The sequence below is a fragment of the Klebsiella sp. HMSC09D12 genome (assembly GCF_001808475.1).
In the GTDB taxonomy this organism is placed as follows: domain Bacteria; phylum Pseudomonadota; class Gammaproteobacteria; order Enterobacterales; family Enterobacteriaceae; genus Klebsiella; species Klebsiella oxytoca.
The window spans coordinates 126,441-183,113 of sequence record NZ_KV793429.1 but is presented as its reverse complement, the minus strand read 5'-3'; the positions used below and the strand labels follow the sequence as shown (position 1 = coordinate 183,113).

52 protein-coding genes and 1 tRNA gene are annotated in these 56,673 nt (G+C 57.0%); 27 read left to right on the top strand and 26 right to left on the bottom strand.

From position 1 onward, the window contains the following. Positions 1–95: 95 nt before the first annotated feature. The gene (locus HMPREF3178_RS07015) at positions 96–959 is read left to right on the top strand and encodes a YicC/YloC family endoribonuclease (RefSeq protein ID WP_004106922.1); all 864 of its coding nucleotides are present in this window, start codon (positions 96–98) and stop codon (positions 957–959) included. 73 nt (positions 960–1,032) lie between these two features. Here HMPREF3178_RS07015 and HMPREF3178_RS07010 read toward each other — a convergent pair whose 3' ends face one another. Continuing rightward, complete coding sequence (locus HMPREF3178_RS07010) at positions 1,033–2,292, bottom strand: chloride channel protein (RefSeq protein ID WP_017145236.1); 1,260 nt, start codon at positions 2,290–2,292, stop codon at positions 1,033–1,035. Between the two features lie 275 nt (positions 2,293–2,567). Here HMPREF3178_RS07010 and HMPREF3178_RS07005 point away from each other — a divergent pair, with 275 nt between their 5' ends. Continuing rightward, positions 2,568–3,185, top strand: a complete 618-nt coding sequence (locus tag HMPREF3178_RS07005) for a trimeric intracellular cation channel family protein (protein WP_004106924.1) — start codon at positions 2,568–2,570, stop codon at positions 3,183–3,185. Between the two features lie 5 nt (positions 3,186–3,190). Here HMPREF3178_RS07005 and ligB read toward each other — a convergent pair whose 3' ends face one another. Continuing rightward, on the bottom strand, positions 3,191–4,867 hold the full coding sequence (ligB, locus tag HMPREF3178_RS07000) for an NAD-dependent DNA ligase LigB (RefSeq protein ID WP_017145235.1): 1,677 nt from the start codon (positions 4,865–4,867) through the stop codon (positions 3,191–3,193). Between the two features lie 257 nt (positions 4,868–5,124). Between ligB and gmk the strand changes: the two genes are divergently transcribed. From gmk to fpr, 7 genes are all read left to right on the top strand, one after another. Then, the gene (gene gmk, locus HMPREF3178_RS06990; RefSeq protein ID WP_004106926.1) at positions 5,125–5,748 is read left to right on the top strand and encodes a guanylate kinase; all 624 of its coding nucleotides are present in this window, start codon (positions 5,125–5,127) and stop codon (positions 5,746–5,748) included. Positions 5,749–5,802: 54 nt separating this feature from the next. Beyond that, positions 5,803–6,078, top strand: a complete 276-nt coding sequence (rpoZ, locus tag HMPREF3178_RS06985) for a DNA-directed RNA polymerase subunit omega (RefSeq protein WP_004106927.1) — start codon at positions 5,803–5,805, stop codon at positions 6,076–6,078. An 18-nt stretch (positions 6,079–6,096) separates the two neighbouring features. Continuing rightward, a complete protein-coding gene (spoT, locus tag HMPREF3178_RS06980) occupies positions 6,097–8,217 on the top strand; it encodes a bifunctional GTP diphosphokinase/guanosine-3',5'-bis pyrophosphate 3'-pyrophosphohydrolase (protein WP_004106928.1) in 2,121 nt (706 codons plus the stop codon). 163 nt (positions 8,218–8,380) lie between these two features. Continuing rightward, positions 8,381–9,070, top strand: coding sequence for a tRNA (guanosine(18)-2'-O)-methyltransferase TrmH (trmH, locus tag HMPREF3178_RS06975; protein ID WP_004106929.1), 690 nt, complete (start codon positions 8,381–8,383; stop codon positions 9,068–9,070). A 5-nt stretch (positions 9,071–9,075) separates the two neighbouring features. Beyond that, on the top strand, positions 9,076–11,157 hold the full coding sequence (gene recG / locus HMPREF3178_RS06970; protein WP_004106930.1) for an ATP-dependent DNA helicase RecG: 2,082 nt from the start codon (positions 9,076–9,078) through the stop codon (positions 11,155–11,157). A 54-nt stretch (positions 11,158–11,211) separates the two neighbouring features. Beyond that, positions 11,212–12,222: a class II fructose-bisphosphatase gene (gene glpX / locus HMPREF3178_RS06965; protein ID WP_017145233.1), complete on the top strand. Its 1,011-nt coding sequence runs from the start codon at positions 11,212–11,214 to the stop codon at positions 12,220–12,222. 95 nt (positions 12,223–12,317) lie between these two features. Further along, a complete protein-coding gene (gene fpr / locus HMPREF3178_RS06960) occupies positions 12,318–13,064 on the top strand; it encodes a ferredoxin--NADP(+) reductase (protein WP_004106932.1) in 747 nt (248 codons plus the stop codon). Here the strand turns inward: fpr and HMPREF3178_RS06955 are convergent, their stop codons facing one another. Next, a complete protein-coding gene (locus HMPREF3178_RS06955) occupies positions 13,065–13,493 on the bottom strand; it encodes a DUF805 domain-containing protein (protein WP_017145232.1) in 429 nt (142 codons plus the stop codon). A 112-nt stretch (positions 13,494–13,605) separates the two neighbouring features. On the opposite strand from HMPREF3178_RS06955, the gene HMPREF3178_RS06950 reads away from it, so the two are divergent. Both HMPREF3178_RS06950 and tpiA read left to right on the top strand, forming a co-directional pair. Then, the gene (locus HMPREF3178_RS06950) at positions 13,606–14,205 is read left to right on the top strand and encodes a DUF1454 family protein (protein WP_017145231.1); all 600 of its coding nucleotides are present in this window, start codon (positions 13,606–13,608) and stop codon (positions 14,203–14,205) included. 108 nt (positions 14,206–14,313) lie between these two features. Then, a complete protein-coding gene (gene tpiA / locus HMPREF3178_RS06945) occupies positions 14,314–15,081 on the top strand; it encodes a triose-phosphate isomerase (protein ID WP_004106939.1) in 768 nt (255 codons plus the stop codon). Positions 15,082–15,186: 105 nt separating this feature from the next. Here the strand turns inward: tpiA and HMPREF3178_RS06940 are convergent, their stop codons facing one another. The 8 genes from HMPREF3178_RS06940 to zapB all read right to left on the bottom strand — a co-directional run bounded on the left by HMPREF3178_RS06940 (position 15,187) and on the right by zapB (position 23,361). Continuing rightward, a complete protein-coding gene (locus tag HMPREF3178_RS06940) occupies positions 15,187–16,491 on the bottom strand; it encodes an SLC13 family permease (RefSeq protein WP_004116479.1) in 1,305 nt (434 codons plus the stop codon). A 99-nt stretch (positions 16,492–16,590) separates the two neighbouring features. Then, entirely contained in the window at positions 16,591–17,313 is a 723-nt protein-coding gene (locus HMPREF3178_RS06935) for a GntR family transcriptional regulator (RefSeq protein ID WP_004106944.1), read from the bottom strand. A gap of 62 nt (positions 17,314–17,375) precedes the next feature. Further along, complete coding sequence (locus tag HMPREF3178_RS06930) at positions 17,376–18,416, bottom strand: ADP-ribosylglycohydrolase family protein (protein WP_004106952.1); 1,041 nt, start codon at positions 18,414–18,416, stop codon at positions 17,376–17,378. A 9-nt stretch (positions 18,417–18,425) separates the two neighbouring features. Continuing rightward, positions 18,426–19,385 (bottom strand): aminoimidazole riboside kinase, encoded by a 960-nt coding sequence (locus HMPREF3178_RS06925; RefSeq protein ID WP_017145230.1) that lies wholly within the window; start codon positions 19,383–19,385, stop codon positions 18,426–18,428. A gap of 10 nt (positions 19,386–19,395) precedes the next feature. Then, complete coding sequence (locus HMPREF3178_RS06920) at positions 19,396–20,730, bottom strand: MFS transporter (protein ID WP_017145229.1); 1,335 nt, start codon at positions 20,728–20,730, stop codon at positions 19,396–19,398. 266 nt (positions 20,731–20,996) lie between these two features. Further along, on the bottom strand, positions 20,997–21,758 hold the full coding sequence (locus HMPREF3178_RS06915) for a CDP-diacylglycerol diphosphatase (RefSeq protein ID WP_017145228.1): 762 nt from the start codon (positions 21,756–21,758) through the stop codon (positions 20,997–20,999). A 217-nt stretch (positions 21,759–21,975) separates the two neighbouring features. Next, the gene (locus tag HMPREF3178_RS06910) at positions 21,976–22,965 is read right to left on the bottom strand and encodes a sulfate ABC transporter substrate-binding protein (RefSeq protein WP_004106966.1); all 990 of its coding nucleotides are present in this window, start codon (positions 22,963–22,965) and stop codon (positions 21,976–21,978) included. A 150-nt stretch (positions 22,966–23,115) separates the two neighbouring features. Continuing rightward, a complete protein-coding gene (gene zapB / locus HMPREF3178_RS06905) occupies positions 23,116–23,361 on the bottom strand; it encodes a septal ring assembly protein ZapB (protein WP_009652751.1) in 246 nt (81 codons plus the stop codon). A gap of 443 nt (positions 23,362–23,804) precedes the next feature. On the opposite strand from zapB, the gene HMPREF3178_RS06900 reads away from it, so the two are divergent. Both HMPREF3178_RS06900 and glpK read left to right on the top strand, forming a co-directional pair. After that, positions 23,805–24,656 (top strand): MIP/aquaporin family protein, encoded by an 852-nt coding sequence (locus HMPREF3178_RS06900; protein ID WP_004106970.1) that lies wholly within the window; start codon positions 23,805–23,807, stop codon positions 24,654–24,656. Positions 24,657–24,677: 21 nt separating this feature from the next. Beyond that, a complete protein-coding gene (gene glpK / locus HMPREF3178_RS06895) occupies positions 24,678–26,189 on the top strand; it encodes a glycerol kinase GlpK (RefSeq protein ID WP_004106971.1) in 1,512 nt (503 codons plus the stop codon). 218 nt (positions 26,190–26,407) lie between these two features. On the opposite strand, the gene gltS is transcribed toward glpK, so the two are convergent. Further along, a complete protein-coding gene (gltS, locus tag HMPREF3178_RS06890) occupies positions 26,408–27,610 on the bottom strand; it encodes a sodium/glutamate symporter (protein ID WP_004116504.1) in 1,203 nt (400 codons plus the stop codon). A 286-nt stretch (positions 27,611–27,896) separates the two neighbouring features. Between gltS and HMPREF3178_RS06885 the strand changes: the two genes are divergently transcribed. The 4 genes from HMPREF3178_RS06885 (at position 27,897) to HMPREF3178_RS06870 (ending at position 34,509) form a co-directional block, all read left to right on the top strand. Beyond that, on the top strand, positions 27,897–29,288 hold the full coding sequence (locus HMPREF3178_RS06885; RefSeq protein ID WP_004106976.1) for a nucleobase:cation symporter-2 family protein: 1,392 nt from the start codon (positions 27,897–27,899) through the stop codon (positions 29,286–29,288). Between the two features lie 145 nt (positions 29,289–29,433). Further along, positions 29,434–31,149: an AsmA family protein gene (locus HMPREF3178_RS06880; protein WP_017145226.1), complete on the top strand. Its 1,716-nt coding sequence runs from the start codon at positions 29,434–29,436 to the stop codon at positions 31,147–31,149. 407 nt (positions 31,150–31,556) lie between these two features. After that, positions 31,557–33,116, top strand: a complete 1,560-nt coding sequence (locus HMPREF3178_RS06875; RefSeq protein ID WP_004106980.1) for a PTS transporter subunit EIIC — start codon at positions 31,557–31,559, stop codon at positions 33,114–33,116. 13 nt (positions 33,117–33,129) lie between these two features. After that, positions 33,130–34,509 carry a family 4 glycosyl hydrolase gene (locus HMPREF3178_RS06870; protein ID WP_017145225.1) on the top strand — a complete coding sequence of 460 codons (1,380 nt, stop codon included), beginning with the start codon at positions 33,130–33,132 and terminating at the stop codon, positions 34,507–34,509. A 96-nt stretch (positions 34,510–34,605) separates the two neighbouring features. Here the strand turns inward: HMPREF3178_RS06870 and HMPREF3178_RS06865 are convergent, their stop codons facing one another. The 3 genes from HMPREF3178_RS06865 to HMPREF3178_RS06855 all read right to left on the bottom strand — a co-directional run bounded on the left by HMPREF3178_RS06865 (position 34,606) and on the right by HMPREF3178_RS06855 (position 39,350). Beyond that, the gene (locus HMPREF3178_RS06865) at positions 34,606–35,337 is read right to left on the bottom strand and encodes a MurR/RpiR family transcriptional regulator (protein WP_017145224.1); all 732 of its coding nucleotides are present in this window, start codon (positions 35,335–35,337) and stop codon (positions 34,606–34,608) included. 286 nt (positions 35,338–35,623) lie between these two features. Beyond that, complete coding sequence (yicI, locus tag HMPREF3178_RS06860) at positions 35,624–37,942, bottom strand: alpha-xylosidase (protein ID WP_017145223.1); 2,319 nt, start codon at positions 37,940–37,942, stop codon at positions 35,624–35,626. 13 nt (positions 37,943–37,955) lie between these two features. Next, positions 37,956–39,350, bottom strand: coding sequence for a glycoside-pentoside-hexuronide family transporter (locus HMPREF3178_RS06855; RefSeq protein ID WP_004106990.1), 1,395 nt, complete (start codon positions 39,348–39,350; stop codon positions 37,956–37,958). A 290-nt stretch (positions 39,351–39,640) separates the two neighbouring features. Here HMPREF3178_RS06855 and HMPREF3178_RS06850 point away from each other — a divergent pair. Then, positions 39,641–39,735: transfer RNA gene (locus HMPREF3178_RS06850), tRNA-Sec, on the top strand. A gap of 38 nt (positions 39,736–39,773) precedes the next feature. Here HMPREF3178_RS06850 and HMPREF3178_RS32015 read toward each other — a convergent pair. From HMPREF3178_RS32015 to HMPREF3178_RS06840, 3 genes are all read right to left on the bottom strand, one after another. Then, positions 39,774–39,896: a hypothetical protein gene (locus HMPREF3178_RS32015; protein ID WP_017145222.1), complete on the bottom strand. Its 123-nt coding sequence runs from the start codon at positions 39,894–39,896 to the stop codon at positions 39,774–39,776. Between the two features lie 278 nt (positions 39,897–40,174). Further along, positions 40,175–40,750, bottom strand: coding sequence for a PIN domain-containing protein (locus HMPREF3178_RS06845; protein WP_017145221.1), 576 nt, complete (start codon positions 40,748–40,750; stop codon positions 40,175–40,177). Then, the gene (locus HMPREF3178_RS06840) at positions 40,750–41,205 is read right to left on the bottom strand and encodes a helix-turn-helix domain-containing protein (RefSeq protein WP_004106993.1); all 456 of its coding nucleotides are present in this window, start codon (positions 41,203–41,205) and stop codon (positions 40,750–40,752) included. Before HMPREF3178_RS06840 ends, HMPREF3178_RS06845 begins: the two co-directional genes overlap by 1 nt. A gap of 200 nt (positions 41,206–41,405) precedes the next feature. Between HMPREF3178_RS06840 and HMPREF3178_RS06835 the strand changes: the two genes are divergently transcribed. The 4 genes from HMPREF3178_RS06835 to HMPREF3178_RS06820 all read left to right on the top strand — a co-directional run bounded on the left by HMPREF3178_RS06835 (position 41,406) and on the right by HMPREF3178_RS06820 (position 44,506). Then, the gene (locus HMPREF3178_RS06835) at positions 41,406–41,873 is read left to right on the top strand and encodes a DUF3237 domain-containing protein (protein ID WP_017145219.1); all 468 of its coding nucleotides are present in this window, start codon (positions 41,406–41,408) and stop codon (positions 41,871–41,873) included. A 112-nt stretch (positions 41,874–41,985) separates the two neighbouring features. Next, entirely contained in the window at positions 41,986–42,993 is a 1,008-nt protein-coding gene (locus HMPREF3178_RS06830; protein ID WP_017145218.1) for a zinc-binding alcohol dehydrogenase family protein, read from the top strand. 1 nt (position 42,994) lies between these two features. Further along, positions 42,995–43,297 (top strand): putative quinol monooxygenase, encoded by a 303-nt coding sequence (locus HMPREF3178_RS06825; RefSeq protein ID WP_017145217.1) that lies wholly within the window; start codon positions 42,995–42,997, stop codon positions 43,295–43,297. 159 nt (positions 43,298–43,456) lie between these two features. Next, positions 43,457–44,506 carry an NAD(P)-dependent alcohol dehydrogenase gene (locus HMPREF3178_RS06820; protein WP_004107002.1) on the top strand — a complete coding sequence of 350 codons (1,050 nt, stop codon included), beginning with the start codon at positions 43,457–43,459 and terminating at the stop codon, positions 44,504–44,506. Here HMPREF3178_RS06820 and HMPREF3178_RS06815 read toward each other — a convergent pair. Together HMPREF3178_RS06815 and HMPREF3178_RS06810 are read right to left on the bottom strand one after the other, a co-directional pair. Then, complete coding sequence (locus HMPREF3178_RS06815) at positions 44,503–45,456, bottom strand: GlxA family transcriptional regulator (RefSeq protein ID WP_017145216.1); 954 nt, start codon at positions 45,454–45,456, stop codon at positions 44,503–44,505. The two genes, HMPREF3178_RS06820 and HMPREF3178_RS06815, sit on opposite strands and share 4 nt — an antisense overlap. A 14-nt stretch (positions 45,457–45,470) precedes the next feature. Further along, positions 45,471–46,250 carry an MBL fold metallo-hydrolase gene (locus HMPREF3178_RS06810; RefSeq protein WP_017145215.1) on the bottom strand — a complete coding sequence of 260 codons (780 nt, stop codon included), beginning with the start codon at positions 46,248–46,250 and terminating at the stop codon, positions 45,471–45,473. Positions 46,251–46,419: 169 nt separating this feature from the next. On the opposite strand from HMPREF3178_RS06810, the gene HMPREF3178_RS06805 reads away from it, so the two are divergent. After that, on the top strand, positions 46,420–46,974 hold the full coding sequence (locus tag HMPREF3178_RS06805) for an NUDIX hydrolase (protein ID WP_004116525.1): 555 nt from the start codon (positions 46,420–46,422) through the stop codon (positions 46,972–46,974). On the opposite strand, the gene HMPREF3178_RS06800 is transcribed toward HMPREF3178_RS06805, so the two are convergent. The 4 genes from HMPREF3178_RS06800 to HMPREF3178_RS06785 all read right to left on the bottom strand — a co-directional run bounded on the left by HMPREF3178_RS06800 (position 46,966) and on the right by HMPREF3178_RS06785 (position 50,011). Further along, positions 46,966–47,826: a DMT family transporter gene (locus HMPREF3178_RS06800; RefSeq protein WP_004116528.1), complete on the bottom strand. Its 861-nt coding sequence runs from the start codon at positions 47,824–47,826 to the stop codon at positions 46,966–46,968. The genes HMPREF3178_RS06805 and HMPREF3178_RS06800 overlap by 9 nt on opposite strands. 24 nt (positions 47,827–47,850) lie before the next feature. Next, positions 47,851–48,660, bottom strand: coding sequence for a lipoprotein NlpA (gene nlpA / locus HMPREF3178_RS06795; RefSeq protein ID WP_017145214.1), 810 nt, complete (start codon positions 48,658–48,660; stop codon positions 47,851–47,853). A 254-nt stretch (positions 48,661–48,914) separates the two neighbouring features. Beyond that, positions 48,915–49,385 (bottom strand): nuclear transport factor 2 family protein, encoded by a 471-nt coding sequence (locus tag HMPREF3178_RS06790; RefSeq protein WP_004107014.1) that lies wholly within the window; start codon positions 49,383–49,385, stop codon positions 48,915–48,917. Next, positions 49,385–50,011 (bottom strand): pyridoxamine 5'-phosphate oxidase family protein, encoded by a 627-nt coding sequence (locus tag HMPREF3178_RS06785; RefSeq protein ID WP_017145213.1) that lies wholly within the window; start codon positions 50,009–50,011, stop codon positions 49,385–49,387. The genes HMPREF3178_RS06790 and HMPREF3178_RS06785 overlap by 1 nt, the downstream gene beginning before the upstream one ends. 102 nt (positions 50,012–50,113) lie before the next feature. On the opposite strand from HMPREF3178_RS06785, the gene HMPREF3178_RS06780 reads away from it, so the two are divergent. Further along, positions 50,114–51,028 (top strand): LysR family transcriptional regulator, encoded by a 915-nt coding sequence (locus tag HMPREF3178_RS06780; RefSeq protein WP_017145212.1) that lies wholly within the window; start codon positions 50,114–50,116, stop codon positions 51,026–51,028. Here the strand turns inward: HMPREF3178_RS06780 and HMPREF3178_RS06775 are convergent. Continuing rightward, positions 51,025–52,521: an MDR family MFS transporter gene (locus HMPREF3178_RS06775; RefSeq protein WP_004107020.1), complete on the bottom strand. Its 1,497-nt coding sequence runs from the start codon at positions 52,519–52,521 to the stop codon at positions 51,025–51,027. The genes HMPREF3178_RS06780 and HMPREF3178_RS06775 overlap by 4 nt on opposite strands. A gap of 80 nt (positions 52,522–52,601) precedes the next feature. Here HMPREF3178_RS06775 and HMPREF3178_RS06770 point away from each other — a divergent pair, with 80 nt between their 5' ends. After that, positions 52,602–53,249, top strand: a complete 648-nt coding sequence (locus HMPREF3178_RS06770) for a TetR/AcrR family transcriptional regulator (RefSeq protein WP_004116543.1) — start codon at positions 52,602–52,604, stop codon at positions 53,247–53,249. A gap of 179 nt (positions 53,250–53,428) precedes the next feature. Here the strand turns inward: HMPREF3178_RS06770 and HMPREF3178_RS06765 are convergent, their stop codons facing one another. Beyond that, positions 53,429–53,845, bottom strand: a complete 417-nt coding sequence (locus tag HMPREF3178_RS06765; RefSeq protein WP_004116547.1) for a GNAT family N-acetyltransferase — start codon at positions 53,843–53,845, stop codon at positions 53,429–53,431. Between the two features lie 452 nt (positions 53,846–54,297). On the opposite strand from HMPREF3178_RS06765, the gene HMPREF3178_RS06760 reads away from it, so the two are divergent. Together HMPREF3178_RS06760 and HMPREF3178_RS31605 are read left to right on the top strand one after the other, a co-directional pair. Beyond that, complete coding sequence (locus tag HMPREF3178_RS06760; protein ID WP_004107028.1) at positions 54,298–55,422, top strand: efflux RND transporter periplasmic adaptor subunit; 1,125 nt, start codon at positions 54,298–54,300, stop codon at positions 55,420–55,422. Next, a partial coding sequence (locus HMPREF3178_RS31605; protein WP_049128752.1) for an efflux RND transporter permease subunit occupies positions 55,422–56,673 on the top strand: 1,252 nt, incomplete at its 3' end. The genes HMPREF3178_RS06760 and HMPREF3178_RS31605, both read left to right, overlap by 1 nt.

Sequence of the window (56,673 nt, the reverse complement as noted above, 5' to 3'; positions counted from 1 at the left end):
CTGCGCATTATACGGATAATGCGCGCTTATTCCTATCCTGATAAGGTCGCGAAAGCTATAATCCACCCCACTCTCCTTTAAAAACAGGAACGTCTATGATCCGCAGTATGACCGCCTACGCCCGGCGTGAAATCAAGGGTGAATGGGGTAGCGCCGCGTGGGAACTGCGCTCGGTAAACCAACGATATCTGGAAACTTACTTCCGCCTGCCGGAGCAGTTCCGTAGCCTGGAGCCCGTGGTGCGTGAACGTATTCGCTCCCGTCTGACCCGCGGTAAAGTCGAATGCACCCTGCGTTTTGAGCAGGACCCGAGCGCACAGGGCGAGCTGATTCTCAACGAAAAGCTGGCAAAGCAGCTGGTTAATGCCGCCAACTGGGTAAAAATGCAGAGCGACGAGGGCGAAATTAATCCGGTGGATATTCTGCGCTGGCCCGGCGTAATGTCGGCTCATGAGCAGGATCTGGACGCCATTGCCGCCGAAATCCTGGGCGCGTTGAACGGCGCGCTGGACGACTTTATCGTCGCCCGTGAAACCGAAGGCCAGGCGTTGAAAGCGCTTATTGAGCAGCGCCTGGACGGGGTCACCGCCGAAGTGGCTAAAGTACGCGCCCATATGCCGGAAATTTTACAGTGGCAGCGCGAGCGTCTGGTTTCCAAACTGGAAGACGCCGAAGTGCAGCTGGAAAATAACCGCCTTGAGCAGGAGCTGGTGCTGATGGCGCAGCGTATTGACGTTGCCGAGGAGCTGGATCGCCTGGAAGCGCATGTGAAAGAGACGTGGAATATCCTGAAGAAGAAAGAAGCGGTCGGTCGCCGCCTCGACTTTATGATGCAGGAGTTCAACCGCGAGTCGAACACGCTGGCGTCTAAATCGATTAATGCCGAAGTGACGAACTCCGCCATTGAACTGAAAGTGCTAATCGAACAAATGCGCGAGCAGATCCAAAACATCGAGTAACGATGACTCGCCCCGCAAATCGTTTTTGAACAAAAGGTCATGGTAAATCATGGCCTTTTATTTTCGCTGCGTTTCAGAAGGAATCGTTCTTATCCAATATCCGGCAGGTTAAAAATGCCCCTGCCGCGCACAGCAGCGTGGGGGCCAGATAGCTGTGATCCATATGGGTGAATTCCATCACCAGCGCCACCGCCGTTATCGGCATCTGCATGGATGCGGCAAGAAACGCCGCCGCGCCAACCAGCGCAAAACTGCCGTAATCTCCGCCGGGAAGCAGCTGTTGCCAGAGCATACACAGCAGCAGGCTGGCCAAGCCGCCTACCGCCAGCCCCGGCGTCAGCAGGCCGCCTTCCGCACCGCCGCGCAGCACCGCCAGAATCACCACCATCTTCAGCACCAGCAGCATCGCCGCCCCGGGGAAACCCAGTTCATCGCTGAGAGCCAGCTGCATAGGTCCTTTACCGTTTCCCGGAAGCTGGGGGAAATAGAGGCTGAGGGCGGCAAGCAGAGAAAACGCCAGCAGACAGAAAACCGGCATCTGCCAGTTGCTTTGGACGTGCGAACGAGCGGTACTGGTCGCTTTGCGAAAGAGCCAGGCCCCGGCGCCGAGAATGGGGCCAGAGATAATCGCCCACCAGAGAAATGAATGCGGCAGGATGTCGGAAGTAAAATGGTATTGCGACTCATCGCCTAAGCCGAGGGTAGCCGTCCACGCGGCAATCGCCGATGTGATGATAGCCGCCAGCGTTTTTTCCCAGCTAAACGACAGCAGCATCACCTCAAGGCTGAATAACGCGCCGGCCAGCGGGACGTTATACACCGCCGCCAGACCCGCACCTGCGCCGCAGGCAATCAGCGTTCGGCTTTCATCTTCCGGCAGACCCAGCTTACGCGCCACCATCCCTGCCCCCAGCGCGCCCATTTCCCGCGGCGCGACTTCGCGACCAAGAGGTGAGCCCAGCGCCACGGTGACGATCTGCAACAGGGCATGAATCGTGGTGGTACCCGCAGGCATTGGCACGGAAGGATTGGCCACCGCTGACGCAATTGAAACCCGCTTCTGCCCATATCGCCCAAGCAGCCACCAGCCGAACCCGGCGACTGCACCGCCAGCGACGATTGCCATGATCCGACGCGGCCAGGAGGAATCCGTGACGCCCTGTAAAAATGACTCTGAGCCAACGAGCTGGCCGTGGCTGTAGCCAAACGCCAGGTGCTGAATCGCGTGTAAAATCAGCGCCAGAACCATGCCTGACAGGCCAGCCAGTATCCCCGTCAGCACAACGGCAAGCAGGCGGATGAGATAGTTTTTATTGTCAGCGGCGGCAGTCATTTTCTCAGACCTTGAAGGGGGAAACTAAAAGGATAAAAGCCCAGAGTTAAACATTAAGTATTCATACCGCTTTCAATATCGATGCGCATAGAGGGCTTAGCCATTATTTTTTCTAATCAATGGATGAAGAAACAGCAATTAAATAACCATTAAATAAAGCCAATATAAGCACATCTCGCATTAGTTTAATCTGGTTAAATGCGAATGCTTTAGAAAATCTCAGTCGTGATACTGAGCACAAATCGTTAACCTTCCGCCATCATCGTGGGGGATTTATGCTGCTTCATATTCTTTATCTGATTGGGATCACGGCGGAAGCCATGACCGGCGCGCTGGCTGCCGGGCGCCGCCGTATGGATACGTTTGGCGTGATTATCATTGCGACAGCGACCGCCCTCGGAGGCGGTTCGGTGCGCGATATTCTGCTTGGTCACTATCCGCTTGGCTGGGTACAACACCCCGAGTACGTCATTATTGTTGCCGTTGCTGCGGTCCTCACCACGATTGCCGCGCCGGTCATGCCGCACCTGCGCCGTCTGTTTCTGGTACTTGATGCGCTCGGCCTGGTGGTGTTCTCAATTATTGGCGCCCAGATCGCGCTGGATATGGGCCAAGGCCCGGTAATCGCCTCCATTGCCGCGGTCATCACCGGCGTTTTTGGCGGCGTGCTGCGTGATATGTTCTGCAAGCGTATCCCGCTGGTGTTCCAGAAAGAGCTGTACGCCGGAGTATCGTTCGCCGCCGCGATTTTATATATCGCGCTTCAGCATTACGTCAGCAGTCACGATGTAGTCGTCATTTCCACCCTGCTGTTCGGCTTTACTGCTCGTATGCTGGCGCTGCGCTGGAAGCTGGGCCTGCCGGTATTTAACTACAACCACAGCGCGCATTAATACTTTCAGAACCCCGGAATGCGTTGCCCGCTCAGCCACTTCGCCAGCGCGGCAACATCCGGGTGATGTAAGAACGTCACCAACTGCCGCGCCCTTTCAGCCCCGACGCCCGGCAGCCGTTGCCACTGCTCTTCGTTTCGATCCTGCATCTGCCGCCAGCTGTCCTCCTCCAGTCTGACAAAAGCCGTCTTCGGTATGGGCACTCCCATCGCCTGGATCCAGCGTAGAAAAGGCCGTTCGCGCGCAAGATTGAACTGATGCCACAGCCGCTGCCCGCGCTGCGCGGAGATACCTGGTATGGCTTGCAGCTGTTCCGGCGTAAAAGCCAGCCATGAAAAGAGATGCTCCATGCCGCGGGCATCGTGCAGTGTCCGCCACAGCGTCTCTCCCGCGCCGTCAATGTTGAGAATCGAGCGGGATGAGAGCCAGACCAGCCGCGAGAGAAACTGCTCCGCGCACTCTGGCGTGGCGAAATAGCAGGTTAAGGCATTGTACCGTGCTGCCGGCGGCTGGGGTTTATTACGCTGCGCCGTGCGCCAGACGACCGAATCGATGCGCGGAATTCCCTGCCCGGCAAGGCTGATTTGCAGCTGATCGCCAATACCGATATCCAGAGTGGACCAGCGGGATACCGAGCCGACGTTCACCCGCTGCACGCGCTTATCGTCCAGCAGCTGCGGCTCCAGATGCGCCACCACCGCTATTTTACCGCTACGCCCGATGCTGAAGCTGATACCGCGAACCTCCATAACCCGTGAGGCAGGAGGATATTTCCAGGCGATAACCCAATCACCCTGTCCCGGTACCCAGAAGCGCCCGGCTGACTCTTTTCCCCGCCGCACCACTACGCCATCGCTGGCAAAAGGCAGTGGCGAAGTAAACCAACGCTGGCGCCACTGTTCCACCTGCTGCGCATTCGCGACAGGATGCGAAAAGCGCGCGCTGTAAACAAAGCCGCCCTGCCGCAGCAGCGTCAGCCGCTGTTGCATATCCTGCGGACCATCGGGCCATGCCCAGATAAAGATGCCCAGTTGATTAAGTTCCGCCGCAGCCTGCTGGCGCATCATCATGCCGGCCACCTTTGCGCGCGCGTTCATGCCCCCCATCTGCTTTTGCACATGCCCCGCGCGAAGCAGGAACAGTTCTCCCTGCAGAACGCTATTGGCCAGTGCACCGTCAGAGACTTTAGGCACGGAGGGGATCTGTAAAACCCTGGCCGTCCAGTCTTCTCCGGCCAGACCATTCCCCCGGCTTATTGCCTGCACCAGGCGCCCCTGTCGATAGACCAGAGTCACTGCGACGCCATCGACTTTAGGCTGTACCCACAAGCCGGATTGACCGCGCATCCAGCGCGCCACCGCAGCGCGGTCCGGCAGTTTACGCACGCCGGTGTGCGCGACCGGATGCCTGACATCCCCCCTCAGCAGCGGAAGAGCATCGTGAGCGGGAGCCTCGCCGGTGAAGCAGCGCCGCCAGAACGCCAGCCGCTCCGCCAGCTGGTCATAGACTTCATCGCTTACCGCACTGTTCCCCTGCTGCCAGTAGGCGTTTTTCCATTCCGTTATCTGCTGGCTGAGGCGTTCCATTTCCTGTTCGGCCCTCGCCTGCGGCCACGCGGGGCAGGCTGCCTGCGCGTATCCCACCAGCATCCACAACACCAGCGCCTGGATTCCCTTTTGCATCGCGATGCCCTCCTGTTTATTCGCCGGGAATTGTGCCGCAGGCGTATTTTCATCGGCGATAGGGGATTGTTAAGGCTGCGAGCAGACGTCCAGGTTTTCTATGTTGTTTCTGCAATGCCCGGAGAAATCAGGGAAACGGCAAGCAAAATGAAAGAAAAAATGCAAAAAGTGTGACAGGGACTGCGTCACGCAGCGGCGGCGTGTATAATAGGCTCGTATGTAAGCTCTATTTCGACCATCACATACAAAAGACACTCATGGCTCAAGGCACGCTTTATATTGTTTCCGCCCCTAGCGGCGCGGGTAAATCCAGCCTGATTCAGGCTTTATTAAAAACCCAACCGTTGTACGACTCTCAGGTTTCTGTTTCGCATACCACACGCGCTCCGCGCCCGGGTGAAGTGCACGGTGAACACTATTTCTTTGTCAATCACGACGAATTCAGGACGATGATTGGCGAAGACGCTTTTCTTGAACATGCAGAAGTCTTTGGCAACTATTACGGCACCTCGCGCGAAGCTATCGAGCAGGTACTGGCGACCGGCGTCGACGTCTTCCTTGATATCGACTGGCAGGGCGCACAGCAAATCCGCAACAGAATGCCCGGCGCACGCAGCATTTTTATTCTGCCGCCGTCAAAAGATGAGCTTGATCGTCGCCTGCGCGGCCGCGGTCAGGATAGCGAAGAGGTTATCGCGAAACGTATGGCACAGGCAGTTGCAGAAATGAGCCATTACGCGGAATATGATTACCTGATTGTGAATGATGATTTTGATACCGCGCTGAGCGATCTGAAAATTATTATTCGCGCCGAACGTCTGCGCATGAGCCGCCAAAAGCAGCGACATGGCGCTTTAATCACCAAACTGTTGGCAGACTGAACCCACATTCAGTATCATGCCCAGTCATTTCTTCACCTGTGGAGCATTTTAAGTATGGCACGCGTAACTGTTCAGGACGCTGTAGAGAAAATTGGTAACCGTTTTGACCTGGTACTGGTCGCCGCGCGTCGCGCTCGTCAGATGCAGGTAGGCGGAAAGGATCCGCTGGTACCGGAAGAAAACGATAAAACTACCGTTATCGCACTGCGCGAAATCGAAGAAGGTCTGATCAACAACAAGATCCTCGACGTTCGCGAGCGCCAGGAACAGCAAGAGCAGGAAGCCGCTGAATTACAAGCCGTTACCGCTATTGCTGAAGGTCGTCGTTAATCACACAGCGGGTCGCCCTTGTATCTGTTTGAAAGCCTGAATCAGCTGATTCAAAACTACCTGCCCGAAGAGCAAATCAAACGCCTTCGGCAGGCTTATCTCGTTGCACGTGACGCTCACGAGGGCCAGACACGTTCAAGCGGTGAACCCTATATCACGCACCCGGTAGCGGTAGCCTGTATCCTGGCCGAGATGAAGCTCGACCATGAAACGCTGATGGCTGCCCTGCTGCACGACGTGATAGAAGATACCCCCGCCACCTATCAGGATATGGAGCAGCTTTTTGGCAAAAGTGTTGCAGAACTGGTAGAGGGGGTGTCAAAACTTGATAAGCTAAAGTTTCGCGACAAGAAAGAGGCTCAGGCCGAAAACTTTCGCAAAATGATTATGGCGATGGTGCAGGATATTCGCGTCATCCTTATCAAGCTTGCTGACCGCACCCACAACATGCGCACGCTGGGCTCATTGCGCCCGGATAAGCGCCGCCGCATCGCCCGCGAAACGCTGGAAATCTACAGCCCTCTGGCGCACCGTTTAGGTATTCATCACATCAAAACCGAGCTCGAAGAGCTGGGCTTTGAGGCGCTGTATCCTAACCGCTACCGCGTTATTAAAGAGGTAGTTAAAGCGGCGCGCGGCAACCGTAAAGAGATGATTCAAAAAATCCTCTCCGAAATCGAAGGGCGTTTGCAGGAAGCGGGAATACCCTGTCGCGTTAGCGGTCGCGAAAAGCATTTGTACTCCATCTACTGCAAGATGGTGCTCAAAGAGCAGCGTTTTCACTCGATTATGGATATCTACGCCTTCCGCGTGATTGTCCATGATTCTGACACCTGCTATCGCGTGCTAGGCCAGATGCACAGCCTTTACAAGCCGCGTCCAGGCCGCGTCAAAGACTACATTGCCATTCCAAAGGCGAACGGCTATCAATCTTTGCACACCTCGATGATCGGCCCGCACGGCGTCCCGGTTGAGGTACAAATTCGTACCGAAGACATGGACCAGATGGCGGAAATGGGGGTTGCGGCGCACTGGGCTTATAAAGAGCACGGCGGCGAAAGCAGTACCACGGCGCAAATCCGCGCTCAGCGCTGGATGCAGAGCCTGCTGGAGCTCCAGCAGAGCGCCGGTAGCTCATTTGAATTTATTGAGAGCGTGAAATCCGATCTGTTCCCGGATGAGATTTACGTTTTCACCCCGGAAGGGCGCATCGTCGAACTGCCCGCTGGCGCGACGCCGGTGGACTTCGCCTACGCGGTGCATACCGATATCGGCCATGCCTGCGTCGGCGCGCGCGTCGACCGCCAGCCATATCCCCTGTCGCAGTCGCTCTCCAGCGGCCAGACGGTGGAGATCATCACCGCGCCGGGCGCTCGTCCGAACGCCGCGTGGCTGAACTTTGTCGTCAGCTCCAAAGCGCGCGCCAAAATTCGCCAACTGCTGAAAAACCTCAAGCGCGACGATTCCGTTAGCCTCGGGCGACGCCTGCTTAATCACGCGCTCGGCGGCAGCCGCAAGCTGGCCGAAATTCCGCCAGAGAACATTCAGCGCGAACTTGACCGTATGAAGCTGGCAACGCTTGACGATCTGCTGGCCGAAATTGGCCTCGGTAACGCCATGAGCGTCGTCGTAGCAAAAAACCTGCAGCAGGGTGAAACCACAGCCGTGCCTGTACAGCCGGCGCCTGTCGGCCATAACCATCTGCCGATTAAAGGCGCGGATGGCGTGCTGATCACCTTTGCCAAGTGCTGCCGTCCGATTCCCGGCGACCCGATTATTGCGCACGTCAGCCCGGGCAAAGGCCTGGTTATTCACCACGAGTCCTGTCGTAACATTCGCGGCTACCAGAAAGAGCCGGAGAAATTTATGGCGGTTGAGTGGGACAAAGAGACGGCGCAGGAATTTATCACCGAAATTAAGGTGGATATGTTCAACCATCAGGGTGCCCTGGCGAATCTTACCGCCGCAATCAACACCGCCTCTTCCAATATTCAAAGCCTGAATACGGAAGAGAAAGATGGCCGCGTTTACAGCGCCTTTATTCGCCTCACCGCGCGCGACCGCGTGCATCTGGCGAATATTATGCGCAAAATTCGCGTCATGCCGGATGTGATAAAAGTCACCCGTAACCGAAATTAGCTCTGACACAAAATCATTCGAATTGCATCAAGGCGGCAAGCGAATGACAAATCTGCCAGGAGCAGATTTGAACGCTGCTTACAGCGGCTCCGTAAGGGGCGAGGCCCAGGGATGGGCCGAGTAATCCGCAGCGATTAAAGAGTCATTCGAAGGATGAAGTGTAATGAATTTACAGCGTTATGCGCGTATCTGCGAGATGCTCGCCAGGCGTCAGCCTGACCTGACGGTCTGCATGGAGCAGGTCCATAAGCCTCATAACGTCTCTGCGATTATTCGTACCGCAGACGCCGTTGGCGTGCATGAAGTGCACGCCATCTGGCCCGGTAGCCGTATGCGTACCATGGCCTCCGCAGCCGCAGGCAGCAATAGCTGGGTGCAGGTGAAAACCCATCGTACTATTGGCGATGCCGTCACGCATTTAAAAGGCCAGGGCATGCAGATTCTGGCAACCCATCTCTCTGATAACGCCGTTGATTTTCGTGAAATCGACTATACCCGCCCCACCTGTATCCTGATGGGCCAGGAGAAAACCGGCATTACTCAGGAAGCGCTGGACCTGGCGGATCAGGACATCATTATTCCGATGATTGGCATGGTGCAGTCGCTGAACGTTTCCGTCGCCTCGGCGCTTATTCTGTATGAAGCCCAGCGCCAACGGCAGAACGCCGGCATGTATCTGCGCGACAACAGCATGCTGCCGAAAGAAGACCAGCAGCGTCTGCTGTTTGAAGGCGGCTATCCGGTGCTGGCGAAGGTCGCAAAACGTAAAGGTCTACCCTACCCCCACGTCAACGAGCTGGGCGAAGTCGAAGCCGATGCCACGTGGTGGGCCACTATGCAGGCTGCAGGATAAAAACGATGCAAGGTCGCCTGTTAGATGCCGTCCCCCTTAATACCCTAACCGGCGTTGGCGCGGCACAGAGCAGCCGACTGGCGAAAATCGGCCTGCACACGGTGCAGGATCTGCTTCTGCACCTGCCGCTACGCTACGAAGACCGCACCCATCTGTATCAAATCGGTGAACTGCTGCCCGGCGTTTACGCCACCGTTGAAGGCGAAGTTCTTAACTGCAATATCACTTTCGGCGGCCGCCGGATGATGACCTGCCAGATAAGCGACGGCTCCGGCATCCTCACCATGCGCTTTTTTAACTTCAGCGCAGCGATGAAAAATAGCCTGGCAACCGGGCGTCGCGTGCTGGCCTACGGAGAGGCTAAGCGCGGTAAGCACGGGGCGGAGATGATCCACCCGGAATATCGGGTTCAGGGTGATATGAGTACCCCTGATTTACAGGAAACGCTGACCCCGGTTTATCCCACCACCGAAGGCATCAAGCAGGCTACGCTGCGTAAGCTCACCGACCAGGCGCTGGAGCTGCTTGAAACCTGCGCTATCGCCGAGCTGCTGCCGCCGGAGCTGGCGCAGGGGATGATGAGCCTGCCTGACGCCTTGCGCACGTTGCATCGCCCGCCGCCCTCTTTACAGCTTAGCGAGCTGGAAAGCGGCAAACATCCGGCTCAGCGACGCTTAATCCTGGAAGAGCTGCTGGCGCATAACCTCAGCATGCTGGCGCTGCGGGCAGGCGCTCAGCGCTACCACGCTCTCTCGCTCAGCGCTAACGACACGCTAAAAGACAAGCTGCTGGCCTCTCTCCCCTTTACGCCGACCGGCGCGCAGGCGCGCGTCACGGCTGAAATTGAGCGCGATATGGCGCTGGACGTGCCAATGATGCGTCTGGTGCAGGGGGATGTTGGCTCCGGTAAAACCCTGGTTGCCGCGCTGGCCGCCCTGCGCGCCATCGCGCACGGCAAGCAGGTGGCGCTGATGGCGCCGACAGAACTGCTGGCTGAGCAGCATGCCAATAACTTCCGCAGTTGGTTTGAACCGCTGGGCGTTGAAGTAGGCTGGCTGGCGGGCAAACAAAAAGGCAAAGCGCGCCTGGCGCAGCAGGAGGCTATCGCCAGCGGACAGGTGCAGATGGTGGTCGGTACCCACGCCATCTTTCAGGAACAGGTCCAGTTTAACGGCCTCGCGTTGGTGATTATCGACGAACAGCATCGTTTCGGCGTCCATCAGCGGCTGGCGCTATGGGAGAAAGGCCAACAGCAGGGCTTTCATCCGCACCAGCTGATTATGACCGCGACGCCGATTCCGCGGACCCTGGCGATGACCGCTTATGCCGATCTCGACACCTCGGTCATCGATGAACTGCCGCCGGGCCGTACGCCGGTTACGACGGTAGCCATCCCGGATACCCGCCGCAGCGATATTATCGACCGGGTACGGAACGCCTGTACTCACGAGGGTCGCCAGGCCTACTGGGTTTGTACGCTGATTGAAGAGTCGGATCTGCTGGAGGCCCAGGCGGCGGAAGCCACCTGGGAAGAGCTGAAGCTGGCGCTGCCGGAGCTGAATATCGGCCTGGTGCACGGGCGCATGAAATCTGCCGAGAAACAGGCGGTCATGAGCGCGTTCAAGCAGGGCGAGCTGCATCTGCTGGTCGCCACCACGGTAATTGAGGTCGGCGTGGACGTGCCTAATTCCAGCCTGATGATCATCGAAAACCCTGAGCGTCTGGGGCTGGCTCAGCTGCACCAGCTCAGAGGGCGCGTCGGGCGCGGTGCGGTGGCCTCACACTGCGTGCTGCTCTATAAATCGCCGCTTTCTAAAACCGCGCAGAAGCGCCTGCAGGTTCTGCGCGATAGCAACGACGGCTTCGTCATTGCCCAGAAAGACCTGGAAATTCGCGGTCCCGGCGAGCTCCTCGGCACGCGCCAGACCGGCAACGCTGAATTCAAAGTCGCAGATTTAATGCGCGATCAGGCCATGATCCCCGAAGTTCAGCGCATCGCCCGTCATATACATGAAAGATATCCTCAGCAGGCCCAGGCGCTTATCGAGCGCTGGATGCCGGAAACCGAACGCTATTCCAACGCGTAGCGCGCACGTCATCCCGCCACGCTGCGCATAATTTTTTATTCAGATGAGTGGATTATGAAACGAGAACTGGCCATCGAATTTTCGCGCGTCACCGAAGCCGCCGCGCTGGCAGGCTATAAATGGTTAGGCCGTGGTGATAAAAACACCGCCGACGGCGCCGCCGTCAACGCCATGCGCATTATGCTCAACCTGATCAACATCGACGGTACTATCGTGATTGGCGAAGGCGAAATCGACGCAGCGCCGATGCTGTATATAGGCGAACGCGTCGGTACCGGCAACGGTGATGCGGTAGACATCGCCGTCGATCCCATTGAAGGCACCCGCATGACGGCGATGGGCCAGGCCAACGCGCTGGCGGTGATGGCGGTAGGCGATAAAGGCTGTTTCCTGAACGCGCCGGATATGTACATGGAAAAGCTGATTGTCGGTCCGGGCGCGAAAGGCACCATCGATCTGAACCTGCCGCTGGCGGAAAACTTGCAAAACATCGCCCGCGCGCTGAATAAGCCGCTAAGTGAATTAACCGTTACCATCTTAGCCAAGCCGCGCCATGACGAGGTCATCGTTGAGCTGCAAAAACTGGGCGTGCGCGTATTCGCTATTCCCGACGGCGACGTTGCCGCCTCTATTCTGACCTGCATGCCGGATAGCGAAGTTGACGTTATGTACGGTATCGGCGGTGCCCCGGAAGGGGTCGTTTCAGCGGCGGTGATCCGCGCGCTGGACGGCGATATGCACGGTCGTCTGCTGGCGCGCCACCACGTTAAGGGCGACAGTGAAGAGAACCGCCGCATCGGCGAGAACGAGCTGGCACGCTGTCAGGCCATGGGCATCGAAGCAGGCAAAGTGCTGCGTCTGGACGATATGGCGCGCAGCGACAACATCGTTTTCTCGGCGACGGGCATCACCAAAGGCGATCTGCTGGACGGTATTACCCGTAAAGGTAATATGGCCACCACCGAAACCCTACTGATCCGCGGTAAATCCCGCACTATCCGTCGAATTCAGTCGATTCATTATCTCGATCGCAAAGACCCGGATATCCAGCTACACATCCTGTAAAACATTTGATCAATAGAGCTTTCCAGCCTTTTCGGGCTGGAATTCTGCTCTCGTCGCGGTGAAGATACGCTAACAGGATTGAGAGGAGAGACGCTATGGCAAACTGGGTTACAGGCAAAGTCGTAAAAGTTCAAAACTGGACGGATGCACTGTTTAGCCTCATCGTTCACGCACCGGTTGAACCGTTTACCGCAGGGCAGTTTGCCAAACTGGGGCTGGATGTCGACGGTGAACGCGTGCAGCGCGCCTATTCCTACGTCAATGCCCCCAGTAATCCCGATCTTGAGTTCTACCTGGTGACGGTTCCGGAAGGCAAACTTAGCCCACGGCTGGCGGCGCTGAAGCCGGGCGATGAAGTGCAGGTGGTCAGCGAAGCGGCCGGCTTCTTCGTGCTCGAAGAGGTGCCGGATTGCGACACCCTGTGGATGCTCGCCACCGGCACGGCGATTGGCCCGTATCTGTCAATTCTCGAAGAAGGGAAGGACCTGGATCGTTTTAAAAATCTCGTACTGGTGCACGCCGCGCGCTATGCCGCGGATCTCAGCTATCTGCCGCAGATGCAGGCGCTGGAAGCGCGCTATGCGGGCAAGCTGCGCATCCAGTCGGTCGTCAGTCGGGAAACCGCGCCGGGCATGCTCACGGGACGTATCCCGTTCCTGATTGAAACCGGCGCGCTGGAAGAGGCCGTCGGCCTGCCAATGAACGCCGAGAGTAGCCACGTCATGCTGTGCGGTAACCCGCAGATGGTGCGCGACACTCAGCAGCTGCTGAAAGAGACCCGGCAGATGAGCAAGCATCTGCGCCGCCGACCGGGTCATATGACCGCCGAACACTACTGGTAATCAGGGCTCCGCTTTCCAGCGCACGTCCAGCGTCTCTTTGCCAAACTTATTTGCCCCCTGGGTGCCGATAAACGCCCCCAGGTCGATAAGCATCATCACGATAATCAGCGTCGGTATAAACCGCCCGACGCCCCACTGCCAGACGCCCGGCAGCATCGACCAGTTACCCGCCAGCAGCATCCACGCCAGAATCATCAGCAGCGCCCAGAGGCCGGATTTCCCCCGGTCGTGCAGACGTTTAATGGTCACCGCCGCCGTCGGCCACAGCAGGCATACCAGAATAAACGCCGCGGTCTGTAAGTTGAGTAGGTTGCTGCCAGCCAGCGTGAACAGCGCGCTCATGGTCGCAATCCAGATAGCAATCCAGATCCAGAAGTCGCGACGTCCAATCCGCCCTTTAATTGAGAATAGCCACTGCTGTAGGGTCATGTTTTATTCCTTATCATCATCACCGACGTAGTTTACCCTGAAGGCGTGACTTTTTGACAAGCGTGACGGTTCTCGTTTTAATCGTCGGCAGACAAAAAAAGGAAAGATGGGCATGAAGAAGTGGGCAACTTTATATTTAATTGGGCTGACGGCGCTATCCGTCGGCCAAAATGCGTTGTCCGCCGAGCCTGACTCCGCCGCTACGGCGCCCTATCTTCTCTCCGGCGCGCCGGTGTTTGATATCTCCATCAGCGCGTTTCGGGAAAAATTCAATACCGATAACCCGAAGCTTTTGCTCAATGAGTTTCGCGCCGTCGCCTCCAGTAAAGACCAGGCGAATTTGACCCGCGCCGCCACCAGGATCAACGACAATCTTTATGCCTCGACCGCGCTTGAGCGCGGTACGCTTAAAATTAAATCGATGCAGATAACCTGGCTGCCGATTCAGGGGCCGCAGCAGAAAGCGGCGAAAGCCCGGGCCCTCGAGTATATGAGCGCCGTCATGCGCGCGTTCGTGCCGACGCTCAGCCAGGCGCAGAGCCAACAGAAGCTACAAAAGCTGCTGGCCGCCGGAAAAGGCAAACGGTACTTTTCGGAAACCGAAGGCGCGGTACGCTATGTGGTGGCGGACAACGGCGAAAAGGGGCTGACCTTCGCTGTTGAACCGATTAAGCTGGCGCTATCTGAAACGCTGGAAAACAACAATAAATGACAAAAAGCAAAGCCTTTCCAGTGATGAATCTCTATACTGTTTCACAGACCATGCTGCCCGCGGGGGCGGCTATATTCCTTAATTCGCTTTAAAGCGTGGAGAATAAAAATGCGACATCCTTTAGTGATGGGTAACTGGAAACTGAACGGCAGCCGCCACATGGTAAACGAACTGGTCGCGAACCTGCGTACCGAACTGGCAGGCGTTACCGGCTGTGCAGTTGCCATTGCTCCGCCTGAGATGTACATCGACCTGGCTAAACAAGCCGCTGCCGGCAGCCACATTCACCTGGGCGCGCAGAACGTTGATCTGAACCTGTCCGGCGCATTCACCGGCGAAACCTCTGCCGAAATGCTGAAAGACATCGGCGCTGAATACATCATCATCGGCCACTCCGAGCGTCGTACCTACCACAAAGAGTCCGACGAGTTTATCGCTAAGAAATTCGCGGTACTGAAAGAGCAGGGCCTGATCCCGGTACTGTGCATCGGTGAAACCGAAGCGGAAAACGAAGCGGGCAAAACCGAAGAAGTGTGCGCACGTCAGATCGACGCCGTTCTGAAAACCCAGGGCGCGGCGGCGTTCGAAGGCGCGGTTATCGCTTACGAACCGGTATGGGCGATCGGTACCGGCAAATCCGCTACCCCGGCTCAGGCTCAGGCAGTACACAAATTCATCCGCGATCACATTGCGAAAGCCGATGCGAAAGTGGCTGAACAAGTCATTATCCAGTACGGCGGTTCCGTTAACGCGGGCAACGCAGCAGAACTGTTCACCCAGCCGGACATCGACGGCGCGCTGGTTGGCGGCGCATCCCTGAAAGCGGACGCTTTCGCGGTAATCGTTAAAGCAGCAGAAGCCGCGAAAAAAGCGTAATTCGCTTTACAGGCACTCCCCGGTCGCGCTTCGCAACCGGGGAGTGCCTGGTAGCCCGGACAGGTGCGCAGCGCCGCCTCCGGGAAAATCCCCGAACGAAACAGGCTACAGTTTGCCCAACGCCTGATACCACAGATAGTCCAGCGGCAGCAGAATTAAATAGCTCACCGCCGCCAGCGCAATACACAGCAGCATTCCCGCGCGTGCAGGTACTTTCCCTAGCCCCATCGCCACTACAATCGGTGACGCCTGATACGGCAACAGCGGCGTGGAGTATCCCAGCACCTGAATCATAATCACGCTCAGCAGCGGGAAGCCGGTCGCATCGGAGAAGCTCTGTGCGAAAGTGGTATACAGCGCCGGTACGCCGTTCGCGGTCATAATAAAGTTTAGCGCGCTGGTAATACCGGTCAGCGCGAGAAAGCTGGTAAACGGGCTCTCTTTATCCAGCGGCATAATCTGCAGCAGGGCATTCCCCACCACACCGCCGATCCCGGTCTGGGTCACGGTGATTGCCAGCCCCAAAATTCCGGCGACGTAAATACAGGTGCGGATGTTCACGCCGCTGGAAAACTCCTCGCCGCTGATAAAACCGACTCGCGGCAGCAGCGTTATCACCGCCGCCGCCAACCCCGTCCAGGCTGGCCCTATGCCGTGCCAGCTCTCCGTAACCCAGAGCGTCAGCACCACGACCAGCAGCCAGGCAAGGCGCTTCTCATCGCGGCTCATCGGCGGCAGCGGCGACAGATCGCGCGGCGGGTGCGGTTTCCCCGGGAACAGCCAGCATATCAGCACGATCAGCGCCGCCCCCTTGAGCCAGCCGAGCACCGGCGTATGCAGCAGTAAATAGGGCAGATAATTCAGATGGATACCGTACGATCCCTCCGCCGCGCCGCTCATCACCAGATTCGGGACGTTGGCGGGCAGGATAGTGGCAGACAGCTGGAAGGTACCGAACCCCACCGCCAGCGCCAGGCCAAACCAGGGGCGCGTTCCCTCTTCAATACCGGCACGCCTGGCCATTGCCGCCACAATCGGCATCAGCAGCGCGATGCGCCCCATATTGGACGGCATCACAAACGCCAGCGCATAGCTGAGCAGCACCACGCTGCCGACCATCAGCGGCCAGGAATCCGTCAGACGCGACGAAAGCGCCCGTGCCGCCCTGTCCGCCAGCCCGGTTTTGCGGATAGCGATCCCCAGCACAAAGCCGCTGAACACCAGCCAGAATGCCGACGACGCGAAGCCGCCGAAAATCACCTCCGGCGGCGCGATTTTAGCGATCATCGCTGCGGCAAAAAACAGCAGCGCGGTCATAAACTCCGGCAGGAGCGATGTCGCCCAAAGCAGGATAGTGAGGCCAACGATAATTGAAGGAAGGAACAGAGGATGGGACAACCAGAGCGACATACCTGTCTCCTGTCGGTTTTTTCAGCAAGAATACGACGGACAACAGGGCAGGTAAACGCCAGATATAGTGGGGGTTATGACAACTCTGGTGCGGGCAGATTAGTGATAATGAATTTCGCCAAAGTATTCCGACAGCACGTAATAGCGGCAATATTCGAAAGGGCTGTTATGCCCGGCCTGAAACGTCTGTCTGGCGACAGATAATAGTGGTTTATTCGCCGCAATCTGCAGCTTTTCGCACAGGTCGGCGGAAGGTAAGATCGCCTCCACCTTTTCAGTCGCCGAGTCACTGGTGACGTTTAATAGCGAATAAAGCGACGTATGTTCCAGCGCCTCTGGCGTGAGCTGCAGATTGGGAAAGAAGCTAAGATCGAGATAGATCTTTTCATGGTTAAACGGGCGATTGTTCAGGCAACGAATACGCGAGATATAGAGATAATGATGATGGGCGGGCAGGCTCAAACCATCTGCCTGAGCGTCACGCGCGCGACGCGGCGCGATCTCAAGAATACGGTTCTCTATCTCGACGCTGGCATCCTGAAGATCGCTGGTAATGCCGCGAAACGTGTGGCCGTAGCTTACTCCCTCCGGCACAGAGCACACTACCGATCCGCTTCCGCGCTGGGACGAAATAATGCCCGCATTGATTAATTCGCTCCAGGCCTGTTTAACCACGATGAGCGAGACGTTATAGGCTCTGGCAACCTCTTTTTGCGTCGGCAGCTGGCTGCCTAACGGCAAGGACCCATTCTGAATCTGCTGACAGATGATAAAAAATAGTTGCTTATAAAGCGGAGTAAAGCTCGTTTTATCAACCTGCAAACTGCGCACCTCACGTCTTCGCCAGCAGGGGACGTTTTACCGTCCCCGGCAGGGTGAATTCGCTACCCTGCGATTTGCCTGGCCAGTTGTGCCAAATCGAAATGATTCATACGATCCACGGTCGTTAAATAATCGGCGGGAAAAGCCTCCACGCCATGGAATGCGCCGGAAATCGCTCCAACCATGGTAGCGACAGTATCAGTATCATTGCCGATATTAACGCCGGAGATAATAGCATCTACGGCAGAATTCGGACAACACGCGAACAGGCCAAAGGCCGCCGGTACGGCTTCACTGACGTGCAGCCCGGAACCAATAATATCGGCAAGTTCCACCACCGCCGTTTCCCAATGACGATGCCGTTGACCGATAGCCACGGCCAGTTCGATGCGTCGGGCAACGGATGGGCCTGCCACCATCATCGCCCCTTGATCCTGCGCCAGCAGATAGCCTCTTTGCGCGCCATAAATACCGGCGGCAATAATGGTGTCCGCATTGGTCTGCGATCGTAACGCTTCGCTGGTTGCCGCCGCCATCGCCGCTGCGCCGGACATCGCCAGCACGTTATTATGCGTAAAGCGGCAAATCTGCAGCGCGCAGTGAATCGCCGCATCAATATCTCCCGGATGCAGTACCGCCGCAGGCCAAATCTTCATGGCGGCGCCGTTGGTGGCTTCCGCGTTTCCCTTATTAATAATCTGTACCGACTGCTTTTCGCCTTCAAGATCACCCTGCAAAGAGGCACGATGGTCATTGAATATCGCTTTCATTGCCGCACGCGTTGTCGGGCCGGTAAAGTTGGCGTAGTAAGGGTAATCCAGCCACTGCTGAAAGGCTTCGCGCATCGCCTCATCGCTGACCTGGCGCTGGTGGCGCAGCAGCGCGTCCATAATGTATTTCGCCTGAATAAAATCATCCGTGCACATACCCGCTTCGTTACAGCGACCAAACGTATCCGCTGGCGGTTTTTGAAAGGTCGTCACCCAGCCGCCGAAATAGTCCTTAATTTGCTGCTGAGTCCGTACTTCCGTCGCCGCGCCCATCGCGTCCGCGGCGGCGGCACCCACCAGGCATCCCAGTATTTTGTTTTGATCAACGTGCATGATGACTCCTTATTTCACGGTCATGGCTTGTGCCAGCGAACGGCTGGACAGAAAAGTATTGAGCTGGTCGGGAAACGGCAGAGCAGTCATTGCCCCTTTTGCCGTCACCGCCATCGCTCCGCAGGCGTTGGCATTGCTGATCGCCTCCGCCAGCAGGGCATGATTCCAGTGGTTTTCGCGGGAAAGCGTGAACAGCAGGCCGCCAACAAAGGCATCACCGGCTCCGGTGGTATCGACGACCTCCACGCGCGGGGCAGGAAAAAGGAACTCTCCCTCGGCGGTGATGAGCAACGCCCCTTCGGCCCCCAACGAAATGATGGTGGTATCGCAGCCCAGATCGCGCATGTAATACCGCGCATCCTGCCAGTGGCTGGCGCCGCTCAGCTGACACAGCTCATCTGCCGAGACTTTGCAGATAGACGCCAGCGCAGCGGAGCGGGCGATCAGGTCAGGGATCTCAGCGGCATTGCGCCACATCTTGCTGCGCAAGTTGACATCAAACAGAACGTAGCCGCCGGCCTCCCGCATTCTTCGCGCGCCCTCAAGGCATGCCTCGCGAGCGGGGCTGTCGGTGAGACCAATGGAGCTAAAGTAAAACCATTCGTATTTTCTGAACGTCGGCAGATCCTGAGGTGAAACGAAGGTATCAGCCCCCGGATGTACCAGATAGGTAAAGCTGCGCTCGCCGTCAGCCGTCAGATTGACGATCAGTACCGCGCTGGTCAGGCTCGCATCCAGCCGCAGCGAAGAGACATCGACGCCGTTATCCTGAAAAACCTGGCGCAGGAAACGCCCGGCGTCATCGTCGCCAAGGCAGCCGATAAAACCGCACGTTCCGCCCAGCCTGGCAACGCAGACCCCCACGTTCGCCGAAGCGCCTCCGGGACATTTCAGGTAGCTGTTCTGTTTTTCCGGTACGAGGTCTACGGAGGCGTCGCCGATCGCCCAAACCTTATTCATGGCATTCATTTACGCCTCCTTATGCCTGTTTTTGCGCAAGGGCTAGCTGAATATCACGATAATATTCGTTATTAATCAGATACTTTTTCATAAGCAGCCCAACCGCAAGATGGAAAAGGGCCGGAATGAGCGTCATCATCAGCGCAATACCGGTGAGCGAACGCGCGCTCTGTTCAACGTCGGCCTGATAGCCAAAGTGGCTCAGCAGAAATCCCAGTACGCCCCCCGCGATCCCCATACCAAACTTCTGGAAGAAGAGGATGCCGCCAAACGCGAGGCCGGATACCCGCAGCCCGGTTTTCTTTTCGCCATAATCCACCGCTTCGGCGATAGAGGACCAGAACACCGGCATTTGCATATCGCAGAAGAAATTAATAAGAAAATAGAACGTAAATGCCAGGATAAGATTTTCACGCCCGACGAAGAAATACATCAGCGCGCTTAGTACAAAGGTAATAATCTGGGTGTAGCGGAACATCTTAATCTTATCCCAGAATTTAGTTATCCAGGTGGTGGCGATCATCGCCAGAATAGAGGCGACAACACCGGTAGTCAGAAAAGGTGAAATCAGGCTATCGCCGCCATTAAGATAATATTTGGCATAATAGGCCGCGACGGAACCGCGAATAACGTAACCGCACATCAGCAGTAAAATAACAACCCCAAGAATAATCCACTGATCGTTACGTAACAGATACTTAAACTGCTTTCCTACCGATAGCGAAGTAATTTCCGGCTCGCTACGTTCACGAGTGGTGAGAAAACAGAAGATAAACAGCAGGGCCCCCATCGCGCCCATTAGCCCCATAGAAAACTGGTAACCCAGGGCCTTGTTGCCCTGCCCAAGCCAGACGGCAAGCATCGGGACGACAATAGTCACCAGAAAAGCGGCAATTTTGGTCATCACAAAGCGATAGCCGTTTGCGCTTAGCCGTTCCACGGGATCGCTGGTAATCACGCCAATCATCGAGATATAGGGAATAGTGATAGCGGTATAGACCAGGGTCATCAGAATATAGGTGCCATAGGCCCACGCCAGCTTAGCCATATAAACCATATCAGGCGTGATAAACATTAAATAAACGGCGAAGCCAAAAGGGATGGCAAACCACAGCAGCCACGGGCGATAGCGTCCCCAGCGCGTATTCAGCTTATCGGTAAGAACGCCCATGGCCGGATCGATAATGGCATCGATCATCCGCACAACCACGAAAAGTACGCCAACATCAGCGGCGCTCAGGCCGTAGATATCGGTATAAAAATAGGCGAGAAGCAGCTGCATGGCGATGATCACAACGTTTATCGCCATATCTCCTGCGCCGAAGCCGATTTTTTCCACGATAGAAAGTTTCATGTTGATATTCCTTTACGCTTAGCCGCGCAAATAGAGGAAACAATTAATGATGTCACTACATGAAATAAAAACGTTTTTATAAATAAGCCGCCTGTCCGACACGCAATGGAGGCTATGAAGAGAGTGTAACCATCCTCAAAAAGATATAAAGGTATACCTTTATATCTTTTGATCGGTTTCACATATTTTTATGCACCCGATCCTACCCCGGCGTTAAACCGGGATAAGAATCAAGGAGATAATGAATGGCGGGAACGTAAAGAAAATTAACGGGATGTCAGAATGGCGCAGCTATGGTCCTGAACCTCTTCTGCCGATGCGCGATTCAGCGTCAGCAGGTTACGCTCGGTTGCCAGCAGCAGCAGCGAGCCGTCGCTCTGCTTCGCCATCGCCAGCGCGAAACGGCCCATATGGTCTCGCGCTTCCGGCACCTCTTCAGCCAGCATCAGGAACGGACTGCGCTGCGCCAGTTCGGTTTCGGTTACGCGGCGCGCCAGATATTCATGGCCCATGAGCCCACCGGGCAGCGGTAACCAGCGGCTGCTGATAGCGGCAGCCTGGCTATCCAGCTGATGGCGCACATCAGGTCGCAGGCAGGAGATATGAATATGGAAATGATTTTGCGTGCGTCCGCTGCGCGAGTTGATGGCCAGCGAGACCGCCTCATCCGGTACGGCAGAGCCACGGTGCTGGCTCATGATTTCGCGTCCCTGCCAGGCTTGCCAGAAGAAGTTCGGCGTCAGCGGTTCAAGCAGCAGCGGGCTTTCAGTGCCGTTGATACGGTAGGTTGGCATCAGCAAATACTGCAGCGGGCCATTGCGGTCCTTAAACAGGACATAGCCGCCCTTCAGGTTCACTTCCGCGCAGGGCGCGGGATTGTGATTCTGCTGTTGATGAGGGACGCACTGTTGCAGAACAATGTGACGCAACGCGTCACGGTTGCCGGAATGAAGCCAGTAGTAGCCGCCAGCCATCGCCGCCACAACCACCACCACCAGCGCTAAAAAAAGGTGTCGTACTCTTCGCATTATTTTTTCCTGTCTCAGCCAGAAACGGAAGAGTAGCGCAGTTTGATGACCAAATGAAAACGAGAGGAGGTACGGTGAGTTTTGCCGGAAGCGGTGCTTAACGCGCCTGAGCGGGCTACCAGACTACTCTGCCCCGGGTCGCGGCTTACGCCTTACCCGGGCGACAAGAGTTGTCGCCCCGCTACGCGCAGCGCGAGCGGGGATAAGGAGAGGCTATTTAACGCTGGTTGATCTGGTCAAAGGTGCCGCCGTTGGAGAAGTGCTCTTTCTGCGCTTTAGTCCAGCCGCCAAACACGTCATCGATGGTGAACAGCTTCAGTTTCGGGAACTCATCCGCGTATTTTTTCGCGATTTCAGGGTCACGCGGACGATAGAAGTTCTTCGCCGCAATCTCCTGGCCTTCCGGCGAGTAGAGATACTTCAGATACGCTTCCGCCACCTGGCGAGTGCCCTTTTTGTCGACCACTTTATCCACCACGGAAACGGTCGGCTCGGCCAGAATCGATTCGCTCGGGGTGACGATCTCGAATTTGTCTTTACCCAGTTCGTTGGTCGCCAGCAGGGCTTCGTTTTCCCAGGCAATCAGCACATCGCCGATCCCGCGTTCCACAAAGGTGTTGGTCGAACCGCGGGCGCCGGAATCCAGTACTTCGACGTTCTTAAACAGCGCTTTTACGAACTCCTGCGCCTTAGCCTGGTCACCGTTGTTCTGGTGCAGGGCATAGCCCCAGGCCGCCAGATAGTTCCAGCGCGCGCCGCCGGAGCTTTTCGGGTTCGGGGTAATCACCGACACGCCCGGTTTGATCAGGTCGTTCCAGTCATGAATCTGCTTCGGGTTACCTTTACGTACGAGGAACACGATGGTTGAGGTATACGGCGCGGAGTTATCCGGCAGACGCTTCAGCCAGTTTTTGTCGATTCGTCCACGCTCGGCGATCGCATCGACGTCATAGGCCAGCGCAAGGGTCACAACATCGGCTTCAATGCCGTTGATCACCGAGGTCGCCTGTTTGCCGGAGCCGCCGTGTGACTGACGAATCACCACGTTGTCGCCGGTTTCTTGCTTCCAGTGCGCGCTAAAGGCTTTGTTGTACTGTTCGTACAGCTCGCGCGTCGGATCGTAAGAAACGTTTAATAGCTGAATGTCTTTTGCCAGAACGCTGGCGGATGCCAGCAACAGAGTTAACCCCACGCCCCACTTATTCATCGCACCGCTCTCTATATGTAGTGTTGTGATGGATTAAGCGTGCCAGAAAGCAGACTGATGATTAAAGAATAAAAAAAGATTGGCTATAACTTGTGAGTATATAGAGCGAGGTGAGTTTGCCTCCTCCCGAACGGGAGGAGGCGGGAAGCATTAGACTTCTTCCATACGGCCCAGCAGCGCCTGCAGACGATCCTGCCAGCCCTGCTGCTGTTCTTTAAGCTGACCGTTTTCACGCTCAAGCTCTTCACGGCTATGCTGGGCGCTTTGTACTTCCTGCGCCAGCGTATTGTTCTTTTCTTTCAGCTCTTCGATTTCCATCTGTAACAGAGTGATGGTATCAATCGCCTGCTGAACTTTAGATTCTAATTTCTCAAACACTTCTAATGACATCGTCATACCTCTCCTGAACTTGCAAGGCGTTGATAGAAACCGTCCGTTTCGTATACGCGTTGACGCCTTAACGAAAATTAGCGCACTACAGTGGTGATGTAGTCGATTGTATGAAGCCCCGCCGCCCCTGTCCAGCGACAACCCGCGTAGATTGCGGTTTGCAACACTTTTCAGTCTTTACCTGGTCCGTTCGCCGCTTTTACCCGGTACTTTTTCGTAATTGTTAATCACCTCGTTAAAAAAATGAGCGGTGAAACGCTCCTGCAAATGACCGAACACGCGTTTATGGCGCGAAAACGCTCATTTTCTTGACGAGGCACACACATTTGAATTTCGATATTTCTCGTTTTTGTTCGTTAACGATAAATTAACACTATGCCTACATGGCAGCGTGGTCGCCTGCGACCTTCACACATACAATAATCATCACTTCGCTTCAGGATTCGATTATGAGCCAAACATCAACACTAAAAGGCCAGTGCATCGCAGAGTTCCTCGGTACCGGGTTGTTGATCTTTTTCGGCGTTGGGTGCGTCGCTGCGCTTAAGGTCGCGGGAGCCAGCTTCGGTCAGTGGGAAATCAGCATCATCTGGGGTCTGGGCGTCGCCATGGCGATTTACCTGACCGCAGGGGTTTCCGGTGCGCACCTTAACCCGGCGGTGACCATCGCGCTGTGGCTGTTCGCCTGCTTTGACGGTCGTAAAGTTGTTCCTTTTATCATTGCGCAATTCGCTGGCGCCTTTTGCGCTGCGGCTTTAGTTTACGGGCTTTATTACAATCTTTTCTTCGATTTCGAACATACCCACAATATGGTGCGCGGTAGCGTCGAAAGTCTTGAGCTGGCGGGTATTTTCTCTACCTATCCAAACCCGCATATCAATTTTGTGCAGGCCTTCGCGGTAGAAATGGTGATTACCGCTATCCTGATGGGCGTCATTCTGGCGCTGACCGATGATGGCAACGGCGTGCCGCGCGGCCCGCTGGCGCCGCTGCTGATTGGTCTGCTGATCGCCGTCATTGGCGCATCCATGGGCCCGCTGACCGGCTTCGCCATGAACCCGGCGCGTGATATCGGACCGAAAGCCTTCGCCTGGCTGGCAGGCTGGGGCAACGTCGCCTTCACCGGCGGTAAAGATATTCCTTATTTTCTGGTGCCGCTGTGTGCGCCAATCGTCGGTGCTGCGCTGGGCGCATTCTGCTACCGCAAGCTGATTGGCCGCCACCTGCCTTGCGACACCTGCGTCGTTGAAGAGAAAGAAGCCGCATCTCCCTCTACGACACAACACAAAGCTTCGCTGTAATCTGACTACGGGACTCATACTATGACCGACAAAAAATATATCGTAGCGCTCGACCAGGGCACCACCAGCTCCCGCGCCGTGGTAATGGATCACGATGCCAATATCGTCAGCGTCTCTCAGCGAGAATTCGAACAAATTTATCCGCGTCCAGGCTGGGTTGAGCACGACCCGATGGAAATCTGGGCATCGCAAAGCTCTACGCTGGTTGAAGTGCTGGCAAAGGCCGATATCAGTTCCGATGAAATCGCCGCGATCGGCATTACCAACCAGCGTGAAACCGCCATCGTGTGGGAGCGCGAAACCGGTAAGCCGATTTATAACGCCATCGTCTGGCAGTGCCGCCGTACCGCCGAGATCTGCGAACAGCTCAAGCGCGACGGCATGGAAGAGTACATCCGTAAGGCAACTGGCCTGGTGGTTGACCCCTACTTCTCCGGAACCAAAGTGAAGTGGATCCTTGACCACGTCGAAGGTGCGCGCGAGCGCGCAAAACGCGGCGAGCTGCTGTTCGGCACCGTAGACACCTGGCTTATCTGGAAAATGACCCAGGGACGCGTTCACGTTACCGACTACACCAACGCCTCGCGTACCATGCTGTTCAATATCCACGAACTGGACTGGGACGACAAAATGCTCGACGCGCTGGATATTCCGCGCGCCATGCTGCCGGAAGTGCGCAAATCTTCCGAAGTGTACGGCCAGACCAACATCGGCGGTAAGGGCGGCACGCGTATTCCGATCGCCGGCATCGCGGGCGACCAGCAGGCGGCGCTATTCGGCCAGCTGTGCGTTAAAGAGGGGATGGCGAAAAACACCTACGGCACCGGCTGCTTTATGCTGATGAATACCGGCGAGAAAGCGGTGGCATCAACGCACGGCCTGCTGACGACTATCGCCTGCGGCCCGCGCGGTGAAGTGAACTATGCGCTGGAAGGCGCGGTATTTATGGCGGGCGCCTCCATTCAGTGGCTGCGCGATGAGATGAAGCTGATTAGCGACGCGTTCGATTCCGAATATTTCGCCACCAAAGTGAAGGATACCAACGGCGTGTACGTGGTTCCGGCGTTTACCGGGCTCGGCGCGCCTTACTGGGACCCGTATGCCCGCGGGGCGATCTTCGGCCTGACCCGCGGCGTCAATTCCAACCATATTATTCGCGCCACGCTGGAATCGATCGCCTATCAGACCCGCGACGTGCTGGAAGCGATGCAGGCTGACTCCGGGATCCGTCTGCACGCCCTGCGCGTTGACGGCGGCGCGGTCGCCAACAACTTCCTGATGCAGTTCCAGTCCGATATTCTCGGCACCCGCGTAGAACGCCCGGAAGTCCGCGAAGTCACGGCGCTGGGCGCAGCCTATCTGGCCGGTCTGGCGGTGGGCTTCTGGCAGAATCTGGATGAGCTGCAGGAGAAAGCCGTTATCGAGCGCGAGTTCCGTCCGGGAATTGAAACCACCGAGCGTAACTATCGCTACAGCGGCTGGAAGAAGGCGGTAAAACGCGCGCTGGCGTGGGAAGAGCACGACGAAGCGTAAGATTGTTGAGGTATTCCCGGCTGGCGGCGTAAACGCCTTAGCCGGGATACAACCCGCAGACCGCACACCCCGTAGCCCGGCTAAGCGCAGCGCCAGCCGGCGAGAAGCCACGCCGAGTCATGAATCCCGGAGTATCCCCGGGTTGCGGCGTATACGCCTTACCTGGGCTACAGCCCGCAGACCGCATAATCCCGTAGCGCACCGCCTCCGGGTTTTTATCAGCCAAATACCGGCAGCAGCAGATAGAGCTTAATCACCAGCGCGTTAACGATATCGATAAAGAACGCCCCCACCATCGGCACCACCAGAAACGCCATATGCGACGGACCGAAACGATCGGTAATCGCCTGCATATTGGCAATCGCCGTCGGCGTCGCGCCGAGGCCGAAACCACAGTGGCCGGCGGCCAGCACCGCGGCATCGTAGTTTTTACCCATCATTCGATAGGTCACAAACACCGCATACAGCGCCATTGCTATCGTCTGCACCGCCAGAATGGCAATCATCGGCAGCGCCAGCGACGCCAGCTCCCACAGCTTGAGGCTCATCAGGGCCATCGCCAGGAATAGCGACAGGCTGACGTTACCCAGCACCGACACCGCGCGGTCGAATACGCGGTACAGGCCAAGTGCTGACAGGCTATTGCTGAGGATAACGCCGATAAACAGCACGCAAACGAAGGTAGGCAGTTCGAATACGGTCCCCGCCAACAGTTGCGCAACGATCTTCCCTACCGTCAAACAGATGGCGATCAGCGCGATGCTCTCAATCAGCACCAGCGACGTGATCATGCGCCCCATATCCGGCTTTTCAAACGCGGTCGGCGCGAGCTGATCGTCCGGCGTGCCGTCCGGTGATGAAGAGTGTTTGACCAGATAGCGCGCCACCGGCCCGCCGATCAGGCCGCCAAGAACGAGACCGAAGGTTGCGCAAGCCATAGCCACTTCGGTGGCGTTGACAAAGCCATAGCGCTCAATAAACAGTTTACTCCACGCCGCGCCGGTACCGTGGCCGCCGGAAAGGGTAATCGAACCGGCCAGCAGCCCCATCAGCGGGTCGAGGCCCAGCAGCTTCGCCATGCCGATACCGAGGGCGTTTTGCAGCAGCAGCAGCCCCACCACCACGATCAGGAATGTCCCCACCACTTTGCCGCCAGAGCGCAGGCTGGCGAGGTTGGCATTCAGGCCGATAGTGGCGAAGAAAGCCAGCATCAGCGGGTCTTTCAGGCTCATATCGAAATCAATTTCGATATCCATGCTTTTCTTTAATACCAGCAGCGCCAGAGCGACCAGCAGACCGCCCGCAACGGGCTCAGGAATGGTGTATTTCTTCAGGAAAGGGACGGTTTGAACGAGTTTTCTACCTAGTAGCAACACTAATGTTGCGGCAACGAGCGTCGATAAGGTATCGAGATGAAACATAAAAAGAGCTCCTTATAGGCGCATGATCCATTCACACGCGACGAAATTCCCGGTGTCGATTGCTTCTCATCATGAGTAATCGGGAAGGGATTTTAAGCAGAAGTACGGAAAAAAGGACAGGAAAAGATATTTTGTAGGGATAATGATGCGATCAAGCATACAAAATGTTAATAAATATTTGACACCTATTCCCTGCATAAATATTTGCCGCTAAAGAGTGGCAAACGTTTGCTTTTGGTCTACAGTCCGATAAAATCCCCGCTTTGCCACCTTTGGGATTGTTGTGATGTCCGTTAACACCGCAGAATCAGAAAATGCGCAACCGGTTGCGCATAAGCAAACCAGCGAATTAATCTACCGCCTTGAAGACCGCCCGCCGCTACCGCAAACGCTGTTCGCCGCGTTCCAGCACCTGCTGGCGATGTTTGTCGCGGTTATCACTCCGGCGCTGTTAATTTGTCAGGCTCTGGGCCTCCCGGCTCAGGATACACAACACATCATCAGCATGTCCCTGTTCGCCTCCGGCGTGGCATCCATCATTCAAATTAAAGCCTGGGGCCCGGTGGGTTCTGGTCTGCTTTCGATTCAGGGCACCAGCTTTAACTTCGTCGCTCCGCTGATTATGGGCGGAACCGCGCTGAAAACCGGCGGCGCCGATGTTCCGACCATGATGGCCGCGCTGTTCGGCACCCTGATGCTGGCCAGCTGCACGGAGATGGTTCTCTCGCGCGTTCTGCATCTCGCCCGCCGCATAATCACTCCGCTGGTCTCCGGCGTAGTGGTAATGATTATCGGCCTGTCGCTGATTCAGGTTGGCCTGACCTCCATCGGCGGGGGCTATGCCGCCATGGCCGACCACACCTTCGGCGCGCCAAAAAACCTGCTGCTGGCGGGGATCGTGCTGGCGCTGATTATTATCCTTAACCGCCAGCGCAACCCGTATCTGCGCATCGCTTCGCTGGTTATCGCGATGGCGGCCGGATACCTGGCGGCATGGCTACTCGATATGCTGCCGACCAATACCGCACCGACGGAAAGCAGCCTGATTATGGTTCCCACGCCGCTGTACTACGGACTGGGCATCGACTGGAATCTGCTGCTGCCGCTGATGCTGGTGTTTATGATTACCTCGCTGGAAACCATCGGCGATATCACCGCCACCTCTGACGTTTCCGAGCAGCCGGTTTCCGGCCCGCTATATATGAAGCGTCTGAAGGGCGGCGTGCTGGCCAACGGTCTGAACTCGTTTGTTTCGGCAGTATTCAACACCTTCCCGAACTCCTGCTTTGGCCAGAACAACGGCGTGATTCAGTTGACCGGCGTCGCCAGCCGCTATGTTGGTTTTGTGGTCGCGCTGATGCTGATCGTGCTCGGCCTGTTCCCGGCGGTGAGCGGCTTCGTGCAGCATATTCCTGAGCCGGTGCTTGGCGGCGCAACGCTGGTGATGTTCGGCACCATTGCCGCCTCCGGCGTGCGTATCGTCTCCCGCGAGCCGCTGAACCGCCGCGCGATCCTGATTATCGCCCTGTCGCTGGCCGTCGGCCTTGGCGTTTCCCAGCAGCCGCTGATCCTGCAGTTCGCCCCTGACTGGCTGAAGAATCTGCTCTCCTCCGGTATCGCCGCCGGCGGTATCACGGCGATTGTTCTGAATCTGATTTTCCCGCCAGAGAAAAACTGATCCTCTCTGATGCTCCGGCCGCGCAACGTCGGCCGGAGCGCAAACATCATCAACCTCACATCATCTCATTACACAATTCCTGTCTTGAGGATTGCGCATAATTCGGGCATAACAGCCTTATGTGCCTCGCTCAGGATCGAAGATCATGAAATTTCTCAGAAAGCTGATTCTCTGGCTGCTGATTGCTCTGCTGGTAGTGATTATTGCCGCTTATTTCCTGCTGCAAACCCAGTGGGGAGGGCGTCAGGCCAGCGCCTGGCTAAGCGACGGTACCGGCTGGAAGGTCTCTTTCAACAAAATGGACCATAATTTCTCTTCGCCACTGCACCTGCAGCTGCAAAACGTCACCCTCGGTCGCGACGGCAAACCCGCCACGCTGGTGGCGCAAACCGTGGATATCGGATTTAGCAGCCGCCAGTTTAGCGACCCGCTGCATGCTGACGAAATCATTCTCAGCGACGGTACGCTAAACTTCTCCCCTTCTTCCGCAGCGCTGCCGTTCGCCGCCGATCGTCTCCGGTTGCGCAATATGGCGTTCAACAGCCCGGAGAGCGACTGGGATCTGAGCGCGCAGCGCGTCACCGGCGGCGTCAGCCCGTGGGCGCCGGAAGCGGGTAATGTGCTGGGCAAGAAAACGCAAATTCAGATGAGCGCCGGGTCGATGACGCTCAACGGTATTGAAGCCAGCAACGTGCTGATTCAGGGGAATATCGATAACGGCGAAGTGACGCTCTCGACCCTCGGGGCGGACGTCGCTCGCGGCACGCTCACCGGCACGGCAAAACGCAGCGCCGACGGCGGCTGGCAGGTCGATAATTTGCGCCTCAACGAGATCCGTCTGCAAAGCGATAAATCACTCGCCGACTTTTTCACGCCGCTGACCACCCTGCCCTCGCTGCAGATTGGCCGCCTTGACGTGACCGACGCCAGCCTGCAGGGGCCTGACTGGGCGATCGCTGGCCTCGACCTTAATCTGCGCAACCTGACCCTGAGCCGCGGCGACTGGCAAAGCCAGGATGGCACGCTGTCGATGAACGCCAACGAGTTTATTTACGGTTCGCTGCACTTCCTCGACCCAATCCTTAACGCCGGATTCTCCCCGCAGGGTATCGCGCTGCGCCAGTTCACCTCACGCTGGGAGGGCGGGATGGTGCGCACGTCCGGCAACTGGCTGCGCGCCGGCCATGCCCTGGTGCTGGACGACACCGCGTTCGCCGGACTGGAATATACGCTGCCGACCAACTGGAAGCAGCTATGGATGGCGCCGCTACCCGAGTGGCTGCAAAGCCTGACGCTGAGAAAGTTCAGCGCCAGCCGCAACCTCATTATCGATGTTGAACCGGCGTTCCCGTGGCAAATCACCGCGCTCGACGGCTACGGCGGCGAGCTGCAGCTGGTGAAAAACCGCAGCTGGGGCGTGTGGAACGGTAGCGCGACGCTGAACGCCGCCGCCGCGACCTTTAATCGTATTGATGTCCGCCGCCCGTCGCTGAAGCTGAGCGCCAATGCCTCAACGGTGAACGTTAACGAGCTCAGCGCCTTTACCGAGCGTGGGATCCTGCAAGCCACCGCGGCGGTGTCGCAGCTTCCGCAGCGTCAGGTCAACCTGAGCCTGAGCGGTCGCGGCGTGCCGCTAAATATTTTGCAGGCCTGGGGCTGGCCAGCGCTGCCGATATCCGGCGATGGCAATCTCCAGCTAACGGCGACCGGCAGCGTGCTGCCAGATGCGCCGCTGAAGCCAACCGTTAACGGTCAGCTCAGCGCAGTCAATATGGAGAAACAGCAGGTAGCGCAGGTCATGCGCAACGGTGAAGTTACCAGCGCTCAGGCTCCTTCTGCTCCGATAATTTCTACCCCCTAGTTTCCTCTCACCCTAACCCTCTCCCCGCCGGGGAGAGGGAACCGCCCTCTGCACTCTTTATTTTTTATGCCCACACCGATCGACCCCCTCTCCCTTTCAGGGAGAGGTTTGGGGTGAGGGTCATATAATATCCTTAATGGTGAAACCTGTTGCCATTTAGCGGCTATTTGTACCTATTTTCCGCAACCTGTTCCTTTCAAATAGCGGACTTGCTATAACAAAAATACTGGAAGCGAAAAAAATAATTAAAGTCCCTGAACCTATACCCAAAATAATTCGAGTTGCTTAAAGGCAGCAAGGGAGTGAGTCCCCAGGAGCATAGATAACTATGTGACTGGGGTGAGCGAGCGTAGCTAACACATAAGCAACTTGAAGTATGACGGGTATACAAAAATAAAGGAACGACCATGTCCGTAATACGTCAACGTATTCTGGAGAATATGCAAAAATTCTCCAGAGCAATGATCGGTGCAGTATTGTTCTTGCCGGTCATCGGCTTAATTTTGGCACTCAGCTCAGTCTTAACCAACCCAACATTAATTTCAGAGACCAGCTTTTTACACCAGCTTGGACAGCTACTCGGCGATACCTTCTGGCCTTTATTCGGCAATCTGGGATTACTCTTTTGCGTCGGCATCAGCTATGGCCTGGCAAAAGATAAAAAAACCGAAGTCGCGCTGGTTTCAGTGATGTGTTTTATTATGTTTCTTGGCGCCAACCACTCCTGGCTGGAGCATACTCACGGCCTGGCGGAAAAAATTAACGGCGAATATTACGGCACCGGGCAAACCCAACTGCTGGGCTTTGTGGTGGTCGATATGGGGGTTTTCCTCGGCATTATTCTCGGCTGCACCATCGCCTGGGTGCATAACAAAGTATCGACTATTGAGCTACCCGGCGCGCTCTCCATGTACGGCGGGGCCAAGCTGACGCTGGTGGCGATGACGCCGGTCATCATTTTCTACGCCATCGCTTTTACCTGGATCTGGCCGTTTATGACCCACGGCATCGCGGCGCTGACCGGCTTTATGAAAAACGCCGGCGTGGCGGGGGTCTTCGTTTACGGCTTCTTTGAAAAATTCCTCATCCCCACCGGCCTGCACCACTTCGTCTGGTCGCCGTTCCAGCTCACGCAAATCGGCGGCACGCTGAACGTCGACGGGCAGATAGTCTCCGGAACCCAGGCGATTTTCCTCGCCTATATGCGTCACCCGGATCTGACGCCGGTGATGAACGAGGCGCTGCGTTTCTCACAGCAGGGGATGACCACCATCTTCGGCCTGGCCGGCGCCTCGCTGGCGTTCTACCATACGGCGAAACCGGAGAAAAAAATGATGGCTAAAGCGATTCTGCTACCGGCCATTATCACCTCCATGCTCACCGGTATCACCGAGCCGATTGAGTTTACCTTTCTGTTCGTTTCCCCGCTGCTGTGGGTGATCCATGCTACCTTAACCGCAGCTTCGCAGGCGATTTGCGACATCTTTACCGTCCGTCCGTGGGGCGCCTCGGGGCTGATTGAGTTTCTGATTTACAACCTGCCGCTGCCGGTCGCCCTGACCCGCTGGCCCGGCTACGTGCTCATCGGGATCGGCCAGTTCGCCGTCTACTACGTTATCTTCCGCACGCTGGTCGTTAAGTTGAATCTCAAAACGCCGGGCCGTGAAGACGATGAAAACGTGAAGTTATATAGCAAAGCTGATTATCGTAAAAAAATGGGCGAACCGCAGTCGGTGACCAACGAGATTATTAATGGCTTAGGCGGCAAAGCGAATATTATTTCCGTCGACAACTGTTTTACCCGCCTGCGCGTCGCTATTCACAATATGGATTTAGTTGATGATGCAATATTAAAAAGCACCGGTGCAAACGGCGTAGTACGAAATCGAAATGAAGTTCAGGTTATTTACGGCGTCAAAGTGGGACAGGTCCGTTCCCGGGTTGATAGCTGGCTAGCAGAAAATTAATTAGGAGTTGTTTATGAAATTAACCGTATTAGGCGGGGGCGGCGTTCGCTCTGCGTTCCTGGCAAAATCTCTGGCATATAACGCGCACCGCATTGGTTTAACGGAAGTTGTATTTCTCGACAGCTCCGCTGAGAATCTGGCAATTTTTGGCGAAATCGCCCGCTATGTGTTTAATACGATTCGCCCGGATATTCACTTCAGCGTAACCAGCGACCCGGTGCCGGCACTCAAAAATAGCCACTATGTCATCACCACCCTGCGGGTAGGCGGCGATGAGAGTCGCATTCGCGACGAGCGTATCGCCCTGCAGCACAACACCCTGGGCCAGGAGACCACCGGCGCTGGCGGTTTCGCCATGGCGATGCGTTCCATTCCGGCGATTCTTCACTACTGCCGCCTGATTGAAGAGCACGCCGCCGAAGACGCTATTCTTTTTAACTTCACCAACCCGTCAGGGCTGGTCACCGAGGCGATTATCAAATCCGGCTTTAAGCGCCGGGTGTACGGCATCTGCGACGCGCCGTCGGAGCTGATTCGCGAGCTGCCGGCAATCCTCGGCTGCGACGAGCGCGATCTCGGCGTTGAGTGCTACGGGTTGAACCACTTCTCCTGGTTTACCCACTTCACCGTAAGCGGCGAGGATGTCACCGAGCGCCTGATTACCAGTCCTGAGCTGTATCGTAAGACGGCGATGCAGTATTTTTCGCCGGAGCTGGTTCAGCTATGCGATAAGCAACTGCTTAATGAATATCTTTACTACTACTACTATCGAGAAGTGGCTTTAAAAGCGATTCAGAACGCAGCGGAAACCCGCGGCGAGCAGATTGCCCGTATCAATCACGATATGCGCGAAGAGCTGCGGACCGTGGATGTGAAAGCCAACCCGGAAGCGGCGTTTACCATCTGGATGAAGCACTATCTGCGCCGGGAAAATAGCTATATGCAGAACGAGTCGCAGCAGGAAAAATTCCATACCCGCGAGCCGTTAACCTTAAAGCAGTTTATCGAGGAGCCGGATACCGGCGGCTACGCAGGGGTGGCGCTGGATATTCTGGAGGCGGTCAACAGCACCACCACCAAGCGTATTGTGGTGTCGATGCCCAACAACGGCACGCTGGACTTCCTGCGCCCGGACGACGTGATTGAAATCAGCTGCGATCTCAGTAAAGAGGGCCTGAAGCCGGTGACGCCGAAGCATGTGCCGACAGCGCAGAAAAACATGATCGCCAGCGTAAAGGAGTATGAGCGGCTGGCGGTGGCGGCGATTCTGCAGCGGGATAAGTCACTGGCGGTACGGGCGCTGATGGCGCATCCGCTGGTCGGCTCTTATTCGCTGGCAAAAGCGCTTGTTGAAGCTTATCTCGATGATAAGCAGTTCGCCGACTGGCAATAATCCCACCCTCGCGCCACCGCACTCCTCCCGGTGGCGCTGCGCTGACCGGGCTACGGTTTGACCACCGTCTGCGGGGCGGTAGCCCGACCAGGCGCCTCAGGCGCCGCCTCCGGGGCTCCCCGTGTGTGTAAACCACATCTTCAGCAGCCGCTCAAACCCGAGTATGCAGTAGCCAAAAAACGGGTTGCTCCAGTAAATATCATCATCGAATTTCTGCGGGTCGTGAATAATAAACGCCGTATCCGCCGCCTGCGCCAGCGGGCTTTGATAATCCCCGGTGAAGCAGACCAGATTAATCTTCTTCCCTTCCAGCGCCTTCACCCAGTTCAGCGCCGAACTGCTGCGCCCGGATTTGGAAATAATCCAGATCGAATCAAATTTGGCGGCGTTCTTCTGCTCAAGAATTTCGTAATCCGGCCACAGCGCCAGGCTGGCGTTTACCCCGGTCACCAAAAATTTATTGTAAATATACTGGGCGATCAGCTGCGAAAAGCCGCTGCCGTGAATCAAAATGCGATGATGTTGCAGGCTTTCCAGTAGAGGAGTTATCCGCTCTATCGGCTGAATGCTCATGTAGTCGATATCGTTGGTGACATCGAGTTTCGGCATGGTGATATTGAATTTAATAAAATAGACCAGCTCCAGCCAGCCGCTGAATTTCAGTTTCTTCGCCAGCCGCACTAGCGAGGAAGGGTTGCTATAACAGTGTTCCGCGACGGCGCGGATGCCCTCGCGTACGCATTGCTCAGGGTCATTCTGAATAAAACGCAGCACGGTCATTTCGGTTTTGCTTAGCTTAACGTCACGAAAGATGTTTTCTAAATCCATTCCGGGCTCCTCTCAGCGGTAAACTACGCTATCACCTGACGGCGCGAGTGTCTGTGGGCTGAATCACCAGAATGAAATGAACGTTACTTTTTCAGAAGAAATGGAATAAAAAAACCCTCTCCGCAAACGAAGAGGGCATAGCCTGTAGCCCCGGTAAGCGTCGCGCCACCGGGGAGGATAACCTGAAGCTACATTGCGCCTGTATCCCGGAGGCGGCGCCTGTCGCGCCTTGTCCGGGCTACGGGTCCGCAGATGGCTGTGAACCCGTGCTTCAGGAAGCAAAAACTTACAGCGTGATGGTCAACGCATTGCCCTGCGCGGTCACCACCACGCCCAGCTCACTGCCTGCCTGAACACCGCCCTGCACGCTCGCTACCTGCTGGATATTGCGCAGGCACAGCGTCCAGCCGCTGGCCTCGCCGTCACCGCTGACGGTAATGACATTGCCCTGGCGTTTCGCCTTCAGGGTAAAGACCACCGACCCGTCCGCTGCCGGCACCTGGCTGACCGCTTCGCGCCCATCTTCGAGATTAAACAGCTGGAAGGCGGTGCCTTCATTCCACGCGTAGTCCGGTTTCTGGTCATTGTTGCCCAACGCCAGCAGGGTGTTGTCACGCACGTACACCGGTAGGCTCAGCACATCATGATTCTGCTTATGCCAGCGGCTGCCCTGCGCTTCATCGTTGTGCCACAGATGGGTCCAGCGGCCTTCCGGCAGCCAGAACTGGACGTCGCCCGTTTCGCTAAACACCGGCGCCACCAGCACCGAATCCCCCAGCATGTACTGCCGGTCCAGATAGTCGCAGGCCGGGTCGTGCGGGAACTCCAGCATCATCGAACGCAGCATCGGCGTACCGAACTCGTTGGCCAGCGCCGCCTGACGGTACAGATACGGCATCATGCGGCATTTCAGCTGCGTGAAGTGGCGCACCACGTCGCAGGACTCGTCATCGTAGGCCCATGGCACACGATAGGATTTGCTGCCGTGCAGACGGCTGTGGCTCGACAGCAGGCCGAAGGCGCACCAGCGCTTGTAGACGTGGGCGGGCGCGGTGTTTTCGAAGCCGCCGATATCGTGGCTCCAGAACCCAAAACCGGACATGCCGATCGACAGGCCGCCGCGCAGGCTTTCCGCCATCGATTCATAGTTGGCGTAGCAGTCGCCGCCCCAGTGCACCGGGAACTGTTGCGCGCCCACCGAGGCGGAACGAGCGAACAGCACCGCTTCTTTCTCGCCAACGGTCTCTTTCAGCACGTTCCACACCAGCTCGTTATAGATGAAGGCGTAGTGGTTGTGCATTTTCTGCGGATCGGAACCATCAAACCACTGCACGTCGGTCGGAATACGCTCGCCGAAGTCGGTTTTGAAGCAGTCTACGCCCATCGCCACCAGGCCTTTCAGCTTGTCGGCATACCACTGGCAGGCTTGCGGATTGGTGAAGTCATAAATCGCCAGGCCCGGCTGCCATTTATCCCACTGCCACAATGAACCATCCGGACGTTTCAACAGATAGCCTTTCTCCTGGAGCTCTTTAAACACCGGTGAACGCTGGCCGATATACGGGTTGATCCACACGCAGACCTTCAGTCCTTTCTCTTTCAGGCGTTTAATCATCCCTTCCGGGTCAGGGAAGGTCACCGGATCCCACTCAAAATCGCACCACTGGAAGGCTTTCATCCAGAAACAGTCGAAATGGAACACGTGCAACGGCAGGTTGCGCTCTGCCATACCGTCAATAAAGCTGTTAACCGTCGCTTCATCGTAGTTGGTGGTAAACGAGGTGGTCAGCCACAGGCCGAAGGACCAGGCTGGCGGCAGCGCTGGACGCCCGGTAAACCGGGTATAGCGGTTCAGCACCTCTTTCGGAGTCGGGCCGTCGATGACGAAGTACTCCAGGTATTCCCCTTCGACGCTGAACTGCACCTTCGAGACTTTTTCGGAGCCGATTTCGAAAGAGACGCGCTCAGGATGATTCACCAGCACGCCGTAGCCGCGGTTAGTCAGGTAGAACGGGATATTTTTATACGACTGTTCGGTACTGGTGCCGCCGTCTTCGTTCCAGGTTTCGACCGTCTGGCCGTTACGCACCAGCGCGGTAAAGCGCTCGCCGAGGCCATAAACGGTGTCGCCGACGCCGAGATCCAGACGCTCGAACATATAGTTGCGATTTGTTTTGGTATCCTGCACGTAGCCGTCATTTTTCAGCTGGCTACCGGTAATACGCACGCCGTCGCGCAGAAAATCCAGCGACCAGAAATCGCCTTTCATGACGCGTGCGGTCAAATTGCCGCTTTTCAGCTCGGCATATTCAGCGCCATTATTAATCTCCACGTTCACGTCTTTCAGCACGTTCAGCGGGTAATGCGGGCCGTTGTTCAACGCGCCCTGGAAGTGCTCCATGCGTACGCCAATCACCCCTTCCTGTGGGGAGAAGAAGCGCACGGTAAAGAGCGGAACGTCCAGCTGGGCGGCGCGTTCGCGAACTTCGCGAGACGCCACATAGACGACCATCTCGTTACCTTGCTGCTCAACCTCATAGACCTGCACGGGTTGGATCAGATTGAGCCCTGGTTGAATAAGCCAGTTTCCATCACTGATTTTCATGAATAGCTTCCTCTTAGTTTTGCAATTCTTTGCCTGTCGGCGCTGAAGTGAAGTCGTGTTCGTTGCGGCGCGCGCCCTGAGCCAGTTCCGCCATCATCTTTTTCAGGAACGGCGTTTTCAGGGTGTAGTAGCGTTTCGCGATAACCGCGCTCAGCAGGTAGCAGACCGCCGGAGCAAGGGTGAACAATGAGATGATGATGGTGATAGTGGCGCTGTTCTGGGTTTTGGCCGCGGCATCGTAACCGCCGCCCGCCAGCATCCAGCCAATCAGCGCGCCGCCCAGCGCCAGGCCCAGCTTGAGCACGAACAGGGTGCCCGCAAAGCTGATGCCGGTCAGGCGTTTGCCGTTACACCATTCGCCGTAGTCGACGGTGTCGGACATCATCACCCACTGAATCGGCGTCACCAGCTGATGCAGCACGCCAATTACGAAGATAAAGGCGAACATGGTGATTTCGGCGTCCATCGGCACGAAGAACATCGCCACGCTCAGCGCCGCCAGCAGAGCATTGGTCCACCAGAAAACGCTGACTTTGCATTTCCAGTCGGTAAGCGGCTTCGCCAGCGCCGAGCCAATCAGGTTGCCGACGCAGTAGGTGGTGAGGAAGGCGGTGAACAGACCCGCGGATCCCATAATCCAGGTGGTGTAGTACATCATCGCGCCGCCGCGAACGCAGACCGCGAGAATATTGAGAATGGTCAGCAGGCCAACCACTCGCCACTGATCGTTGCGCCAGATATCGCGCAGGTCTTCCCGCATCGAGGTAGAGCTCGGCGGCGCTTCGACGCGCTCTTTGGTAGTGAAGAAGCAAAACGCCAGCATCAGGAACGCGATCACCGAGAGCACAGCGATGCCGCCCTGGAAACCAAACGCTTTATCTTCGCCGCCGATAAAATTCACCAACGGCATCATCAGGACGGTGGAGAGCATACCGCCCGCCGTCGCCAGCACAAAGCGCCAGGACTGCAGTGAGATGCGCTGCGTCGGATTGTCGGTAATGACTCCGCCCAGCGCGCAGTAAGGGATGTTGACCACGGTGTAGAGCAGGGTCAGCAGCGTGTAGGTTACCGCGGCGTATATCAGCTTGCCGTTATGACTCAGGTCCGGCGAGCTGTAGGCCAGTACGCACACGAGACCGAACGGAATCGCTCCAAACAGTATCCACGGGCGGAATTTTCCCCAGCGGCTGCGGGTACGGTCGGCCAGCAGCCCCATGCAAGGGTCGGATATCGCGTCCAGCGCGCGGGCCAGCAGGAACATGGTACCGACATAGCCGGCAGGGATACCAAAGATATCGGTATAGAAAAACATCATATACAACATGACGTTATCGAAAATGATGTGGCTAGCGGCATCGCCCATGCCATAGCCAATCTTCTCTTTGACGGACAAAATATGATCTTTCATCGCACACTCTTCTCTCAGCGCTACCGCGGGTTGGTACCGGTTACATGCTTTGTAAACCATCCGTGCTGTAAGATGAATTGCGATATCTCATAATCAAATTACGTTTCTTGTTTTATGTGATCCCGGTAGCCTGAAAGAGTGTGTAAAAGTGTAAGCCACGGATTTTGCAAGGGAATGTTTCAGAAGGTTCTGTAAAGTCCAGTTTTCGCAGTAAAAAAGTGCCTTGGGGGATGTGGTTAATGCAGGAAAGTAGCTATAATGCGCCCGCCTCCATGTAGCAATCGAGGCGCGGAAGATCGTCATCTCCGGTGAGGTGGCTGGACTTCAAATCCAGTTGGGGCCGCCAGCGGTCCCGGGCAGGTTCAACTCCTGTGATCTTCCGCCAGTTCAATCATTTTTATCCATGTGAACTTATCCAGAAAATCAGCCTTTCGGTTCAATGCCTTTCGCTTTTAGCACGCTTCTCGCCAGTTCTTTAAACCAGCTCGCGAGACTCACCCCCTCTTCCGCCGCCACGGCATCCAGTTGTTCCTTTAAAAGCGTCAACAACACGCTTCATCTCGTCTGACGGCCGGACATGTTCACCTTCTGGATAGCCGCTCCCAAATGACGCCGGGTTAATCGCCCGTCTAATGAAATTTATGCTCTTCTGACATGCTATGCGAACCAAAGTAGGTTAATCCGGAGGTTATATGGCAAATGAACACTTAACGTCGTCCCTCATAGATAACTTAAATGTAAACATGCCCCCTGCAAAACAGGTTTAAGACTCACCAGACGGCTGAGTTGTTTGGTTATCTCGAACAACTCAAGCTTGTAGTCGTTTAAATAGCATACTGATAATGCGCTAATTCCTTTACCGTCATCGGTAAACCCTGCTTTAGCAGCATTTCAAGAAATTCATCGACCGCCATAGATGGATGTTTTAGAGACAGTCGCTGCCGCCTGACGGCTTCAAGCGTCAGAGCATGATTAAGATCGAAGAGATCGGAAATAAACGCATCAGGGTGAAGCGTTTCTATTTCATATGGACCCAGAAGTTCTGGCGGAAAGTCCTTATGGTTAAGCGTTACAATAATTTCAGCTTTCGCTCTTATCGCTGCGGCAAGAACATGTCTGTCGTTGGGATCCGGCAGATGCAGATTACTTATTAATCCCTTATATCCCGTAACATTGGCATCTGGTAAGGCGGAATTCATCATTTTGACAGTACGCTGAAGCGTCTCTGGCAGAATGTCAGGCCGATTAGCAATCAAGTTTCTGCACCATTCATCCTGAATGCAGCGGCTCCATTTTGGTTGATACAGCCCGGCAATCCCCAGGTGCATCAGCAAATCTCTGAGTCGTGCCGGATATAACACACAGGCATCTAAAATCACCGGATAAGGTGAATGTCGCATTAATACATCCCTAAGTCCTGCGCCTGATCGGCCAATGATTGCATCGCGTCCAGGCTCTCCTGTTCCCTGCGTTTCTTATACTCCATAAGATCGGCAAACAACACTCTGCGATGACGCCCCGTTTTATGAAATGGGAGCTTCCTCGCTTCCAGGAGCTTAACCATATGCGGACGAGAGACATTGAGTATATTTGCCGCCTCCTGGGTTGTGAGTTCCGCATGTACGGGAACGATTTGTACCGCATTTCCGCTAGCCAACTCCCCCAATATCTCCATCAGCAATGTCAGCGCACTTGTAGGTAGCTCTATGGTATGAGCTTTATCATCCTCTCCTACAATGGCAATACGCTGTGTTTCCAGCCTGGTGGAAAGATACGCCGCAAGCTCACGCTGTCCGCGCTGCGCAAGTTCGCTCTCCTGGCGATCGGGAAGGTTGAGATGAGTCAGTGTAGTCATATGATTGTCTCCTGTGAGTCATACAGGCGAGTATATTCGAAATATTCGAAACCCTCAATATTCGAAATAAACGAAAATAAGCCTGCCGATTTCAGATCCCATCTCCCCAGCCAATCATTTCCATCCAATGTTTGCGTTATTCCCTTCACCTTTAAATCCTTACACTAACGGGATAACGTGGCTTAAAAAGGAGACCAATGATGACACCCGAACTCAAACACAGCTTCTCTATCACCATTCAGGTCGACAAACCGGTCATCATTTCCCGCAGCCCGCAGAGCGGGAAACGTCAGCTGATCCCTATCCTCAGCGGAATCGTACGCGGTGAGCTCAACGGCCACGTCTTACCCGGCGGCGTCGACAGCCAGATCATCGAGCCTGACGGCACCTGCCGCCTCTCCGCGCGCTATGCCTTACACGTGGAAGGAGGCACGGTATATATTGAAAACAATGGCATTCGACGCCTACCCGAAGAGTATAAAGAACGTCTTTTTGGCGACGATATGCGCTTTTTTAGCGATATTCCGCCGGAAGCGATCTATTTTCGCACCGTACCGACTTTCGAAGTGGACGCGCCGGCGCTGCGCTGGCTCACCACCTCGCTGTTTATCTGTTCCGGCGGGCGCTCCCAGGACGGCGTAACGCTCGATTTTTATCGCGTCCGCTGATTTTCACTTTTTCAATATAACTGTTATCGCCGCCGGGCCATTTTTCCCCCACGTGCCGCGGTCTATCCTCAATACATTCAAACGATGAACCTCATTCAAAACCGGAGAGTGTATGAAAGCGATCGCCATTACTCGCGCAGCGACCGAAGGCAGCAACATTCCTTTTTTAACCGACATCGAGCTGCCGCAGCCGGTTGCCGAGGGGCATGATCTGCTGGTTGAAGTGAAGGCCATTTCCGTCAACCCGGTGGATACCAAAGTCCGCGCCGGCTTTAACGCCGATACCCCGCGCGTGCTGGGCTGGGACGCGGTTGGCGTAGTTAAAGCCGTCGGCAACGCGGTAACCCTGTTCGCCGCGGGCGATGAAGTGTGGTACGCCGGCGCGCTGGGCCGTCCGGGCAGCAACAGCGAGTTTCAGTTAGTGGACGAACGCATCGTCGCCCGCAAACCGCGTTCGTTGGATAACGCCGCCGCCGCCGCGCTGCCGCTCACCGCCATCACCGCATGGGAGCTGCTGTTCCACCGCCTTGGCGTAGAGGAAGGCGGCAACGCGGGCGACACGCTGCTGATCGTCGGCGCGGCGGGCGGCGTCGGTTCGATACTGACCCAGCTCGCCAGCAAGCTCACCGGTATGACGGTTATCGGCACCGCCTCGCGTCCGGAAAGCCAGAAATGGGTACGGGAAGCGGGCGCGCATCATGTTATCGATCACAGCAAACCGCTTGCTGAAGAGCTGGCGCGGATTGGCGTCAAAGCGGTAACCCACGTCGCCAGCCTGACCAATACCGACCAGCACTATCCGCAGCTGATCGCCGCTCTCGCACCGCAGGGCAAGCTGGCGCTAATCGACGATCCGCAAACCCTCGACGTGGTGCCGCTGAAGGCGAAAAGCATCTCCCTGCACTGGGAATTTATGTTTACCCGCTCGATGTTCGAAACGCCGGACATGATCGCCCAGCATCAGCTGCTGACCCGCGTGGCGGCGCTGATTGACGACAACACCATTAAGACCACCCTCGGCGAGCACTACGGTGCCATCACCGCCGCCAATCTGCAAAAAGCGCACGCGCAGCTGGAAACCGGGCGCTCGGTGGGCAAAATCGTGCTGGAGGGTTTTTAAGATGAGCGGCGAGGCGATTTCATTTATCGCGGTGCTGACGGCGAAACCGTGCCACAACGACGCGCTGCGCCAGGCCCTGCGGGCGCTCCTGTTGCCCACGCGTCAGGAGCCGTGCAATCTTGATTACGCCCTGTTTCAGCTGCGCGATGCGCCGGATACGTTCTATATGCGCGAATCCTGGCGCAATCAGGAGGCACTGGACGCGCATATCGCCCTGCCGCACTTCCAGGCTTTTATTGCGCAGATGGATAACCTGCTTGCCGGGCCGCTGCGGCTGGATTATCTGATGCCCGTCGCGCCCTGATATTTTCTGCACTCCATTTGCGGGGGTGAGCCTATCTTTAACCCTTTGAGCTCTCCCCCACCCATCGCGCCTCAACCAGGCTACGCTTGATCCTGCCGCTCAAAAAACGCTCTCCCCCCTCCGTTTTATTCAACGCCATTATGTAGAAGAGGTTTTGCTATGCAGATCAACGCTATTGGAACGAATTCGGCCAGCCAGCCGTTGGGGTCTATGGCCATCACCCGCCGCGAGCCGGGGCCGGACGATGTGCAGATCGCCATTGATTATTGCGGCGTCTGCCACTCGGATGTGCACCAGGCGCGCTCCGAGTGGGCAGGGACGCTCTATCCCTGCGTGCCGGGTCATGAAATCGTCGGCCGGGTGACCGCCGTGGGCAGCCGCGTCTCCGGTCACGCCGTTGGCGATTTGGTGGGCGTCGGCTGTATGGTCGATAGCTGTAAAGAGTGCGAGGAGTGCCGGGACGGGCTGGAAAACTACTGCGATCATATGGTGCTCACCTATAACGGCCCAACGCAGGATGCGCCCGGCCACACGCTCGGTGGTTACTCCCAGCAGATCGTTGTTCATCAGCGCTACGTGCTGCGCATATCCCATCCCAAAGAACAGCTGGCCGCCGTCGCGCCGCTGCTGTGCGCGGGTATCACGACCTACTCGCCGCTTCGCCACTGGAACGTTGGGCCGGGCAAAAAAGTCGGCATCGTGGGCATCGGCGGGCTGGGGCATATGGGCATCAAGCTGGCCCACGCCATGGGGGCCCACGTGGTGGCCTTTACTACCTCGGAATCCAAGCGTGACGCGGCGCGAGAGCTGGGCGCGGACGAAGTGGTGGTCTCGCGCAACGAAAACGAAATGGCCGCCCATCTGAAAAGCTTCGACTTTATACTTAACACCGTGGCGGCGCCGCATAACCTCGATGCCTTCACCACGCTGCTCAAACGCGACGGCACCATGACGCTGGTGGGCGCGCCCGCCACGCCGCATCCCTCGCCGGAAGTGTTTAATCTGATCTTCCGCCGCCGGTCAATTGCCGGATCGATGATCGGCGGCATCCCGGAAACTCAGGAGATGCTCGATTTCTGCGCCGAGCACGGCATCGTCGCCGATATTGAGCTGATTCGCGGCGACCAGATTAACGAGGCCTGGGAGCGGATGATTAAAGGCGACGTGAAATACCGTTTCGTCATCGACAGCGCCACGCTCGGCGGCTAAGCCCCGCGACGAAAGGTGCGCCGCCACTCCACCGGGCTGACGCCAAAGCGCGCTTTAAACTGCTGACGCCAGGTTACGGCGGAGCGATAGCCCACTTCCTCCGCCACCTGCCCGACGGGTAAATCCCCGGCCTCCAGCAGGATCTGGCTGCGCCGCAGGCGCTCGGCGGCCAGCCAGTCGGCAATGCCCATACCGGTCGCTTTGGCGAAATGGCGGGTCAGGGTACGGCGGCTCATCGCCGCCACCTGCGCCAGCGAATCGAGATTATGCGATTCGCGGATATGCTGCTGAAGATACTCAAGCAGGCCGTTTATCCGCGCGTCGCGGGTGTTTTTCGGTACCGGCTGAGCGATAAACTGCGCCTGTCCTCCCTCCCGGTGCGGCGGGACGATCATCCGCCGGGCGATCTGATTGGCGGCAAGGCTGCCGAAGCGCTGGCGAATGAGATACAGGCAGCAGTCGAGCGCCGCCGCGGTGCCCGCCGAGGTGATGATCCCCTCATCGTCAACGTACAGCGCGTTGATATCCAGCCGCACCTGCGGAAACAGGCGCTGAAAATCCTGCTCGAACTCCCAGTGGGTTGCCGCGCGCCTGCCATCCAGCAGCCCGGCGTAGCCGAGCACAAACGCCCCGAGACACAGGCCGACGATCTGCGCGCCGTTGTTACGCGCGCTAACCAGGCCGTCAAGCAGCGGCTGCGGTGGGCGCTGATTCACCGCCCCCCAGTAAGGCACCACCACAATATCCGCCTGCTCCAGAGTGGAAAAATCGCCGCTGGCGTTCAGCGCAAAGCCGTCGCGAGCGTTCAGCAGCCCGGGGTGTTCGGCGCAAATATGCAGGTTAAAGCGTTTGGTTTCCGAGACCGTATCGCCAAACAGCATACAGGGCACCGAGTAGTGAAACGGACTAAACCCGTCCACCGCCACAATCGCCACTTCCGTCAGTTTCATCGCCCGCTCCGCTTCTAAAAGATCATACTTTCCCCATCCTGCGGGATGCTGACCGCCCCGGCAATCTGATTGTCAGCCACGTACTGGCGCAGCTCATCGCGGCTCAGCAGACAGTGGTTCACCGCTTCCATATGGCTGGCGACGATTTTGGCTTCCGGTAGGGTGAAGTGCGCCTTCAGCACATCCTCTTTGCCCATGATGATCGGCCCAAAACCGATGACGTGCGCATACCCGGCATTCAGCACCACCACCTCAGGGCGCAGCCTGAGCATGTCGGCTTCCACTTCATCGCGCCAGATAGAGTCCCCCACCAGCCACAGGGTTTTCTCCTGCGGATGGCGCAGCACCACGCCGCAGGCTTCGCCCAGGCGCTCGGCCATTGCCGGCACCGCATAGGTGCGGTCGCTGCCGTGCTGGCCCGAGGTGGTTTTTACCAGCGCAACGTCAGCAAACGCGCTGTCCTCAGAGAGCAGACGAATATCGCGAAAGCCCTGCCCGCGCAGTAGCTGTCCGTCGGCCTCATGCTGGACGTAAACCGGCAGGGTTTTGGGGATCGCGGCGATCGCCGCTTCGTCCCAGTGATCCTGATGGGTGTGGGTAACAATCACGGCATCCACGTCAACGATCGCTTCGATGGAAAAAGGCAGGTCCACCAGCGGGTTACGCAACTCGCTGCGCGCGGTACCGGCAAAGCCCGCCCAGGCGTCTTTGGCAGAAAGCATCGGGTCAATGAGAAACTTTTTACCCGCATAATCAATAAGCTGGGTGGCATTACGCACATGGGTGATTTTCATGATGTTCATTCCTCTTCGCGGTCATCTGCTGAACATCGTACGTCCCACAAGCCTGGCGCAATATGGGCGTTTGGGCAATGAACGATGAAATCGGGCCAATCTGCGACGGTTGCCATCGCCGCCCGGCTATGGTGTGCTGAAGGCTCATTTTTCAGAAACAGTGGCGACGATGAAGAAGAAACTCACCTCCGACGACCTGCATGATGCCGAAGTTCTGGCGCATTGTCCGTGGTTCAGTATGCGCAAGGTTGGGATTGATATGGCGCCCGGCGATCGGCGGGATTTTTACTCTATTCACTACCCGCACCCGGCGGTAGGGATTGTGGCGATGCAGGATGACAAAGTGCTGCTGATTCGCCACTACCGTTACCTGATCGATCGGGTGGTATGGGCAATTCCTTCCGGCGGCGTCGATGAAGGCGAAGACCCGCGCGAGGCGGCCCTGCGGGAGCTGCGAGAAGAGACCGGCTGGCAGGCGCAGCACGCTGAAGAAATTATCCGCTATAACCCCTCCTACGGCAGCAGCGATCAGCTGTTTATTACCTGGCTGGCCCGCGATTTGGCCTGGGTGGGAATGGATGAAGATCAGGACGAAGTGATGGAAACGGGCTGGTTTACCCTCGAAGAGATAGGCCAGATGATCGCCCGCGGCGATATGCCGGACGGGCTATCGCTGGTGCCGCTGCTGCATCTGATGGCGCAGCGGCGTACCGGTTTAGCGTAGCGGCTTCAGCATTCGCCAGCGGAACCATAGCTGAGCGACGAGGATCAGCAGGCCGCCGATAATTTTCTGCAGCGGTAGCTGTTCGCCGTACCACAGCGCCGCGGCAATCACCGTCAGCAGCGGCTCTAGCACCATAATAATCGCCGCGCTGGCGACCGCCGCGTACTTCTGCCCCTTCATTTGCAGGCCGAAGCGCAGGCTGGTGGCGATAACGATACTGGCGAGCAGCCAGCCGAAGGTCGGCAGCGTAAACGGCTGATCCCAGCTTTCAACGGCGGCGGAGACCCCCAGTCCAACAATCCCGGTAATGCCGAGCTGCACGGTGGTCAGCGGGATTAGCGGCACCTCGCGGGCGCTTTTGCTGGTGTAGCAAAACCAGATCGACTGCACCAGCGCGGTCAGCAGAAACCAACCCTGGCTGGGGTGAAACGCAATCGGCATATGCAGGCTGAGCAAGCCGAGACCGACAACCGCTATCGGCAGGCACTCCCAGTAGGCCCGCGCCGGCCTCGCCTTCATCATCACCCAGGCGGTAAGCGGCACGAACAGCATCGACAGGCTCATGATAAACGCCCCTTCGCCCAGCGACGGGGTCGTCGATACCGAGTAGATCCACAGGCACAGGTTTAAGGCAAACCACAGACCGCTGATTATGATGCGCGGCCAGTGCTCCCTGCCGACGCGAAAGCCGCGGCAGAAAGGCAGCAGCAGCAGCGCGGCGAAGAAAAAGCGCAGACCGAGGAAAGCGAAAACCGGCATACCGGCAATCGCTTCCCGGGAAAAAATCCATCCGCAGGCGGCGATAACCGTCGCGGCTATGAGCAGCAAATCAGCCTGGCGTTGCCGGGTCATCGCCACGTCTCCTTGTGTGAGTGATTACCAGCCGGGCACCGCGCCGCCGTTAAAGATTGTCTCTGCCGCTTTCGCCACTTCCGGCGACTGGTAGGAGTGGATAAACGCTTTGACGTTTTCCGCGTCTTTGTTGTCTTCGCGGGTCACGATGATGTTCACATAGGGCGAGTTTTTATCTTCAATAAAGATACCGTCGCGCACCGGGGAAAGGCCCGTTTGCTGCAGGTAGGTGGTGCTGATGATCGCTACGTCGACCTTCGGGTCGTCGATAACGCGCGGCAGTTGCGCCCCTTCCAGCTCCATAATTTTCAGGTTATGCGGGTTGTCGGTGATATCGACCGCCGTCGGCAGCAGGCCGGTGCCCGCTTTGAGGGTAATCAGCTTTTCCTGCTGGAGCAGAAGCAGCGCGCGCCCCAGGTTGGTCGGGTCGTTCGGTATGGCAATCGTCGCGCCGTCTTTCAGCTCGGTGACGGATTTAATTTTGCGCGAGTAGCCCGCCATCGGGAAGACGAAGGTGTTGCCTACCGCTACCAGGTGATAGTTGTGGGCTTTATTATCCTGTTCGAGGAACGGGCGATGCTGGAAGACGTTGGCGTCCAGATCGCCAGCGTTGGTGGACTCATTGGGCAGCAGCGAGCCGCTAAAACCCACCAGCTCAACGTCGAGGCCATATTTCTCTTTGGCCACTTTCTTCGCCACTTCCGCCACATCCTGTTCCGCGCCGTTAATCACGCCGACTTTAATGTGTTTCGCATCGCTGCCCTTCTGGTCGCAGCCCGCCAGCAGCAGGCCCGCCAGCACCACGGCGGCGGCTGTCCGTAAACGCAATTTCATTGTTATCACCCCGTCAGTCCATAGAAGATCGTTATTTTTTTTCGTCTGAAACTATAACGACTTTGTGGGGAGGTTTTAAACGCAAAAACCGCAACCGGAAATAAAATCATCTTCCCCTTTCTCCCGGGGGCGGCGTGATGCGCCTGCCCGGGCTACGGATTCACCGCCGGCTGCGATCGAGTAGCCCGGACAGGTGCGCAGCGCCGCCTCCGGGGATCTCTTTAACGGTGAGGCTCGTTCCGCAGAATAGCGCCTTACAGCCCCAGCTCACTCAGCCCCGGGTGATCGTCCGGACGACGGCCCTGGGGCCAGTGAAACAGACGCTCGCTTTCGGTTATCGGCAGATCGTTGATGCAGGCGTAGCGCGTCTGCATCAGGCCGTGCCGATCAAACTCCCAGTTTTCGTTGCCGTATGAACGAAACCAGTTGCCGCTGTCGTCGTGCCACTCATAGGCAAAGCGTACCGCAATACGATTATCGTTCCACGCCCACAGCTCCTTAATCAGCCGGTACTCCTGCTCTTTACGCCATTTGCGCTGCAGGAAGTCGATAATCTGCGTTCTGCCGTGAACAAATTCGCTGCGGTTACGCCATTCGCTATCGACGGTATAGGCCAGCGCGACCTTAGCGGCATCGCGGCTGTTCCAGCCATCTTCAGCGGCTCGGACTTTTTGCGCGGCGCTCTCGCGGGTGAACGGCGGCAGAGGCGGACGTTGTTCGGTCATCATGAATCTCCTGTATGAATACGCTGCTGCAGACGCTGATTTTCCTGCTCCAGCTCGTCAATACGCTGTTGCAGCGTCTGGCTATACTCCGCCACCTGTCGGGCGGTGTAGCGCGGGGTAATATGCTGCGGGCAGTTCCAGTCAAAAGCCTGTAAGCGGAAACGATAAATGCGCTCAATCCGGGCCCGATAGTTCTCCGGGGCCACCCGCGCCAGCAGCTGCGGGTCGGCATCCACCGCCACAACCTCTACGGTGGCGTAGATTTTCAGCCTGGCACGCCGCGGGTAATCCATCAAAAACAGACAGGCTCGATTGCTGCCGCGCAGGTTGCCGGTGGTGATGTACTGGCGATTACCGGAAAAATCCGCCATCGCCAGGGTGGTTTCATCCAGCAGATGCACAAAGCCCACCGGACCGCCGCGATGTTGAACATAGGGCCAGCCGGTTTGCGAAAGGGTGGCCAGATAGAAGCTGTCGCGGGTGACAATCATCGCCTCCTCGCTGGCGCCGAAGCGCTCACCCCGGCGCTGGCGATGCGGCGCCTGCCACAGCTCATCGCTGCCCATTTCATGCTGGACATCCATTACGTCCGGCGTCATGGCGATATCAAGAAATTCTGCTGGCATAGATCCTCCCGATGCGTTGCGGCGTAACTCATCATGGACTGTGCTGGCAGAAAAGATAATAGTGGGAATATGACAATCATCTTTCCGTAAAACGGGATAATTATGGACCGACTTAGCGCGATGGCGCTGCTGGTAAAAGTGACCGAACTCGGCAGTATGTCGGCGGCTGCGCGGGCGCTGAATATGTCCCTGACTACCGTCAGTCGCCAGATTGGCGAACTGGAAAATACCCTCGGCGTACGCCTGATGATCCGCACTACGCGCAAGCTGACGCTGACCGATGCCGGCGTCGATTATGTCGCCGCCGCGCGGCGCATTCTGGAAGAGGTAGAGCGCGCCGAGCGCCAGGCGACGGGTGAATATCAGGAGCCAAAAGGCGAACTGGTTCTCTCAGCCCCAACCATGTTTGGGCGCCTGCATGTTTTACCGATAGTCGCCCGTTTTCTCGCTCGTTACCCGCAGATTCGCGTCCGTTTGCTGCTCAGCGACCGCAATGCCGACCTGGTGGGCGACCATATTGACTTAGCGGTACGTATCGGCCCGCTACCGGACAGCGGGATGGTGGCCACCCGGCTGGGCGAGATGCGCATCGTGACCTGCGCCCACCCGGCATTGTTGGAAAAATACGGCATACCACAACGCCCGCGCGAGCTGGCCGCGCTACCGATCATTGGTATTGAATCACCGATGCCTTACCGCGGCTGGCGCTTTCACGCCGAAGAGGCGGAGGACCGGCTGGTGGTGCTGCAGCCGGTGCTGTCACTGACCACGCCGGAGAGCGCCGCCGAGGCTGCCCGCCAGGGAGTCGGCGTGGCCCGACTGCTGCATTACCAGGCGATCGATGGCCTGGCCCGCGGCGAATTACGGATGATCCTGCAAGCGATGGAGCCGGAACCTGTGCCGGTGCACCTGCTGTACACCTCCCGGGATCTGGCTCCGCTCAAGCTGCGTAAATTTATCGATTTTGCCACACCGGCACTGCGCCAGGCGCTGTTACGTATTGCCGCCGCCGTCTAGCCTGCAGTGGTTTTTAACGGCGCTTCTTTCAGGAACCAGGAGAGCGCGAACGCTACCGCCATAATGCCGGCGGCCATCAGAAACGCCGCATGAATAGCGGACCCGAAGGCATCCAGGTAATCGAGGCGAATCTCCGCCGGAAGATTCTGCACCGCCGCCGGGTTCAGCGCCCTCGGCAGCTGCGCGCCTTCCGGCAGCAGGCGCTGGAGATTGCTTTGCAGCACATGCGTAAACACCGCTCCAAACAGCGCCACGCCGATGGAACCGCCAATCGATCGAAACAGCGTGACCCCGGAGGTCGCCACGCCGTACATCTGCGCGGGCATCGCGTTCTGCACCGCCAGCACCAGCACCTGCATCACCAGCCCCAGGCCCGCCCCCAGCACCCCGGTAAACAGGTACAACTGCCACATCGCGGAGTGAATAGTGATGCGCGTCAGCAGCACCATGCCGATGACCCCCAGCAGAGTACCGATAATCGGAAAAAGGCGATACTTGCCGGTGCGGCTGATAATGCGCCCGCTGATGATTGACGTCAGCAGCAGGCCACCCATCAGCGGAATTAACTGCAGGCCCGCCTCGGTCGGCGTCGCCTCTTTGACCACCTGTAAATAGAGCGGCAGAAAGGTCACCGAACCAAACAGCGCCATGCCGATAACAAAGCCAATCAGGCTGCACAGCAAAAAGCTGCGGTTGCGGAACAAGGAGAGCGGAATAATCGGCTCGCTGGCCAGCCGCTCTTCATGAATAAAGCCAACGATCCCGACCAGACCAAACGCCAGGATGCACCACAGCTGCGGGTCGCTCCACGCGCGGACGCTGCCGCCCTCGGAGGTAAACAGGATGATGCACAGCAGCGCCATGCTGAGATAGATCGCTCCCAGCCAGTCGATCTGATGCTGGCTGCGTTTGTTGCTGCTGTGAAAAACCGCACCGATCACCAGCAGCGCAAACAGCCCCAGCGGCAGGTTGATATAAAAAATCCACCGCCAGGAGGCGTGCTGCACCAGGAAGCCGCCAATTAACGGCCCGATGACCGTCGCCAGGCCAAAGACGCCGCCAAACAGTCCCTGATAGCGGCCGCGTCTGGCGGGAGGGATAACGTCAGCCACCGCCGCCATACTGATCACCATCAGGCCGCCGCCGCCCAGCCCCTGCAGGCCGCGCATCAGCACCAGTTGGGTCATATTTTGCGCCAGCCCGCAAAGAACGGAACCGGCAAGAAACAGTACAATCGCCACCTGCAGGACGATTTTGCGCCCGAACAGATCGCCAAATTTGCCATACAGCGGCACCGCGATGGTCGAACTCAGGATATAGGCAGTGACCACCCAGGAAAGCTTATCCAGCCCGCCAAGTTCACCGACGATGGTCGGCAGCGCGGTGGAGACGATGGTCTGATCCAGCGCCGAGAGCAGCATCACCAGCAGCAGGGCGCTGAAGAGCAGGCGGATCGAGGGTACCGCCGGTTGGGTGGCGACTTCAGATGTCATAACATCACTCGCTTGAAATTAATTAAATGCATAATTAATATTTAGGGAAATGATGAATCTGGTCAAGGGATCGCCACAAGATGTCAGCACAAAAAGACAACGAAGCACCGCGTCGTCCCGGTCGTCCGCGCGGGCAAAAATCCGGCTCCGCCAACCGCGAACAGCTGATGGATATTGCCCTGGCGCTGTTTGCGCGCCACGGGATCGCCCGCATTTCGCTGAACGCCATTGCTAAAGAGGCGGGGGTGACGCCCGCGATGCTGCACTACTACTTCAGCTCGCGCGAAGCGCTGGTGGAAAAGCTGGTTGAGGAGCGCTTTATGCCGCTACGCAGCGAGATCGGACAGATTTTTGTCGCGCACGGCGACGATCCGGTCACCGCCTTTACGTTGCTCATTAAAACCCTGGCGACCATGGCGGAGAAAAACGCGTGGTTCGCGCCGCTGTGGATGCAGGAGATCATCGGCGAGATGCCGGTGCTGCGCCAGCATATGCACGCGCGTTTTGGCGATGAGAAGTATCATAAGATGCTGGAGACGGTGCGCCGCTGGCAGCGGGAGGGCAAGCTTAATCCGGCGCTCTCCCCGGAGCTGCTGTTTACCACCCTGATAAGCCTGGTGCTGGTGCCGTTCTCCCGCACCCACACCGATCCGCGGTTAAAATCGGTAGACCGGGAGATGATTGTCAGCCATGCCCTGGCGTTAACAGGCAATGGCATCGGCGGCTAATTCCCCCCGGCTCGCGCTGCGCTTAGCCGGGCTACAGGTTTATAACCGTCTGCGGTTGAGTAGCGCGGATAAGGCGCAGCCGCCATCCGGGGGATTTAACCCGATTCACAGCCGCCTGCAATTGGGTAGCCCGGACAGGCGCACAGCGCCGCCTCCGGGATGGTCTCCTGAAGCCAGATTTACAAGACTTTCGATAAATAATGGCGCTGCATACCCGCGTGCGGAAAATCCGGCAGCGACATCTGCAGCTGATAGCCCAGCTTCTGATAAAACGGCAGCGCCTGAAAGCTGAATGTATCCACCAGCATATGGCTGCAGCCACGCGACCGCGCCTGAGCTTCCGCTTCATACATCAGCTCGCTGCCCAGGCCGCTGCCGCGCGAAGCTTCGCTGACCCACAAATACTCAATGCACAGCCAGCTGCCTTTGCGTTTGGCAATCAACCCGCCGCGCATCGCGCCAGCTTCATCGCGTGAATAAACGCCCAGCTCGCCGAACTGAGCCGGGTCGAGAAAGCGCAAATTGTATTCCCGCAGGCCCGCCAGCAGCTCTTCTTGATCGGTAGGATTAATGTTCTCTGTTATTATTAATGCCATTGATTATCTCCATTTTTTATTTTTCACAGACCATTCACCACCCTACTTTCACAAAATATCCTTTTTTTCTCCATTATTTCCTGACTAAATTCCCTGCACTAAATTTTGTGTAAAAAATCTTCCCATCATTCGGTTCAGACGTATAATGGAAAAAATGAGAACGATCATTCTCATCATCTTAAACCATGGAGAAACCCGTGATAAATAGCCTGTAGCAGGCATGACTACTCGGTTCAGAGCCTGTAACCGCCGTCTGATGCCGTATTCGCCGCACAGGAAAATCTCGGAAAAACCGCGCAATCAATAGCGGTATTCACCGAGTTATTTACTGCAAACAGGAATATTTATTTCCCACTTTGTTATTTGTGCTTGCCCGGAGATGCATCATCGCCCGGCCCATCACCCCGCCAGTGAATTTGCGGGGCGGACGTCGTTCATCCTGAGAAAATATAATGAAATACACTATAGCCCCCATCGCAGCAGCATTATTTCTCCTTAGCGGGTGCGATAATGCGCAAACCTCCTCCCCGCAGCAGATGACGCCGGAAGTCGGCGTCGTCACTCTGCAGGGGCAACCTGTCCCGGTGGTAAGCAGCCTGACCGGACGCACCACCGCCTCGCTTAGCGCTGAAGTTCGCCCGCAGGTGGGCGGGATCGTGCAAAAACGCCTGTTTACCGAAGGCGATATGGTCAAAGCCGGACAGGCGCTGTACCAAATCGACCCGTCAAGCTATCGAGCAACGTTTAACGAAGCCGCCGCATCGCTGAAACAGGCCCAGGCGCTGGTGACCGCCGACTGTCAAAAAGCCCAGCGCTATGCGGTGCTGGTCAAAGATAACGGCGTCTCCCGTCAGGACGCCGATGACGCAATAGCGACCTGTAATCAGGATAAAGCCAGCGTCGAGTCGAAAAAAGCGGCGCTGGAAAGCGCGCGTATCAACCTGAACTGGACCACCGTGACCGCGCCGATTGCCGGGCGCATCGGGATCTCATCCGTCACGCCGGGGGCGCTGGTATCCGCCGATCAGGACACCGCGCTGGCGACGATCCGCGGCCTGGATACGATGTACGTCGATCTCACCCGATCCAGCGTCGATCTGCTGCGCCTGCGTAAGCAAAGCCTGGCGAGCAACAGCGATACGCTCAACGTGACCCTGACCCTTGAAGATGGCAGCACCTACAGCGAAAAAGGCCGCCTGGCGCTGACCGAAGTGGCGGTAGATGAATCGACCGGATCGGTCACGCTGCGCGCGGTCTTCCCCAATCCGCAGCATGTGCTACTGCCCGGTATGTTCGTTCGCGCCCGCATAGACGAAGGCATTATGAACGATGCGATCCTCGCCCCGCAGCAGGGCATTACCCGCGATGCCAAAGGCGATGCCACCGCGCTGGTGGTTGATGCTAATAACAAGGTTGAACAGCGCAGCGTGGAAACCGGCGAAACCTACGGCGACAAATGGCTGATCGTTAACGGTCTGAAGAGCGGCGACCGGCTGATTGTCGAAGGGACCGGCAAAGTGGCGCCGGGCCAGCAGGTCAAAGCCGCCGAAGTCAAAAATGACGGAGGCAACGCCTGATGTTTTCCCGCTTCTTTGTGCGACGCCCGGTCTTCGCCTGGGTTATCGCCATTCTGATTATGCTCGCCGGGATTCTGGCTATCCGCACCTTGCCTGTCGCCCAGTATCCTGACGTCGCGCCGCCGGCGATAAAAATCTCCGCCACCTACACCGGGGCCTCTGCGGAAACCCTGGAAAACAGCGTCACCCAGGTGATTGAGCAGCAGCTCACCGGACTGGATAACCTGCTCTACTTTACATCCACCAGCAGCTCCGACGGCTCGGTCAGCATTACCGTCACGTTCGAGCAGGGTACCGATCCGGATACCGCCCAGGTTCAGGTGCAGAACAAAGTGCAGCAGGCGGAATCCCGTCTGCCGAGCGAAGTTCAGCAGTCTGGCGTAACGGTGGAGAAATCGCAGAGCAGCTTCCTGCTGATCCTCGCGGTGTATGACAAAAACAACAAAGCCACCAGCTCCGATATCTCCGACTGGCTGGTCAGCAACATGCAGGATCCGATGGCGCGTATAGAAGGCGTCGGCAGTCTGCAGGTGTTCGGCGCCGAATACGCCATGCGCATCTGGATGGACCCGACCAAACTGGCCTCCTATTCGCTGATGCCATCCGATGTGCAATCGGCTATAGAGGCGCAGAACGTACAGGTGTCCGCCGGTAAAATCGGCGCGCTACCCGCCTCCAACGCGCAGCAGCTGACCGCCACGGTACGCGCTCAGTCGCGGCTGCAAACCGTCGCCCAGTTCAAAGAGATTATCGTCAAGAGCAAGAGCGACGGTTCGGTGGTGCGCCTGAGCGACGTCGCCCGCGTTGAAATGGGCAGCGAAGATTACACCGCTTCCGCCAATCTTAACGGCCATCCGGCTGCGGGGATCGCGGTAATGATGGCGCCGGGCGCTAACGCCCTGAATACCGCGACGCTGGTAAAAAACAAGATTGCCGAGTTCCAGCGCCAGATGCCGCAGGGCTACGATATCGCTTACCCGAAAGACAGCACCGAGTTCATCAAAATCTCGGTGGAGGATGTGATTCAGACGCTATTCGAGGCGATAATCCTCGTGGTCTGCGTGATGTATCTGTTCCTGCAAAACTTCCGCGCCACGCTGATCCCAGCGGTGGCGGTCCCGGTCGTACTGCTGGGCACCTTTGGCGTGCTGGCGCTGTTCGGCTACTCGATCAACACCCTGACGCTATTTGCGATGGTACTGGCGATAGGCCTGCTGGTGGATGACGCCATCGTGGTGGTGGAAAACGTCG

Excerpts from the sequence above, each read along its gene's own strand:
- HMPREF3178_RS07015 (WP_004106922.1), top strand. The coding sequence starts at position 96 with ATGATCCGCAGTATGACCGCCTACGCCCGGCGTGAAATCAAGGGTGAA.
- HMPREF3178_RS07010 (WP_017145236.1), bottom strand. The coding sequence starts at position 2,292 with ATGACTGCCGCCGCTGACAATAAAAACTATCTCATCCGCCTGCTTGCC.
- HMPREF3178_RS07005 (WP_004106924.1), top strand. The coding sequence starts at position 2,568 with ATGCTGCTTCATATTCTTTATCTGATTGGGATCACGGCGGAAGCCATG.
- ligB (WP_017145235.1), bottom strand. The coding sequence starts at position 4,867 with ATGCAAAAGGGAATCCAGGCGCTGGTGTTGTGGATGCTGGTGGGATAC.
- gmk (WP_004106926.1), top strand. The coding sequence starts at position 5,125 with ATGGCTCAAGGCACGCTTTATATTGTTTCCGCCCCTAGCGGCGCGGGT.
- rpoZ (WP_004106927.1), top strand. The coding sequence starts at position 5,803 with ATGGCACGCGTAACTGTTCAGGACGCTGTAGAGAAAATTGGTAACCGT.
- trmH (WP_004106929.1), top strand. The coding sequence starts at position 8,381 with ATGAATTTACAGCGTTATGCGCGTATCTGCGAGATGCTCGCCAGGCGT.
- recG (WP_004106930.1), top strand. The coding sequence starts at position 9,076 with ATGCAAGGTCGCCTGTTAGATGCCGTCCCCCTTAATACCCTAACCGGC.
- glpX (WP_017145233.1), top strand. The coding sequence starts at position 11,212 with ATGAAACGAGAACTGGCCATCGAATTTTCGCGCGTCACCGAAGCCGCC.
- fpr (WP_004106932.1), top strand. The coding sequence starts at position 12,318 with ATGGCAAACTGGGTTACAGGCAAAGTCGTAAAAGTTCAAAACTGGACG.
- HMPREF3178_RS06955 (WP_017145232.1), bottom strand. The coding sequence starts at position 13,493 with ATGACCCTACAGCAGTGGCTATTCTCAATTAAAGGGCGGATTGGACGT.
- HMPREF3178_RS06950 (WP_017145231.1), top strand. The coding sequence starts at position 13,606 with ATGAAGAAGTGGGCAACTTTATATTTAATTGGGCTGACGGCGCTATCC.
- tpiA (WP_004106939.1), top strand. The coding sequence starts at position 14,314 with ATGCGACATCCTTTAGTGATGGGTAACTGGAAACTGAACGGCAGCCGC.
- HMPREF3178_RS06940 (WP_004116479.1), bottom strand. The coding sequence starts at position 16,491 with ATGTCGCTCTGGTTGTCCCATCCTCTGTTCCTTCCTTCAATTATCGTT.
- HMPREF3178_RS06930 (WP_004106952.1), bottom strand. The coding sequence starts at position 18,416 with ATGCACGTTGATCAAAACAAAATACTGGGATGCCTGGTGGGTGCCGCC.
- HMPREF3178_RS06925 (WP_017145230.1), bottom strand. The coding sequence starts at position 19,385 with ATGAATGCCATGAATAAGGTTTGGGCGATCGGCGACGCCTCCGTAGAC.
- HMPREF3178_RS06920 (WP_017145229.1), bottom strand. The coding sequence starts at position 20,730 with ATGAAACTTTCTATCGTGGAAAAAATCGGCTTCGGCGCAGGAGATATG.
- HMPREF3178_RS06915 (WP_017145228.1), bottom strand. The coding sequence starts at position 21,758 with ATGCGAAGAGTACGACACCTTTTTTTAGCGCTGGTGGTGGTGGTTGTG.
- HMPREF3178_RS06910 (WP_004106966.1), bottom strand. The coding sequence starts at position 22,965 with ATGAATAAGTGGGGCGTGGGGTTAACTCTGTTGCTGGCATCCGCCAGC.
- zapB (WP_009652751.1), bottom strand. The coding sequence starts at position 23,361 with ATGACGATGTCATTAGAAGTGTTTGAGAAATTAGAATCTAAAGTTCAG.
- HMPREF3178_RS06900 (WP_004106970.1), top strand. The coding sequence starts at position 23,805 with ATGAGCCAAACATCAACACTAAAAGGCCAGTGCATCGCAGAGTTCCTC.
- glpK (WP_004106971.1), top strand. The coding sequence starts at position 24,678 with ATGACCGACAAAAAATATATCGTAGCGCTCGACCAGGGCACCACCAGC.
- gltS (WP_004116504.1), bottom strand. The coding sequence starts at position 27,610 with ATGTTTCATCTCGATACCTTATCGACGCTCGTTGCCGCAACATTAGTG.
- HMPREF3178_RS06885 (WP_004106976.1), top strand. The coding sequence starts at position 27,897 with ATGTCCGTTAACACCGCAGAATCAGAAAATGCGCAACCGGTTGCGCAT.
- HMPREF3178_RS06880 (WP_017145226.1), top strand. The coding sequence starts at position 29,434 with ATGAAATTTCTCAGAAAGCTGATTCTCTGGCTGCTGATTGCTCTGCTG.
- HMPREF3178_RS06875 (WP_004106980.1), top strand. The coding sequence starts at position 31,557 with ATGTCCGTAATACGTCAACGTATTCTGGAGAATATGCAAAAATTCTCC.
- HMPREF3178_RS06870 (WP_017145225.1), top strand. The coding sequence starts at position 33,130 with ATGAAATTAACCGTATTAGGCGGGGGCGGCGTTCGCTCTGCGTTCCTG.
- HMPREF3178_RS06865 (WP_017145224.1), bottom strand. The coding sequence starts at position 35,337 with ATGGATTTAGAAAACATCTTTCGTGACGTTAAGCTAAGCAAAACCGAA.
- yicI (WP_017145223.1), bottom strand. The coding sequence starts at position 37,942 with ATGAAAATCAGTGATGGAAACTGGCTTATTCAACCAGGGCTCAATCTG.
- HMPREF3178_RS06855 (WP_004106990.1), bottom strand. The coding sequence starts at position 39,350 with ATGAAAGATCATATTTTGTCCGTCAAAGAGAAGATTGGCTATGGCATG.
- HMPREF3178_RS06845 (WP_017145221.1), bottom strand. The coding sequence starts at position 40,750 with ATGCGACATTCACCTTATCCGGTGATTTTAGATGCCTGTGTGTTATAT.
- HMPREF3178_RS06840 (WP_004106993.1), bottom strand. The coding sequence starts at position 41,205 with ATGACTACACTGACTCATCTCAACCTTCCCGATCGCCAGGAGAGCGAA.
- HMPREF3178_RS06835 (WP_017145219.1), top strand. The coding sequence starts at position 41,406 with ATGACACCCGAACTCAAACACAGCTTCTCTATCACCATTCAGGTCGAC.
- HMPREF3178_RS06830 (WP_017145218.1), top strand. The coding sequence starts at position 41,986 with ATGAAAGCGATCGCCATTACTCGCGCAGCGACCGAAGGCAGCAACATT.
- HMPREF3178_RS06825 (WP_017145217.1), top strand. The coding sequence starts at position 42,995 with ATGAGCGGCGAGGCGATTTCATTTATCGCGGTGCTGACGGCGAAACCG.
- HMPREF3178_RS06820 (WP_004107002.1), top strand. The coding sequence starts at position 43,457 with ATGCAGATCAACGCTATTGGAACGAATTCGGCCAGCCAGCCGTTGGGG.
- HMPREF3178_RS06815 (WP_017145216.1), bottom strand. The coding sequence starts at position 45,456 with ATGAAACTGACGGAAGTGGCGATTGTGGCGGTGGACGGGTTTAGTCCG.
- HMPREF3178_RS06810 (WP_017145215.1), bottom strand. The coding sequence starts at position 46,250 with ATGAAAATCACCCATGTGCGTAATGCCACCCAGCTTATTGATTATGCG.
- HMPREF3178_RS06805 (WP_004116525.1), top strand. The coding sequence starts at position 46,420 with ATGAAGAAGAAACTCACCTCCGACGACCTGCATGATGCCGAAGTTCTG.
- HMPREF3178_RS06800 (WP_004116528.1), bottom strand. The coding sequence starts at position 47,826 with ATGACCCGGCAACGCCAGGCTGATTTGCTGCTCATAGCCGCGACGGTT.
- nlpA (WP_017145214.1), bottom strand. The coding sequence starts at position 48,660 with ATGAAATTGCGTTTACGGACAGCCGCCGCCGTGGTGCTGGCGGGCCTG.
- HMPREF3178_RS06790 (WP_004107014.1), bottom strand. The coding sequence starts at position 49,385 with ATGACCGAACAACGTCCGCCTCTGCCGCCGTTCACCCGCGAGAGCGCC.
- HMPREF3178_RS06785 (WP_017145213.1), bottom strand. The coding sequence starts at position 50,011 with ATGCCAGCAGAATTTCTTGATATCGCCATGACGCCGGACGTAATGGAT.
- HMPREF3178_RS06780 (WP_017145212.1), top strand. The coding sequence starts at position 50,114 with ATGGACCGACTTAGCGCGATGGCGCTGCTGGTAAAAGTGACCGAACTC.
- HMPREF3178_RS06775 (WP_004107020.1), bottom strand. The coding sequence starts at position 52,521 with ATGACATCTGAAGTCGCCACCCAACCGGCGGTACCCTCGATCCGCCTG.
- HMPREF3178_RS06770 (WP_004116543.1), top strand. The coding sequence starts at position 52,602 with ATGTCAGCACAAAAAGACAACGAAGCACCGCGTCGTCCCGGTCGTCCG.
- HMPREF3178_RS06765 (WP_004116547.1), bottom strand. The coding sequence starts at position 53,845 with ATGGCATTAATAATAACAGAGAACATTAATCCTACCGATCAAGAAGAG.
- HMPREF3178_RS06760 (WP_004107028.1), top strand. The coding sequence starts at position 54,298 with ATGAAATACACTATAGCCCCCATCGCAGCAGCATTATTTCTCCTTAGC.